The sequence below is a fragment of the Streptomyces sp. NPDC103540 genome (genome assembly GCF_055584445.1).
In genome coordinates this window covers 1-52,851 of record NZ_JBVJMA010000029.1, presented here as the reverse complement: position 1 = coordinate 52,851, position 52,851 = coordinate 1, and the positions used below count along the sequence as shown (strand labels likewise).

The 52,851-nt window shown below is 70.4% G+C and carries 50 protein-coding genes; 27 read left to right on the top strand and 23 right to left on the bottom strand.

Going from position 1 to position 52,851, the window contains the following annotated elements; translation table 11 throughout:
* The first annotated feature begins 73 nt into the window (after nt 1–73).
* The 4 genes from ACZ6ZI_RS38940 to ACZ6ZI_RS38925 are packed head-to-tail and all read left to right on the top strand — an operon-like array spanning nt 74 to nt 1,459.
* A complete protein-coding gene (locus ACZ6ZI_RS38940) occupies nt 74–361 on the top strand; it encodes a hypothetical protein (RefSeq protein WP_469529552.1) in 288 nt (95 codons plus the stop codon).
* Between the two features lie 26 nt (nt 362–387).
* Nucleotides 388–849 carry a hypothetical protein gene (locus ACZ6ZI_RS38935; protein ID WP_469529549.1) on the top strand — a complete coding sequence of 154 codons (462 nt, stop codon included), beginning with the start codon at nt 388–390 and terminating at the stop codon, nt 847–849.
* Complete coding sequence (locus ACZ6ZI_RS38930) at nt 846–1,139, top strand: hypothetical protein (protein ID WP_469529546.1); 294 nt, start codon at nt 846–848, stop codon at nt 1,137–1,139. The genes ACZ6ZI_RS38935 and ACZ6ZI_RS38930 overlap by 4 nt, the downstream gene beginning before the upstream one ends.
* Nucleotides 1,136–1,459 (top strand): hypothetical protein, encoded by a 324-nt coding sequence (locus ACZ6ZI_RS38925; RefSeq protein WP_469529544.1) that lies wholly within the window; start codon nt 1,136–1,138, stop codon nt 1,457–1,459. The genes ACZ6ZI_RS38930 and ACZ6ZI_RS38925 overlap by 4 nt, the downstream gene beginning before the upstream one ends.
* 155 nt (nt 1,460–1,614) lie before the next feature.
* Here the strand turns inward: ACZ6ZI_RS38925 and ACZ6ZI_RS38920 are convergent, their stop codons facing one another.
* Nucleotides 1,615–3,492 carry a UvrD-helicase domain-containing protein gene (locus ACZ6ZI_RS38920; protein WP_469529542.1) on the bottom strand — a complete coding sequence of 626 codons (1,878 nt, stop codon included), beginning with the start codon at nt 3,490–3,492 and terminating at the stop codon, nt 1,615–1,617.
* A 422-nt stretch (nt 3,493–3,914) separates the two neighbouring features.
* Here ACZ6ZI_RS38920 and ACZ6ZI_RS38915 point away from each other — a divergent pair, with 422 nt between their 5' ends.
* The 5 genes from ACZ6ZI_RS38915 to ACZ6ZI_RS38895 all read left to right on the top strand — a co-directional run bounded on the left by ACZ6ZI_RS38915 (nt 3,915) and on the right by ACZ6ZI_RS38895 (nt 6,755).
* A complete protein-coding gene (locus ACZ6ZI_RS38915; protein WP_469529540.1) occupies nt 3,915–4,160 on the top strand; it encodes a hypothetical protein in 246 nt (81 codons plus the stop codon).
* Complete coding sequence (locus tag ACZ6ZI_RS38910) at nt 4,129–4,659, top strand: DUF6879 family protein (protein ID WP_469529536.1); 531 nt, start codon at nt 4,129–4,131, stop codon at nt 4,657–4,659. Before ACZ6ZI_RS38915 ends, ACZ6ZI_RS38910 begins: the two co-directional genes overlap by 32 nt.
* An 11-nt stretch (nt 4,660–4,670) precedes the next feature.
* Nucleotides 4,671–5,519, top strand: a complete 849-nt coding sequence (locus ACZ6ZI_RS38905) for a DUF5753 domain-containing protein (protein WP_469529533.1) — start codon at nt 4,671–4,673, stop codon at nt 5,517–5,519.
* Between the two features lie 141 nt (nt 5,520–5,660).
* On the top strand, nt 5,661–6,059 hold the full coding sequence (locus tag ACZ6ZI_RS38900; RefSeq protein WP_469529531.1) for a DUF6415 family natural product biosynthesis protein: 399 nt from the start codon (nt 5,661–5,663) through the stop codon (nt 6,057–6,059).
* A 111-nt stretch (nt 6,060–6,170) separates the two neighbouring features.
* Nucleotides 6,171–6,755 (top strand): hypothetical protein, encoded by a 585-nt coding sequence (locus ACZ6ZI_RS38895; protein WP_469529529.1) that lies wholly within the window; start codon nt 6,171–6,173, stop codon nt 6,753–6,755.
* Here ACZ6ZI_RS38895 and ACZ6ZI_RS38890 read toward each other — a convergent pair.
* Nucleotides 6,706–6,999: a hypothetical protein gene (locus ACZ6ZI_RS38890; protein ID WP_469529527.1), complete on the bottom strand. Its 294-nt coding sequence runs from the start codon at nt 6,997–6,999 to the stop codon at nt 6,706–6,708. The genes ACZ6ZI_RS38895 and ACZ6ZI_RS38890 overlap by 50 nt on opposite strands.
* A 495-nt stretch (nt 7,000–7,494) precedes the next feature.
* Between ACZ6ZI_RS38890 and mobF the strand changes: the two genes are divergently transcribed.
* The gene (gene mobF / locus ACZ6ZI_RS38885; protein WP_469529526.1) at nt 7,495–11,706 is read left to right on the top strand and encodes a MobF family relaxase; all 4,212 of its coding nucleotides are present in this window, start codon (nt 7,495–7,497) and stop codon (nt 11,704–11,706) included.
* Between the two features lie 313 nt (nt 11,707–12,019).
* Here mobF and ACZ6ZI_RS38880 read toward each other — a convergent pair whose 3' ends face one another.
* A complete protein-coding gene (locus ACZ6ZI_RS38880) occupies nt 12,020–13,057 on the bottom strand; it encodes a hypothetical protein (RefSeq protein ID WP_469529523.1) in 1,038 nt (345 codons plus the stop codon).
* A gap of 181 nt (nt 13,058–13,238) precedes the next feature.
* Between ACZ6ZI_RS38880 and ACZ6ZI_RS38875 the strand changes: the two genes are divergently transcribed.
* The 4 genes from ACZ6ZI_RS38875 to ACZ6ZI_RS38860 all read left to right on the top strand — a co-directional run bounded on the left by ACZ6ZI_RS38875 (nt 13,239) and on the right by ACZ6ZI_RS38860 (nt 16,345).
* Nucleotides 13,239–14,237: a hypothetical protein gene (locus tag ACZ6ZI_RS38875; RefSeq protein WP_469529520.1), complete on the top strand. Its 999-nt coding sequence runs from the start codon at nt 13,239–13,241 to the stop codon at nt 14,235–14,237.
* Nucleotides 14,234–15,367, top strand: coding sequence for a site-specific integrase (locus ACZ6ZI_RS38870; RefSeq protein ID WP_469529518.1), 1,134 nt, complete (start codon nt 14,234–14,236; stop codon nt 15,365–15,367). The genes ACZ6ZI_RS38875 and ACZ6ZI_RS38870 overlap by 4 nt, the downstream gene beginning before the upstream one ends.
* Before the next feature lie 40 nt (nt 15,368–15,407).
* Nucleotides 15,408–15,734, top strand: a complete 327-nt coding sequence (locus ACZ6ZI_RS38865; protein ID WP_469529516.1) for a hypothetical protein — start codon at nt 15,408–15,410, stop codon at nt 15,732–15,734.
* Between the two features lie 389 nt (nt 15,735–16,123).
* Entirely contained in the window at nt 16,124–16,345 is a 222-nt protein-coding gene (locus ACZ6ZI_RS38860) for a hypothetical protein (protein WP_469529513.1), read from the top strand.
* A 91-nt stretch (nt 16,346–16,436) separates the two neighbouring features.
* On the opposite strand, the gene ACZ6ZI_RS38855 is transcribed toward ACZ6ZI_RS38860, so the two are convergent.
* Nucleotides 16,437–16,652, bottom strand: coding sequence for a hypothetical protein (locus tag ACZ6ZI_RS38855; protein WP_469529511.1), 216 nt, complete (start codon nt 16,650–16,652; stop codon nt 16,437–16,439).
* A 108-nt stretch (nt 16,653–16,760) separates the two neighbouring features.
* Between ACZ6ZI_RS38855 and ACZ6ZI_RS38850 the strand changes: the two genes are divergently transcribed.
* Nucleotides 16,761–16,967, top strand: coding sequence for a hypothetical protein (locus tag ACZ6ZI_RS38850; protein ID WP_469529508.1), 207 nt, complete (start codon nt 16,761–16,763; stop codon nt 16,965–16,967).
* 237 nt (nt 16,968–17,204) lie between these two features.
* Here the strand turns inward: ACZ6ZI_RS38850 and ACZ6ZI_RS38845 are convergent, their stop codons facing one another.
* The gene (locus ACZ6ZI_RS38845; RefSeq protein WP_469529507.1) at nt 17,205–17,513 is read right to left on the bottom strand and encodes a hypothetical protein; all 309 of its coding nucleotides are present in this window, start codon (nt 17,511–17,513) and stop codon (nt 17,205–17,207) included.
* A gap of 285 nt (nt 17,514–17,798) precedes the next feature.
* Complete coding sequence (locus tag ACZ6ZI_RS38840; RefSeq protein ID WP_469529505.1) at nt 17,799–20,477, bottom strand: ATP/GTP-binding protein; 2,679 nt, start codon at nt 20,475–20,477, stop codon at nt 17,799–17,801.
* Between the two features lie 229 nt (nt 20,478–20,706).
* On the opposite strand from ACZ6ZI_RS38840, the gene ACZ6ZI_RS38835 reads away from it, so the two are divergent.
* Nucleotides 20,707–20,985: a hypothetical protein gene (locus tag ACZ6ZI_RS38835; RefSeq protein WP_469529502.1), complete on the top strand. Its 279-nt coding sequence runs from the start codon at nt 20,707–20,709 to the stop codon at nt 20,983–20,985.
* On the opposite strand, the gene ACZ6ZI_RS38830 is transcribed toward ACZ6ZI_RS38835, so the two are convergent.
* Together ACZ6ZI_RS38830 and ACZ6ZI_RS38825 are read right to left on the bottom strand one after the other, a co-directional pair.
* On the bottom strand, nt 20,949–21,518 hold the full coding sequence (locus tag ACZ6ZI_RS38830; RefSeq protein WP_469529500.1) for a zeta toxin family protein: 570 nt from the start codon (nt 21,516–21,518) through the stop codon (nt 20,949–20,951). The genes ACZ6ZI_RS38835 and ACZ6ZI_RS38830 overlap by 37 nt on opposite strands.
* Nucleotides 21,519–21,573: 55 nt before the next feature.
* Nucleotides 21,574–22,581: a recombinase family protein gene (locus tag ACZ6ZI_RS38825; RefSeq protein ID WP_469529497.1), complete on the bottom strand. Its 1,008-nt coding sequence runs from the start codon at nt 22,579–22,581 to the stop codon at nt 21,574–21,576.
* A 640-nt stretch (nt 22,582–23,221) separates the two neighbouring features.
* Here ACZ6ZI_RS38825 and ACZ6ZI_RS38820 point away from each other — a divergent pair.
* On the top strand, nt 23,222–23,695 hold the full coding sequence (locus ACZ6ZI_RS38820) for a hypothetical protein (RefSeq protein ID WP_469529493.1): 474 nt from the start codon (nt 23,222–23,224) through the stop codon (nt 23,693–23,695).
* A gap of 149 nt (nt 23,696–23,844) precedes the next feature.
* Here the strand turns inward: ACZ6ZI_RS38820 and ACZ6ZI_RS38815 are convergent, their stop codons facing one another.
* The gene (locus ACZ6ZI_RS38815) at nt 23,845–25,290 is read right to left on the bottom strand and encodes an MFS transporter (RefSeq protein WP_469529492.1); all 1,446 of its coding nucleotides are present in this window, start codon (nt 25,288–25,290) and stop codon (nt 23,845–23,847) included.
* A 711-nt stretch (nt 25,291–26,001) separates the two neighbouring features.
* On the opposite strand from ACZ6ZI_RS38815, the gene ACZ6ZI_RS38810 reads away from it, so the two are divergent.
* Nucleotides 26,002–27,642, top strand: a complete 1,641-nt coding sequence (locus tag ACZ6ZI_RS38810; protein ID WP_469529491.1) for an ABC-F family ATP-binding cassette domain-containing protein — start codon at nt 26,002–26,004, stop codon at nt 27,640–27,642.
* A 210-nt stretch (nt 27,643–27,852) separates the two neighbouring features.
* Here the strand turns inward: ACZ6ZI_RS38810 and ACZ6ZI_RS38805 are convergent, their stop codons facing one another.
* The 3 genes from ACZ6ZI_RS38805 to ACZ6ZI_RS38795 form a co-directional block, all read right to left on the bottom strand.
* Complete coding sequence (locus ACZ6ZI_RS38805) at nt 27,853–30,921, bottom strand: Tn3 family transposase (RefSeq protein ID WP_469529489.1); 3,069 nt, start codon at nt 30,919–30,921, stop codon at nt 27,853–27,855.
* Between the two features lie 101 nt (nt 30,922–31,022).
* Nucleotides 31,023–32,264: a zeta toxin family protein gene (locus ACZ6ZI_RS38800; protein ID WP_469529554.1), complete on the bottom strand. Its 1,242-nt coding sequence runs from the start codon at nt 32,262–32,264 to the stop codon at nt 31,023–31,025.
* Between the two features lie 171 nt (nt 32,265–32,435).
* Nucleotides 32,436–32,855 (bottom strand): restriction system modified-DNA reader domain-containing protein, encoded by a 420-nt coding sequence (locus ACZ6ZI_RS38795; protein WP_469529488.1) that lies wholly within the window; start codon nt 32,853–32,855, stop codon nt 32,436–32,438.
* Nucleotides 32,856–33,075: 220 nt separating this feature from the next.
* Here ACZ6ZI_RS38795 and ACZ6ZI_RS38790 point away from each other — a divergent pair, with 220 nt between their 5' ends.
* From ACZ6ZI_RS38790 to ACZ6ZI_RS38775, 4 genes are all read left to right on the top strand, one after another.
* Nucleotides 33,076–33,825, top strand: coding sequence for a hypothetical protein (locus ACZ6ZI_RS38790; RefSeq protein WP_469529487.1), 750 nt, complete (start codon nt 33,076–33,078; stop codon nt 33,823–33,825).
* 67 nt (nt 33,826–33,892) lie between these two features.
* Complete coding sequence (locus tag ACZ6ZI_RS38785) at nt 33,893–34,483, top strand: hypothetical protein (protein ID WP_469529486.1); 591 nt, start codon at nt 33,893–33,895, stop codon at nt 34,481–34,483.
* A 184-nt stretch (nt 34,484–34,667) separates the two neighbouring features.
* Complete coding sequence (locus tag ACZ6ZI_RS38780) at nt 34,668–35,438, top strand: ParA family protein (RefSeq protein WP_469529485.1); 771 nt, start codon at nt 34,668–34,670, stop codon at nt 35,436–35,438.
* Nucleotides 35,438–36,316 (top strand): hypothetical protein, encoded by an 879-nt coding sequence (locus tag ACZ6ZI_RS38775; RefSeq protein WP_469529483.1) that lies wholly within the window; start codon nt 35,438–35,440, stop codon nt 36,314–36,316. The genes ACZ6ZI_RS38780 and ACZ6ZI_RS38775 overlap by 1 nt, the downstream gene beginning before the upstream one ends.
* Before the next feature lie 84 nt (nt 36,317–36,400).
* Here the strand turns inward: ACZ6ZI_RS38775 and ACZ6ZI_RS38770 are convergent, their stop codons facing one another.
* From ACZ6ZI_RS38770 to ACZ6ZI_RS38720, 11 genes are all read right to left on the bottom strand, one after another.
* A complete protein-coding gene (locus ACZ6ZI_RS38770; protein ID WP_469529480.1) occupies nt 36,401–36,871 on the bottom strand; it encodes a hypothetical protein in 471 nt (156 codons plus the stop codon).
* A 157-nt stretch (nt 36,872–37,028) separates the two neighbouring features.
* Entirely contained in the window at nt 37,029–37,535 is a 507-nt protein-coding gene (locus ACZ6ZI_RS38765; protein ID WP_469529475.1) for a hypothetical protein, read from the bottom strand.
* A 77-nt stretch (nt 37,536–37,612) separates the two neighbouring features.
* On the bottom strand, nt 37,613–39,835 hold the full coding sequence (locus tag ACZ6ZI_RS38760; protein ID WP_469529474.1) for a chromosome segregation protein ParM: 2,223 nt from the start codon (nt 39,833–39,835) through the stop codon (nt 37,613–37,615).
* 81 nt (nt 39,836–39,916) lie between these two features.
* The gene (locus ACZ6ZI_RS38755; RefSeq protein ID WP_469529471.1) at nt 39,917–40,300 is read right to left on the bottom strand and encodes a conjugal transfer protein TraB; all 384 of its coding nucleotides are present in this window, start codon (nt 40,298–40,300) and stop codon (nt 39,917–39,919) included.
* 3 nt (nt 40,301–40,303) lie between these two features.
* Entirely contained in the window at nt 40,304–42,562 is a 2,259-nt protein-coding gene (locus ACZ6ZI_RS38750) for a hypothetical protein (RefSeq protein ID WP_469529468.1), read from the bottom strand.
* A 269-nt stretch (nt 42,563–42,831) separates the two neighbouring features.
* On the bottom strand, nt 42,832–43,047 hold the full coding sequence (locus tag ACZ6ZI_RS38745) for a hypothetical protein (protein ID WP_469529465.1): 216 nt from the start codon (nt 43,045–43,047) through the stop codon (nt 42,832–42,834).
* 8 nt (nt 43,048–43,055) lie between these two features.
* The gene (locus ACZ6ZI_RS38740) at nt 43,056–43,520 is read right to left on the bottom strand and encodes a hypothetical protein (protein ID WP_469529463.1); all 465 of its coding nucleotides are present in this window, start codon (nt 43,518–43,520) and stop codon (nt 43,056–43,058) included.
* An 89-nt stretch (nt 43,521–43,609) separates the two neighbouring features.
* Complete coding sequence (locus ACZ6ZI_RS38735) at nt 43,610–45,424, bottom strand: hypothetical protein (protein ID WP_469529461.1); 1,815 nt, start codon at nt 45,422–45,424, stop codon at nt 43,610–43,612.
* 63 nt (nt 45,425–45,487) lie between these two features.
* Nucleotides 45,488–45,907, bottom strand: coding sequence for a hypothetical protein (locus tag ACZ6ZI_RS38730; protein ID WP_469529459.1), 420 nt, complete (start codon nt 45,905–45,907; stop codon nt 45,488–45,490).
* Complete coding sequence (locus tag ACZ6ZI_RS38725; protein ID WP_469529457.1) at nt 45,904–46,383, bottom strand: hypothetical protein; 480 nt, start codon at nt 46,381–46,383, stop codon at nt 45,904–45,906. The genes ACZ6ZI_RS38730 and ACZ6ZI_RS38725 overlap by 4 nt, the downstream gene beginning before the upstream one ends.
* A 103-nt stretch (nt 46,384–46,486) precedes the next feature.
* The gene (locus ACZ6ZI_RS38720; RefSeq protein ID WP_469529455.1) at nt 46,487–46,912 is read right to left on the bottom strand and encodes a hypothetical protein; all 426 of its coding nucleotides are present in this window, start codon (nt 46,910–46,912) and stop codon (nt 46,487–46,489) included.
* Between the two features lie 550 nt (nt 46,913–47,462).
* On the opposite strand from ACZ6ZI_RS38720, the gene ACZ6ZI_RS38715 reads away from it, so the two are divergent.
* The 5 genes from ACZ6ZI_RS38715 to ACZ6ZI_RS38695 all read left to right on the top strand — a co-directional run bounded on the left by ACZ6ZI_RS38715 (nt 47,463) and on the right by ACZ6ZI_RS38695 (nt 52,760).
* Nucleotides 47,463–48,347, top strand: a complete 885-nt coding sequence (locus tag ACZ6ZI_RS38715; RefSeq protein ID WP_469529452.1) for a sigma-70 family RNA polymerase sigma factor — start codon at nt 47,463–47,465, stop codon at nt 48,345–48,347.
* Nucleotides 48,348–48,353: 6 nt separating this feature from the next.
* A complete protein-coding gene (locus tag ACZ6ZI_RS38710) occupies nt 48,354–49,241 on the top strand; it encodes an integrase (RefSeq protein ID WP_469529449.1) in 888 nt (295 codons plus the stop codon).
* Nucleotides 49,242–49,827: 586 nt separating this feature from the next.
* Nucleotides 49,828–50,022, top strand: a complete 195-nt coding sequence (locus ACZ6ZI_RS38705) for a hypothetical protein (protein WP_469529447.1) — start codon at nt 49,828–49,830, stop codon at nt 50,020–50,022.
* Nucleotides 50,019–51,146 carry a hypothetical protein gene (locus ACZ6ZI_RS38700; RefSeq protein WP_469529445.1) on the top strand — a complete coding sequence of 376 codons (1,128 nt, stop codon included), beginning with the start codon at nt 50,019–50,021 and terminating at the stop codon, nt 51,144–51,146. Before ACZ6ZI_RS38705 ends, ACZ6ZI_RS38700 begins: the two co-directional genes overlap by 4 nt.
* 192 nt (nt 51,147–51,338) lie before the next feature.
* Nucleotides 51,339–52,760: a replicative DNA helicase gene (locus ACZ6ZI_RS38695; RefSeq protein WP_469529442.1), complete on the top strand. Its 1,422-nt coding sequence runs from the start codon at nt 51,339–51,341 to the stop codon at nt 52,758–52,760.
* Nucleotides 52,761–52,851: the final 91 nt, after the last annotated feature.

Below are 52,851 nucleotides of genomic sequence, written 5' to 3'. Positions count from 1 at the left end.
CTGACCTGACCTGCACGTTTCCCGTTCCGTGGGTGCCTGGCGACACAGGCACCCACCTATCCCAGGAGAACGCGTGACCGACAGCAAGCCGCACATGATCACTCCTGTAGAGCCGGACACCGTGACCATCCCCACCGCTGTGCTGAGCGACCAACGCTTCTCGCTCGCCGACATCGGCCTCTACGTCAAGGTCTTCCACACCTGCAGCTTCATGGGCACGCCGATCGACGTGGACGTGCTCGTGGCCGAGGTCCGGTACGGCCGCAACGCCGAGCGTTCTGGCATGGACGAAGCCAGCGTCCGGGAGGCCATCAACCGGTTCGTGGATGCGGGACTCTTCGACCAGGTCCAGCCCCGCTGATCATTTCGCACCAGGGAGGGAACGCCATGCTCACCATCGAGACCGTCCGTACGAACCCGAACATCAGCGAGGACCAGGCGCGCCGCGTAGTCGAGCTGTGGACCAGCGGCTACCCGGCGATGCGCGCCATCCTGGACCGGGTCATCAAGGCGCAGCGCGAGTTCGAGAAGCCGACCAGGGACGTGCGGCAGCTGGAGCAGGTCCGCCTGGAGCTCGGCCAGCTCGACCGTGGTAGCTACCGAGGCTGCACCCGCGGCGGGCCCATGTTCAGCACGTACGCCGCCCGCGACGCCGTCCACGGAGTCCTCAACGCGATGCCCATCGGGGAACGTGCCGCCGGCGACATCTACCGCCTCGCCGGAGAACTCGCCGACCTCGACTACGCCCTCGAAGAGGGGCGCCGGGCCCGGGCCGCCCAGCCGCTCGACCGGATCGGTCCGCAGAAGGCAGACTTGGAGGAGCAGTCGACCCAGGGAGCCTCCGCATGAGCGCGCAGCCGATCCACCCGCACGAGCCCGAGCGGCTGCCCCGCACCCAGAACGCCGTCGCCGCAGCCCTGCCCCCCGCCGACCGGATGGAGTTCTACCGGGAGATGGGCGAGGCCGACGAGACCGCACTCCTGGGCGTCCTGCGCCGCTGGTGGATGCGGGCGAACCTGTACGCCAACCCTCTGCCGGAGGCGACCCGCGCCGCCGTGGAGAACGGCACCGCGCCCGGGCGGCCCGCCGCGGCCGTGCTCCGCGAGGCCACCGCGGCCCGGGAGACGAGCGGCCGGTGAGCGACGAGCACCCCGAGCCGGACGCCGAAGAGGACGGCGAGGACCGGATCCGGCTCTCGCCGGCCATCTACCCGCTGCTCGCCCCAGACGTCTCGGCGTCGGTCTTTTCCGCCGTCGTCAACCTGCTCGTCGAGCTCAGCGAGACCCCAGTCCCGCCGCTGGCCCAGCCTGTCCCCGGTCAGCCGGGCTGGTACTCGACCCCCCTGGCCCGGGACATCGGACTCGCCGAGTACCACGTCGGCGACACCGACCCCGGCGCGGACGGACCCAATATCTACGTCGCCCGCATCGTGATCTCCGACGACTGGCCCGACTTCTGACCCCGGCCCCGCGCCCAGGCCGCGACCGTAGCGGTACGGCTGTGTCACGGTGACCGTGGTGAAGAACAAGGAGGGGCTCCGGCAGACGCCGGGGCCCCTCCGTCGCGTTCGATCGATTCGAACGAACCGGCTCCAATTGGAGCCAAAATCTGGGGTCAGTCCTCGTACGGGTCGTACGGCTGCGGGCCCCGGTGCCTGCGGGCTCGGGCGAGAACCGAGCGCATGGAGTCGTATCCCGGGTCACCGGTGCCGTCGTACTCGTCGATCCAGGCCAGCCCCGCCCGGTCCAGACGGTCCATGGCCCGGGTGACCGCCACGTACGCCAGCATCGCCTCGTCCCGCCGGATCTCCACCGGGACTCCGTCCCGCTCGGCGGGCTTGGAGAAGTCGTTCGCGATCTGCACGCTGTCCCACTCGCGGCCCTTGGCCTTGTGCGCGGTCGACAGGATCACGTCGGCGGTGTCCTCGGACACCAGCCGGTCCATCGCGGCCAGGACCTCCTTCGCGCCCTGGTCGTCGATGAGCCGGACGAACACCCGCAGGTCGCTCCCGCTGCCCTCGTTGTGGACGTAGTCCTGTAGCTGTGCCCAGGTCTCGAACGCGATGAGCTCGGGGTGAGAGGTCGGGCGCCCAGCCTGGAGGTCGAGCGCGGCCTCGGCGAGGGCCTTGATCTGCCCGCCTCCGCCGACCAGGGCCGGCCGCTGTCCCTCTTCCAGCGCGGCCATCGCCTGGGCCACCGCCTTCGCGTTGGTCCGGCACAGCACCGCCCGCGGCGCCGCCACGTGACCGATCACGGACCGCTTGCGCGGGTTGCCCACCAGCCGGATCCGGGCGCCGCCGACCTGGGCCAGCCACCGGTTCGCCTCCTCCGCGACTGCTGGCCCGAACCGCCACGACTGCTGCAGCAGGAGCCGGTGCTTCGCCGGCCACGTGGCCAGCGCGTCCACCGCGCCGCGCCAGCCGTAGATCGCCTGCGCGGAATCTCCGACGGCGATCCGCTGCGCCTTCTGTGCCTGGACCAGCTGGGAGATGACCGGGTTGGAGTCCTGAGCCTCATCGAGGAGCACGAAGTCCGCAGGCAGCTGCGGTTCCCTCAGCGCCCACATCTTGAGGTAGAAGTCGTGCGTGAATCGGTGCTGAGAGGTGACCACCTGCGTCTCCTCCCACAGCCGACGGGCGTGGGGGAGGAGCTCCCGGCGCAGCGCACCCATCGCCGCCGGCGGAACTCCCTCGAGGTCGGGCACGTGATCGGCCTGGACCTCGTAGGCCGCCGAGTGCGCGAACTTGTCGACGGCCTCCGTCGCCAGCCGCGCCAGCTGGACCGGTGAGAGCACCAAGTTCTTCGTCACGCGCAGCGGCTCGGTGATCCGCAGCAGCTCCGCCGTGCGCTTCGCCGGCACCCGGGCCTTCGTGCGTGCCTGGTAGTCCCGGCCGACCGCGTGCCAGGCCAGCGAGTGCGCCGTTCGGCAGTCGACACTGCGCGGGAACTTCCGCTTCGCGTCCTGCGCGATGGCGCGGTTGTATGCCAGGTAGATTCCGCGGCCGCGCATCACCGAAGCGGCCATCTGCAGCGTTGTCGTCTTACCCGACCCCGCCCCGGCCTCCACGACCAGGTCGTCGCCGGTCACGCACGCGTCGATGATGGCCTGTTGCTCGCCCGTCGGCAACAGCCCGGCGAAGGTCACCACAGCCTTCCGTGACGATGCCGCCGCCGGGGAAGGCGCTTCCGTCACCGGCCCGGGTGTGACGATCCGTTCTGCGCTTTCCGGGGCGACCGCCGTCGCCCGCGCGGAGACCAGGTCCAGGCGCCGTTCCACCGAGGCGACGCCCATGGCGCCGTACATCGCGTTCAGAGCCGTCCGGGCGGTCCGGGCATGCCGGGTCACTTCCCGCAGCTCCTCGTCGCCCAGAGCCAGCAGACGCAGCAGCTCACCGGCGGCCAGCGGATCCAGCGCCTCGACGGCTTCCCGAGCCTGCTGCCGCAGTCCCTCCGTGCCGACCTTGTCGCGCTCCTTCTGGCGCAGGGCTCGCATCCGGCACGTGCTGTTGCAGAACCGCCGGGGCCGGCCACCACGCCGGTTCGCCAGCACCTTGCCGCACCCAGACGCCTCGCAGACCGCCGCCTCCGGCATCACCCACACACCCTTCCCCTGCCCGAAGAACTTCCGTCACACATCGGGAGTGTGACGATCCATCGGCACCGCCACAAGGGAAACGCGGGAACGTTCAGCATAACGGCTGAATCCCGCTCCGCATGGCCTCTGACCTGCGCATACGCTCTTGCCGGTCAACCTGGCCAGATAACCCGTAAGCCTCTTGAGGCGGGTGGGAAAAGGCCCAGGGGTCGCGGTGGGGAGAACTACGTCCGGTAGGCGTCTGGACCCCCGGCGCTCTGCGCTGCTTCGCTTGCTCGAGCGTGCAATTTCCCGCAAACGGCGTGCTGCAGGAGGCGGTCATGGCACTACGGTTCATGGGCAAGGACCCCAACTCCGATACCGGGCAGTGCCCGTCGGCGTGGGTCGACGAAGACACGGGCGACGTGCTCGTGCAGGGCTGGAAGGCCAGCGCGGCGGAGATCGCCGAGTGCCTGAAGGCCGGGGACATCCCCGACACCGAGGCCGTGGTCCGGCTCCCCGCCCGGATGGCCCAGATCCTCAGGGAGGCGTGCGATGCCGCAGACGGACGTCGTGCCGGGCTTTGACGAGCTCCTCGACGGCGCCCAGACCTCCGCGCTCCACCTGGAGATGCGCGACGGCTACGGGGTGCCCGCCGAGTCCCCCGCGTTCGCGCAATGGCTCGCGACCGGCGAGCGCGAGCTGGACCCCGCCTCGGACTACTGGAAGTTCTGGGTGGACCTGGTACGCCGCACCGTCGCCCGCGGCGTGGTGGTCCGCCGCGCCCGCATCGTTTCCGAGCCGCTGTCGGACTACGCCCGGTACGGCCTGATCGGCGCCCAGGTCAACGCCGCCGCCGGCGAAGAGGTCCGCTACCTGCCGCGCCGCCGCGCCTCCGACATCGCGCTGCCCGGCAACGACTTCTGGCTCATCGACGGCAAGCTCATCCGCTGGAACCACTTCTCCGGCAACGGCGCCCCCGCCGACGGAGAGATGTCCGACGACCCTGCCGCGGCCGCGCTGTGCGCCTCCGCGTTCACCGCCGTGTGGGAACGCGCCGTCCCCCTGGCCGACTACAAGCCCTGACCCGGCCGCCGATGTCCTCGCCCCTGTCCAGCGCCCAGGAGGCCCGCGCCGCACTCGCTCTGCGGCTGCGCCACCTGCGCCTGGACGCGGGCCTGAACGGCGGCGAGCTCTCGGCACGGTGCGGGTGGCATCCGGCGAAGACCTCCCGAATCGAGCGCGGCCAGGCCGCCCCCGCCGACGCCGACATCCGTGCCTGGTGCACCGCCTGCGACGCCGCCGACCAGGAGCAGGACCTGATCGCGGCCTCCCGCAACGCGAACTCCATGTACATGGAGTGGAAGCGGCTGAACCGGGCCGGCCTGACCCGACTGCAGAACGAGATCGCCCCGCTCCTGGACCGCACCCGCACCTTCCGCGTGTACTGCTCCCACGTCGTGCCCGGCCTGCTCCAGATCCACGACTACGCCGCCGCCGTCATCGCCGCGTACGGGACCTTCCACAACGCCGCCGACACCGACGCCGAAGCCGCCGCCCGCGCCCGCACCGCCCGCTCGAGGATCCTCACCAAGCGCGGCCGCACCTTCGCCTTCCTCCTCGAGGACTCCGTCCTGCGCCCCGGCGTGGCCGACACGGCCACTACCGCCGCCCAGCTCGCCCACCTCCTGGACGTCATGACGCTGCCCCAGGTCTCCCTCGGTATCATCCCGGCCGGCGCCGCCCGCCCCCTGTGGTCCATGGAGTCCTTCACCGTCTACGACACCGCCCAGGTCGGCATCGAGCTGCTGTCCGCCCGCGTGACCATCACCGCGCCCGGCGAGGTCGCCGTCTACGAGCGCGCCTTCGCCCAGCTCTCGGCCGTCGCCGCCTACGGCCCGGCCGCCCGGGCCCGCATCGAACGAGCCCGCGCGGCGTGCGGGTGACCGCCCGCAATTTCCCGCAAGAACGTTGAGGGGCCGCTCCCGGGCTCCCTAGCGTCGATGGGACCGGGAAAAACCCAACGCCGCTCCTGGGAGGCCCTGATGAGCGCACCCGCGTCCCCGCCCATGCCAGCGAGACCCCATGTGAGCAGCACGCACCTGGCCCTGCACGATCCCGAAGGACACCTCGAAGGCGAACTGCCCCTCGACCGCGAGCCCCACGAGTGTCTGGTCAAGGCGGTCCTCGGCTGGACCGGCAACCCCGGCCTGCGCCCGGCGGACATCCAGCAGATCGCACTTCAGCTGACCGGAGCCGCCCGGGCCGTAGCCGGCGACGTCCGCCGCACCGCCGACCAGCTCCCCGCAGACCACCCGGCCCGCGCTCTCGCCGAGGTCGTCCTCGCCGAAGCCGAGCGCCGCCTCTCGGCCGCCCTGCAGGGCACCGTCCGCTGCGCCCAGGGCCGCGCCCGGCTCGTCCGCGCCCTCTACGAGCGCCTGGACCGCCTTGCCGAGTCCGCCCCACGGCCCGTCAGGGCCCTCTGAACCGACGCGTACCCGGGCGAGGCCACGGCCCCCGGGTACGCGGCGTCGAACAGCACCACGGCCGGCCCGCCGGGCCCGGCGAACACCACCGACACCGAAAGGGGCACCACCATGACTACCGTCATCCAGCCCGAGGCCGTCGCCGAACGGGCACGGGAGATCCTCGCCGTCTGGGAAGCCGACCCCGAGTTCGGCCGCCTGTGGCAAAGCTGCGCAAAGTACAGCAGCGACTGGACCGACTGCTACGGCTACACCGTCATCGACCGCTACGACGCCCTCGCGGACGCCCCGGCCCTGTTCATCGAGACGATGCGCGCCATGGCGCTGAAGTCCGCGATGTACGAGCTGACCGGCCTCGACGAGAAGGCCGCCGAGCTCGCGCTGCCGGTGCCCGTGGACGTCATGTCGCACGCCCTGACCGCGCAGTTCACCGTCATGTCCCGGATCCAGCGGCGCACCGGCATCCTCTTCGTCCACGCCACGGACATGGAGGACGGGATGTCCGGCGGCACCTGGGTCCCCGGCGACTTCACCCACCAGTGCTACCGCGCCGCCTTCGGCCCGGTGAACGAACGGTTCTGGATCGACGCGCCCGAGACCGAGCGCCGCCGCCAGGTCCTCGACGTCCTCTACGCCGAGATCGGCATCACCGAGCGAGGAAAGAAGGCAGCCATCGCCGGCCTCGTCGCGGCGTAGTCTCCGGCTCGGCCGACGGCAGCGGCTTCGGCGGCGGCGCGATCCGGTCCGGCTCCACCCCGATCTTGTGCGGGTGGACACAGGCCGGGGTGCCGTCGGCCGTGTAGCGGAAGCCGTCGGCCGGGTCGAACGGGCACTCCCAGGACGGCCGGTCGTAGACCACGAACGCCTCGCGCGGCAGCCTCTTCGACGGACAGATGCCACACGCCGGATGGTCCTCGCCCTGGGCGAAAGGCTCGCTCATGACGGCACGGTAGCGCGCCACCACGGCGCATCGGACCACAACGAAGAAGCCGTCAGCCCACCAGCGAAAAGCCGCCCCGACGGGATGCGTCGGGGCGGCTTCGTGTTGACGTCACCCTCCTGCCGGTCAACCTCGCCAGATAACCCGCACTCGGTCGTGCTGATGTCTGAGCAAGGCCACCGCCGCGTGTTTGGTCAGTCTTGCCAGATAACCCGCGTGCTGGCCGTCCGCGCCGACTCCGCGCCCTGCCGACGAGAGTCCTGCGCACCCAATGGCACCTGCCAGGCGCCGAAGGAGAAGCAGCTGATGCTGACGCCATCACCGCAGATGAGAGCCCGTATCCCGTCTGACGGGAGGCTGTTTGGTCAACCGGTGATCCAGAGGTACGGTTCTGATTCTCGCCGGAAAGGATCACTGAATAGCACTCCAGGTATCTCCGATACATGATCATGGTCCGCGCGGCGGACGAACTACCGCAAAGGGGGCGGGGCTGGGGTGGGGTTTGCGACGCCGATCCGTGCGCCTGAGCAGGTCGAATACCGCCTCGCCGAGAACTGCGGCTGCGACCAGAGCGCGGACGCCCAGGTCGAGTACCGGCTCGCCGACGCGAGCGATCTGCGGTGGATCGGCAGCGGCCTGAGCGAGTTCGGCCTGACCGCCGGCGCGCCGGTGGACGCGGACACTGCACGTGCGCTGATGGACGGCCGCGACCCCCGCAACGGCGCGCAGCTGGTGAAGCGCAAGAAGGTCCTCGACCCGCGCGGCAAGGTCGTCGCCCGCGTCCTGGTCGATGCTGTCCGCGAGCTCGCCGCGGCCGACGGAATGATCGTCACCGACTACCTCGGTGACGATCGACTGGCCGCCCGCTTCGCCCGTGCCGAGCGCGGCATCCGCCGCGACGGCGAACAGCACCTTCTCCCCGTCGCCGACGCCGAGCGCCTCGCTGCAGCCGCCGGCCTTTCCGCCGACACCCTGTACGGCGCCGACGTCATCGCCGAGGCCACGAAATGGAAGGGCCACCATGTCGACGTCGGCCTGCGCGGCGTGGACGTCACCGCCGAACTGGTGAAGTCCATCAGCGTCGCCTTCGGCCTCGCCGACCCCGCCACCGCGGCCGCCATGGAGGCCGACTTCCTCGACGCGGTGAACGAAGCCGTCATCGGCGTCCTCGAGCCCGCCGCCGCGTACGGGATGGCCGGCCACCACGGCGACGGCGAGCGCGCCCAGCGCGTGGAGTCCTCCGGCCTGATCGGCTGGGTCACCCTGCACCGCTCCGCCCGCCCGGTCGACGCCTCACCCGGCGACCCGCACCTGCACGCCCACATCAACATCGCGCACCTGGTCCACTGCGAGGACGGAAAGTGGCGCGTACCCGGCGCCGGGGGAGAGGACTTCCACCGCTATGCCCGTCTGGTCAACGAGGTCGCCGAAGCCCGCTTCCGCGCCAAGCTGATCGAGAAGTACGGCGCCCGCTTCGAGCTGTCCCCCAAGGGGGCCTGGGAGCTCGTTGGCATCGACGAAGACGTGCGCGACGCCTTCTCCCGCCGCCACCAGCAGATCGTCACGCTCGTCGGCAGTGACGCCACCCGCGACGAGCAGAAGACCGCCGCCCGGCGCACCGCCGAAGCGAAGGAAGACACCTCCGCCGAGGCCCCGCGCGAGAACTGGCGCACCCGCGTCGTCGCCCAGCTCGGCGGCCAGGACGAGGTCGACGCGATGCTCGCGGCCGCGCTGCCCGGCCCGGACGGATCGGCGCCGCTGTCCGCCGGCGGAGGCCCGCGGATGCCCTCGCCCGAGGAGATTGCGGCCCGGATCTGGGACGCGGAGCACGGGCTGACCGCGTCGAAGAAGGTCGTCGGCCACACTCACGTGCTGGCCGCCGTCGCGGCCGCCGTCCCCTACCTGAACTCCGCCGAGCAACTGGCGGCGCTGACCGACGCCGTGCTCGCCGTCGACGGCCACGCCGTACGGATGCCGGACTCCAACCGGCACCACCACACCCACCGCCAGCGGTACACGCACAGCGCCGTGGTGGAGGCCGAGCGCATCATCATCGAGTCCGCGGCCACCGGCCTGGACGCCGGGCTCGCGCAGCTCACCGCCGACGCCGCCGCGATGACGATCTCCGCCACGGAGATGGCCAACTCCACCGGCGACCGTGTCTTCGAGTTCTCCGCCGAGCAGCGCCAGGTCATCGTCCGGCTGCTGACCGCTGGCCACGCCGTCGACACCGTCGAGGGCGTCGCCGGCGCGGGCAAGACCACGATCATGGCGGCCGCGCGCGCCGGCTGGAAGGCCGCCGGGCTCCGCGTCGCCGGCACGTCCACCGCCGCCGTCGCCGCCGCGAACCTCGCCGCCGAGGCGGGCATCGACAGCCAGACCATCGCCGCGTGGACGCGGGAGATCAGTGGCGGCCGCGGCCTGGCCGGAGTCGGCGTCCTGGTCATCGACGAGGCCGCGATGGTCGACGACCGCGCCCTGGCCGTGCTCCTCAAGCACACGTACGTCACCGGCACCAAGGTGGTCGCGGTCGGCGACCCGCTGCAGCTGCGTGCCGTCGGCGTGGGCGGAGGCTTCGCCAGGATCCACAAGCTCGTCGACGGCCTGGCGCTCACCGAGAACCGGCGCCAGCGCGACGTCGTCGAGCGCGCGGCCCTGCAGGACTGGCGCGACGGCGGCCGCACGACCGCCCTCGCCGCGTTCGCCGCCCACAGGCGCGTGCACGCCGACGACACCTCCACCGAGGCCCTGACCTCCATGCTGGCCCGCTGGAACGCCGCCCGAACCCGCTGGGCCGGTGACCCGTACGGCCAGGTCGCCGACCTTCTGCTGCTCGCCGCCCGCCGCACGGACGTGGCCACCCTCAACGCCGGGGCCCGCGCCCTGCTGGTCGCCACGGGAGAGCTGGAGGTGGGCCGGACCTTCGCGACCCAGGGCGACGGGCGGATCGCCTTCGCCGCCGGCGACCTGGTCCACATCCGCCGCAACGACTACCGCTCCCGCCGCGACGCCTCCCAGCCGGACGTCCTCAACGGCTTCCGCGGCGTCGTCCTGGAGGTGAAGACCGACCCGAAGGAGGCCGTGCTCGTCGAGTGGCGCCGGCCCCGCCCGGGCGGCGGCCACCACACTCAGCAGGCATGGATGTCCGCCGCCGACATCGCCGAGGGCCGCCTGACGCACGGCTACGCCATGACGATCGGCTCCGCCCAGGGCCTGACCAGCGACGTGACGATCGCCTACGGCCTGCACGCCGACTCCCACAGCCTCTACCCGGCCATGTCCCGGGCCCGGCTGGAGAGCCACCTGCACCTGCCGCTGAACGACCTCGAGGACGTCGTCACCCGCATCCGGCTCGGCGACGTCCGCAGCGACACCGAGCGCCTGGACCGCGCCGTGGCCGCCTACGGCCGGCTGCTGGAGAACGACGCCGACGACGTCATGGTCACCGACGAACTCGCCGCCACGGACAACGTTCTGGAGACCCCGGAGGAGACCGCCGAACGGATCGCCGTCTGGAGCGAGCGGGCCCGTGCCGCCCGCCTCATCCCGCCCCAGCTCCAGCCGCACCAAGAGGCCCGCGAGCACGCACAAGGCCGGCAGGACGCCGACGCCGCGCCGACCCCGGCCGTGGCCCGTGACAGTGCGGACGGCCACGACGCTTGCCTCGACCGCCTGCGCGCCCGGTATACCGGACCGGACGCACCCACGATGCCCCAGGCCCCCCGCGACCGGATCCAGGAACTCCTCGACGCCGGGTACGCCTCGCGTCCCGAACCGGCCCCCCAACCCGAGCCGGAGCCGGTCGTCCCATGGACCAAGCGCCCCCACGGGCACATCGCGACCTCGAACCTGGAGCGGTACGCCGAAGAAGCCGACCAAGACGCCGAGACCGCAGCAAGGAAGGCGGCCGCCTTCGAGCACCAGGCCGCGTCCCTCGCCGCCGTCCTCGGCACCGAGCTCTCCCCCAGCCACGTCTCGTACGACAGGCGAGCCGAGAAGCTCTACCTCGCTGAGGGCCTCCTGCGCCGGGCACAAGAGGCCGAAGAGAAGGCCGACGCCATCGGCAAGCTGGTCGACGAGCTGTACGAAACCAACCGGGAACAGGACCGGCTGCAGAAGAAGGTGCGAGCCCGGGCGGCTCTCAAGCGCAGTGCTCTCACCTTCCAGCGCGCCGGCCTGCTGGAGTCCGCCGACGAACTGCGCAAGCTCATCGGCGCCCGTACCGACGAAATCACGGCCCTCACCGAGAACAAGACCAACCTGCACAGCGACGCCCGCGAGATGCGCCAGCAGGCCCGGGAGATCGCCGCCGAGGTGAGCGGCCACGCCGTCTACCCGGCCACCGTCGTCAAGACCCTTGCCGACCGCCGCGCCGAACTGCCCGCCTTCCGGGAGCGCCTGGAGAAGGCCGACATCGACCGGTACGCGTACCTGAGCAAGCAGGCCGAAGCGCACCGCGGCAAGCAGGCCGAAGCCACACGGAAGGCCGACGGACTGCGCGGGGAAGCCGTCCTTCGGTCCGGACTTACTGACGGGCAGAGGGCCACCGAGGTCAAGGAGCGCATCGAGGCGGCCCAGCGCGCCCGCGCCAACCAGGCCCGGCGTAACGCCGAGGCAGCGCGCCAGGCCCAGCGGAACGAGCACACGAACCGCGCCTACCGCCCGCCTACACCGGACCACGGGCGCGGCAGCGGGCTCGGACGCTGACCAGGCCAGGCCGGTGGTACCCGGGGGCTTCGCCGCCCCCGGGACCCCGCTACCCCCGGCACTCCCCGGCGCGAAACGGCATTCGCGTGGCTGACGCCCGTACGCGCCGGGGAGCACCGGGGCCTGACCCCTCGCTCCTGACCGCACCGGCCTGCTCCCTAAGTGGGTGGGCTTGGCAGCGTCTTTTGCCTGTGGGTGGTGAGAGCGGCGCGGCTACGCCTGAGGCCCCATGCTCCGGTGAGCAGAGCCAGGGAGGAGCCTAGGCTCCCGAGGAACTCGGGGAGAGTCGCCTGCACGATGGAGACGAGGGTGCTCACTGAACTACCACCCCGGTCGCGCCCGTATAGACAAGGCTGGCACGACGCACGTACTGCTGGCCGAGCCTACGGAGCTTGCGCATAACGCGCTGCCCGACTTGCTCGGACTCCCCCGCCATGCTGGCAGCTTCCCTCCACGACCCCCCGTACAGAGCGAAGGCGCGCGCGACCCGCTGCTCGTTCTCGTGTAGCCGACTGAACACCGCGCCGGCGTCACATCGGTCGGGGAACCAGGGAAGGACCTTGTCTTCCACCTGGTATGAGGCGCCGACGACGTCGTGGAAACGGTCTCCGGACGGAAGGAGGTGGTCCAGTGCCCAAACCCGCCCAGGGCCGGTCTTCCGTTCCCACAATGGCCTCAACTGCCGGTGCACGACTTGAACCTCCCGACGCAAGTGATCGAGCGGACTGGACTCTTCCGGCTCCGGAATAGCGGCTTGGTCGACCCAGTCGCCAAGCAGGGCAGTCGAGACGGCTTCCAACCACATGGCGTCTGGTCGGGCGATCCCAAGAACCGTGCTTGCGAAGGCCGCGACGACGGGTTGCCATTCGTCCACCGTGTGGCTCTCGAGGACGGCGTTCCGGGCGTCGAGCGCAGCAGCCAGATGGAGCTTGGCCTGCTCGCGCATTTTGGGGTCGGGGCACCGACGAGCGAGGTGTTTGACATACACAAGGAACTGGCCGATCGCCCAACCCAGAGTTGAGCTGTTGGCGTACCTTCCAGCTGCCTGTCGATCCCTGACACTACGTTGCATCGCCCCGCCGTCCAGATTGCTGGCGATCGCCGCGACCCTTGCCAGCTCCGGAAGATCCTGAGCCACGAGCGTCAGCCACTCGCGTCGCTTTTCCATGTGGAACGGGGCGAAGAAGTACTGCCATGCACGCCGGACCCGTGGCACTGGTCGCGCGTACTTCACCGGTGTGCTGGAGACGCAGAGCACCAGGAACCTGCGGTCGAACTCTGGGTGGATGGTGACGCGGTACCACGAGCGCGGCGAGAACGTTCGGGTCCAGGAGTAGTCGTCGGGGTACATGGGGCTCCTTCGAGGACAGGAAGCATGCGCTTCATCCTTCGGGCCTGGCCCGGCCCCGATCTGTCAAAGAATCTCAGAAGCCTCCCTGTGACTGCTATCACTCCGGATAACATGCCATATCCGCAGCGATAAACCGGACATGACGATCCATCGTCCAGGCATCAGATGAGTGGGGGAGTACATGGGAGCCACCGAGCCGGACCGCACAGCAGAGACGCCGGAGACTGAGGTCCACTTCCCGCCGGTCGAGAACGGACTCGACTACCTGCTCAGCGTGGTGGATCTACTCAGCAGGGGCGAAGCCGGCGTGAGCGCGCGCAATCTCAAGTTCGCTGTCCTTCATCTCCAGGCGGCCACCGAGGTCCTGCTCAAGTACCGGCTCTACCTGGAGCACTGGACGCTCGTCATTCAGGACCTAGACGTCGCGCGGCAGAGCAAGGCGAAGAAGCTAACCCGCAAAGTCTTCGACCGGGGCGACTTCATCAGCTGTACCCCTCTGGAAACCGTGGAACGGGTCCGCTCCATCGTCGGCGTGGACATCAGCAAGGAGGAGCAGGAGCAGATCGAAGCCCTCGCCAAGGCGCGTAACGCGCTGCAGCACTACGGGCTGACGGAATCGGCCGCCGTCATCGAGGCGCGCGCCGCCAAGGTGCTCGACTTTTTGATCCGTTTCCTCGATGACGAGCTACTGCCCCGGCTGGGAGAAGACACGAAGGTCCGCCTGCAGGCCGACCTGGACCTGATCCGTCTCGGCCTCACCGGCATCCAGGGCTTCGTTACACATCGGCTGGAGCGAATCGCCCCCGGCTTGGAACCGCACAAGGCCAGAACCCTTCACTGTCCGGACTGCCGGCAGTGGACTCTCGTCGCGGCCGCGAAAACGGACTGCCGGTTCTGCGGCCGCCGCCGGTCGAGCGAGGACGCAGCGGAGGAGTACATGTTGGAGATCCAGCCGTTGAGCCAGCCCTGGGAGCTGTTGGCGCCCTCACTGTGTGCAAACTGCGAGGTCAACGCTTTGGTGCCACTCGCGCTTATCGCCGACGCTCCGGAACATCCCGTCGGTTTCTGCTTCAACTGCACGGAGAAGTTCACAAACGACTGCACCCGATGCGGCCGTCCGTTCCAGGGCAGCGACGAGGACTTGACCTGCGGTGAGTGCTTCGCGGAGCTCGTGGGATGAACATGCCGGAGCCGATGCTGCACTCAGGAGTGGACCTCGAACTCGTCGACGCCGAGCTCGTCGAGGGCCAGGGGCAGACCGCCGCCAAGGGGCTGGTCGAGCATGACCCGGCTGCTGCGGTGCTCGCCGCGCTGGAGCAGGGGGCCGAGGAACACATGGCGGCCAACCGACCGAAGAAGACCACCGCCTCGTACGCCGGCGACTGGAAGCTCTGGCAGGAGTTCCACGGCTGGCTCGCCGAGCGCACCGGCACGCTGCTGGCGCTGACTGCCGTCACCAAGGGCACGATGGTGGGCTTCACGGTGTGGCTGGACGAGGTGAAGGAGGCCGCGCCCAACTCGATCGACCGCCGCATCACCGGCGTCACGGTCACCGCGCGGGGCCTGGGCGCCACCGTGCCGAAGGAGGCCACCCTCGCGGCCCGCCAGTTGGTCAAGAAGTTCAGGAACGACCCGAAGCGGATGGCGCGCGGCCGGGGCAAGGCCGTTGCGATCACCCCGGTCGACCTCCGCAAGATGAACACCGCCGACCGCACGCGGGCCCCGAAGCCGGACGCCCGGCGCCAGCGCACGCGCGTTGTTCCCGAGCTGGCCCGGCTCCGGGACCGGGCGATCAACACCCTGCGGTTCGCCATCGCCGGCCGCAACGAGGAGATGAGCGCCCTCGACGACCCGTACATCAAGCTCGTCTCCGAGGGCCTGGAGGTGCACGTCCCCAGCGTCAAGGGTCGACCGCCCCGCGACGTCGCCGTTGCGTACGGCGAGCACCCCGACACCTGCCCGGTCCGCTGCTGGCTTGCCTGGCAGCAGGCCAAGCTCGGCGCCGGCGCCGCTCCCGGCGGGCCCTCCTTCCTGCCCGTGGACCAGTGGGGGCACCTGGGCACCGCCCGGCTCGCCCCGGACTCCTGCGGTCGCGCGATGACCCGGGCCGCCGAGCAGGCCGGCCTGGAGGCCCGCATCACCGGCCACTCCGGCCGCCGCGGCGTGGTCACCACCGGCCGGAAGAAGGGCAAGCGTGCCGAGAAGCTCCGTGCCCAGGGCGGCTGGTCAGCCAAGAGCGCGGTGTTCTGGGTGTACGTCGACGACGGCGAGAAGTGGGAAGACGCCGCCACTGAAGGCATCGGTCTGTGACCGTGGACAACTCAGACACCGATCTCTGGGAGGGACCCACATGGCCGACGTCTGGGTGCTCCGGCGCATCCCCGCAACCGACGACCGCGTAGCGCGCTCCGCGCTCATCCGGACCGACGCCCTGCGTCACCTGGAGGCGAACGATTACCAGGTGACGCTCAATGAGCCGGGCATGGAGCCTGTCGTGCTTGCGGACTGTGAGAAGGGCAGCCACCTGCTTCCGTTCGACTTCCACGTGGAGCTGCTCGCCGAGATCGCCCGAGCCCGCAAGCGCGCCGAGGACGGCGAAGACCAAGTGGTCATCGCCGAACGCGACACCAGCGATGAGTGGGCGTGGAAGACCTACGGGCTGCCCGAACTGGTCTGATAGACCGTCTAGCCGAGGGCGAGAGCGGCGTTGCGCCCGTTGGCGATCAGCGACCATGGCCATGCTTCAGTACGTCTTCGACATCACCCAAGACGTACTGGGAGAGAGCCCCGAATTTCCTGGAGGTACCCGTGACCCTGTTGCCCGCTGACCGTCGTCCACAGCTCGCTGAGGAGATGGCCCTCCTGCTCTGGGACTCGGCCCGACACCGGAGCTGTGGGTCAGCCCGAGACCAGTGTGAAGAAGCTGCGATCTTCCTCCTGATCGAGCACAACGTGTGGCCGGCCAAGTTTCTCGACGCTGACGTCCTGCGGTTGGAGGACGTGGACGGGCGGCCCCTGGGACCTGAGTACCTGGGGAACGGACCTGAGGGGGGTGTGCGGACGTCCGTGGACTGGGCCCGTGTCACGGAGCTGCTGGCGATGGACGAACCCCCGGTGCAAGCCTCGAACTCGGAGTGGGCTGTCCTCGGGTTCGCGGCCACTCTGGCGGCGAGCCCCTGGTCCGTGATGTTGGGATCGGTCGACGCCACGAACACGCAGCTCTTGCACGCGGCGCTGGCCTGGGCCCGTGGAGGGGAGACCGCAGCCGACAAGGTCCCGCGGCGCTGACCCGAGGCGGGTGGTCTTCCGGGCGTGAGCAATTGGCCCCGGTGTCCTAGCCCGAGGCCGGTTCCGCGTGGCGGGCGAGTGCCGTCTTCAGCTAGGGGGACGGCTCCCAAGCTTCCGGGCCGCCGCCCCTCCACTCCACGAAGTCGGGATCGGTGAGGTCCACGTCCTCGGCATCCTCCATGCCGGCGGCGGCAAGGAAGACCCGGATATCGGCGGGACGGTGTGCGGCTCCGATGGCGACGCCGTCGTAACGGACCCGGCGCCATCCGCGCTCGTCGGGCGGGTAGACGATCAGCTTGGCGGACATAACTCCACCTTGCGTTCCTCGCAGCAGCCAGGCAGATCCCGTACGGCCATTCGTGCGTGGTGCTCGTACGCTGTGCGCGAGCTCGATCGGCAATTCGATGGAGGCAAGATGGCGAACAGCCAGAGCGAACCCGTCCGCTTCACCGTTCCGATGAAGCCGTCCTTCCGAGAGAAGGCGACACGCGAGCAGGCGCTCGGAGCGCCCATGCGTTGGAGTCTCAGCGAAGACGTGATGATGCAGGGGGTTGTCGTGGACTGGACGGACGAACCGGACGGCAGCGTGACGCTCACGGTGGAAGCCGTCGCGGCGGACTAACTGTTCGCGCGGACCAAGCTGTCGGGTCCGGCCCCGAGAGCACGCCGGACCACCGGTACAGCCTCCGTACGTAGGGCGGGCTGCTGGAGACCGTCTTCGGCAGCCCGCTCGGCGACGGTGCGGCCGCGGACGGTGGGCACCGCCTGGTCGTCGGTGAGGGGGGTCGGTCCGTGCCCGAGGGGGCGGCGCATGGTACTCACCACCGAAGTCTCGCAGTCCGGCTGGACGGCTCCTTCGTCAGTGCCGTTCATTGGACAGGTCGACTGTGAGGTCCAGGCGGTGGCGCGGCGGACCGGGCGGGTCGATGTCGTGAGGGGAGAGGTAGTCGCCGATCCAGTTCATGCCGATGAGTACGGCGTCGAGATGCTCAGCCATCCATGTGCCAGCCGCATGGATGATGTCGGCTTCCTCGGACCCGGTGAACGTCACGACCTGGACGTTGTTCTCCCGAGGGTGGACCTCCACGGGGCCGTGGTACGTCTTGTGACCGTGCGGGGTCCGGGGGCGGCCGATCCTGGTGACGTTGCTGCGGTCGTCCTCGCTCATCGTTTGCCTTTCCATCGAGTTACCTTGCCTGCCTACATCAACTGGCCCCGGGAAGGCGGTGTGTTCGTTGGTGAGGGAGATTCGGGGGTTGAGGAACATCGGACCGAAAACCGGCGCTAGGGTCTGTCCGGCCCGGACACTGACCCCGATGCCACCCGGTTGAGGCGGGCAGGCTGAGACCGTTCGGAGACGGTCTCAGCCGCCTTGAATTTCGCTCGAACAGATCGAACGAAGCGGCTCCAATTGGAGCCAGGTGACCGGAGAGGACGGGGCCAGCCGGGAGCGTCAGCTTGCCTCACGCAGGTGTGTCTGTCGGCTGGTGACCAGCGCGCGCCAGCGGGCCCGGACGATGTCGTCATCCTCCAGCCACTGGACGGGTGTACCGGGTTGCGGGAGGTCGCCGAAGGCGGCGGCGATGTGGGCGTAGTACGCGTAGGCACCGTTCGCGGTTGAGGCGCTGACGTGGTCGGTGGCGCCTGTCAGATCCTGGTGGGCGCCGAGGACCGCGTGGTGGAAGGCCAACGCGAGGTCGAGGGTGGGCTCCAGCCAGGTGAGGCCGGCGACGGTGAGCTCGGTGCGCAGGGTCTGGGCGCGGTCGGTGACATCGGGGGCGCCAGCGTCGCGGATGAGGGCTGCGATGTGGGTGATCAGGGTGGTGGCGCGTTGTGCGAGGCCGTCCAGGAGCTGGTGGGCGAGGGCGATCTCGTCGTCGGCGCGTGCGGGGTCGGTGAAGGCGACGGCGAGGGTAAGGCGGGCCTGGGAGATGGCCTGTTCGCCGGCGTTGCCGTGTTGCTCGGCCTGGGTGCGGACAGTCTCGTACGCCGCGGTCGCGCGGTCGAGGTCGCCGTGGGCCCACCAGATGTCGCCCAGGACCCGCTGCTCGCGCCCTTCGTAGCCGAGGCCCTGCGCGGCGGTGAGGGCGGTGGGGAAATCCCCGTCGATGCGGGCGGCGCCGGCCATGCCCCGGCGGGCGAGCATCGCGAGCCGGCCCCGGCCTTCGGCGACCCTCTGCATGCCCTGGCGGGCGGTCTCGTTGTGGCCGAGGTCCCGGTTGGCCTTCGCGCGGTAGTACTCGGCCATTTCAGCCAGGACGTCGGGCAGCAGGCCGGTGTCGAGGACAGTGGTGAGCCGATTCACGGTGTGCTCGCGGTGTTCGCTCTGGCGGCGGGCCAGGGCGAACAGCAGCTCGGCCAGTGCGTCGGCCGGACCGTCCGGGGGTGAGGGCTCGATGCTGCCGGGGGCTACGGGTTCGCGCGCGGGCGGGGCCAGCGGCTCCCAGACGGCGTCGCTCTCGTACGCGACGGCGGCCTGGGTGAGCCAGCCGAGGTCGTCCAGGCGGTGGTCGCGGGCCAGGCGCAGGCCCTGGCGCAGGCAGGCGACGAGCAGGGCCCTGCCGGCGGAGGTGTTGTTCCACTGGTCGCCGAGTGCGGCGAGGGCTCGTTCGGCGGCGCGCTGCCAGTCGGTTGGGGTCCACCCGTCGTCGGTGTGGTCGTCGGCGGTGCGTAGAGCGGTGCGGATAGCCCCGTGCAGGTGGTAGGGCCAGATCGCGTACGGGTTCTCGGTGACCATGGGCCGGTCGGCCAAGCGGCGGGCCGGTGCCTGGTGCGCCAGGCCGGCGGCGCGGGTGGCCAGGTCGAGGTCGAAGGCGTCCAGCAGGGACACCGAGCGCAGGACGTGGCGCTCGTCGGCGGTGAGGTCGGAGAGGGTGCGGGCGATCAGGGCTGGGAAGGTGTGGTCGAAGTCGGCGGTGGTGGCGGGCCGGCCGCTGCGGCGGATCTCCAGGAAGCGGGCGACGGCCAGGTCCAGGTGGAGGGGGAGTCCGTGGGACCGCTCGGTGATGACCGCACGTACGTCCGGGCTGATTAGTGGCTGCCCGTCGTGGCTAAGGCGGCGGGCGAGGTAGGTGTCGCAGTCCTCGGGGGAGAAGTCGCCGATGAGAACCTGCCGCCGCTGCCGGTGGCCGGGCTCAGCGGCGCGTGCGGCGGGGATGCCCGCGGGCGGCATCGCAAGTCCGGGCCAGGCGGCGGGGCCAGTGTAGTCGAGCTGGCCCTGCAGCCCTTCGTCGGCCCACTGCAGCCGGGAGCGGCCGGTGATGACGAACAACGCGTTCGGCATCAGCCACACCACCCGCTGAATGAGCCGCTCTAGATCCCGGTGGGTCCGGTCGCCGACGTCCTCGAAGGTGTCCAGCAGGACCACCGGCAGCACCCTGTCTTCCGGCGGCAGCCGGGCGAGCTCCCAGGCCAGCAGGTGCGGGTAGAACGACAGCGCCTCCAGGCTGGGTTCGGCCTCCAGCAGGCTCGCCAGCCGGGCGCAGCCCGCCAGCGCCCGTACCGTCTGCCGGCGCTCGCGCAGCGCCCTGGTCAGGGAGCCGGTGAGCTGGCCGATGGCGGAGCCGACGGTGCCGGGCAGCAGCAGGGCCTGGGCGACATCGGCCAGGGCGGACTGCATCTGCTGGGGCATGTGCTTGCCGAACCGGGCGGCCAAGCCGCCGCGGCGCAGGTGGTCCTCCAGGCTCTCGCCGGGGTGCTGCGCCTCCCAGTACCGTCGCATCGCAATGTCGAAGGCGGGCAAGGGCCGGCCCAGCTCGGCCAGAGCGGCGCGCAGCGTCAGGACCAGGTCTTCGAAGCCGATGCCCACGGAGCGGGAGAGGTCGATCCGTACGGGCAGGATCCGTTGCCCAGCCCAGTCTGGCTCGCCCCACTGCGCGGGTCGGCCGGTGCCCTTGAGGGCGGCCTCCACCTTCCTGGACAGCGTGGTCTTGCCGACGCCGCCGACCCCGTGGAAGACGACGATGTTGCGCCGAGGGGCCTCGAGATCTTCGACGTCGAAGGCCTCGCTGGCGACGAGCCGCAGGTGCTCCTGCACCGCCCCGGAGACCAGCGCCCACTGGCCCTGCCGGTTGGTGAACGCTTCGCTGGTATCGATGGGATCGTTGGAGCTGAACAGCGCACGCAGATCCATGGGAACCCCCCGGTCGGTGATCACGTGAGCGCCAACCTATGCCCAAGCACCCGAGGAGGAAGGGCGATTGGCGGCCCGACGGTCCATACCGGCCGTCGACCCGCCGGAAACCGGCCGCCCTGGTCCGCGGCGCGCCCGGCACGGCAGCCTGGGACCTGCCGTGCCACGTTCCTCCGGGCAGCACCAATAATGATCTTCTTTTCCCTGTCCACAGTCCAAGGCGGTTGCAGTGAACGACCAGACCTCCCGCGACGACGCCTCCGGCGGCCGGCCGGGCAGCGCCCACAGGGCTGCGTTGGAAGCGGTTGGCCAGGTCGTCGCCTGGTACAGCGCACGCATCATGGCGGAGCGCCGATCCGGCGCGGCCGCCGGACGCCTTGAGGAGCTGACGGCCCGCCGCCGGGCCGCCCTCGCAGAACAGGACCGGGTCGAGGACGCCAGCCCCGAGGAAGCCGCCCGAATCGACGCGGCCTACCGGTCCTTGCTGGAAGAACTCACGTCGTCGTAACCGTCGACCGAAGCAGGCAGCGGCGGGCCGCCCCGGGGGAGAGGCGGGGGCAGGGCACGAGGCCGCCGATGCACCCGCATCAGCGGCTGGGCCAGCCCTGTGGTGGCGATCAGCTCGTTCCGGTGCTGCGGCAGCACAGACCGCAGGTAACGCGCCTCGGCCCAGAACCGCTCGGCTTCCCGTTCTGTGTAGGGGCGTAACCATTCACGGGCGAGCGCCTCGGCGGCACCGCACTGCCCAGGCGGGTGGAGGACGCTGCCGTCCTCGCGCATCACCGCCACCGCGTCCACCGTGCTGCTGTCCTCGGCAGCCTGCACCAGGTCGGCAAGAACGCCGAAACAGGCGTCGTGCCGGTCCGCCCCGACGAGCCGGGCGGGCCTGGAACCGCCCCGGCTCATCCTGGCGTAGTCGGACAGGCGGTCCAGCCGGGAGTCCGCCGCGCGCGCGGCGACCACCACCAGCTCAACCCGGTAACCCGCCCGCGCGTACAGGATCGCGCTGTTGAGGAACTCCGCCGCGCTCTCCGGAACCATCTCGACGGCCCTGTCCTCCCGAAGCTGCCGTGAAGTGACAAGTAGCTCTCTGTGATCAGAGTGGTACTCGGTCAGAGAGTGCGGTGCGGGGCCCGGGGACATCGTCGGCCCGGAGAGCGTCAAAATCGGCCTGCGCCTGATCGACGGCCTCGGGGTACGCCTCGCGTTTGGCGTGTTCGGCGAGTGCCCGGTAGATCCTTGCGACGGAGGGGCTCTGTCCCTTGCGTTTGCCGGTGGGGATGATCAGGTCGGGTTGGATCTGCTCGACGGACTCGCCGCCTGTGCGGCGTCGCAGCACGGTGTGGAGCATGTCGTCGGTGATGACCGGGGGCCGGCCGCCGTGCTTGCCCTTGCGGGCCGCGGTTTCGAGCCCTTCGAGGGTGGACTCCCGGATGTTCTCCCGCTCGGTCTCCGCCATCGCGGCGAAGAACGCGAACAGCAGCTTCCCCGGGCCGGTCGGGTCGTAGATGCCGGGCAGCGGTCCGGCGAGCATCTCCAGGATGAGGCCGTGGGCGGTGAGGTGGTCGGCGAGCGCGGTGAGTTCGGCGGCGTCGCGGCCGAGCCGCTTCATCTCGTACACGGTGAAGATGACCCGGCAGTGCGGAGCGTGCGCCTTGACCTCCCGCGCGGTCCGCAGCGCCTCCTCGAACTTCGGCCGAACGCGGATGCGGGTGCTGATCTTCTCGGCGAAGACTTTGTCCCTGGGGATGCCGTGCCCGGCGAGTGCGTCGAGCTGGGAGTCGAGTTCCTGCCCGAGGGTCGAGCAGCGGGCGTAGCCGATGCGGATGTCCGCTCTCGGCAGGGCCGGGTCGACAGGTGCCGGCGGCGGGGTGCCCGGCCGCCAGGGGCGGCCCGGTGCGCGGTCGGCCGGGTTCGGCACGCGCAGTGCCTTCTTCAGCCGGGGCACTCGGGTGAAGCGGCGGGTGTGGTAGGCGGAGGCGACCGCGCCGCCGCGCGAGCGGCACGGTGATCCGGGCTGGGCTTCGCACTTCGGACAGGCGTGCGCCTCGACGTCGTCGGCGTCCGACCGGTCCGCCGGGGAGGGGTGCTGAGGGTCCGTCATGGGCCCGGATTTTCGCACAATGCAGTTCTCAGAAGGGGGTCCGTACCGGATTCGAATGAGAACGGGTTGTGAGAACGAATCCGGGTTCGGAAGGGGGTCGGCGGTCCGTGATTGATCTTGCTCGCGGAAAGGATCGTTTATGAGACCGCACCTCTGGAGCGGATGGCGTCGAGACGGAGTGGCACAGGGCGTGGCAGGTATGCCACTTCCTTCGAGGCTTCACTGCCCAGTGGCGGAGCAACTGGGCTCCACAGGCCTACGCGTTGCCCCAAATCAGTGACACCGAACGGGCGCGGTCACTATGGCGCGGTGTGACCGGCATGAGCCGGTGTGAACAGGAGGGGCGCCCGCTACGCAAACAGGGCAGCCGCGGCCTGACCCCGTGACAGTCCGCCAACATCACCACTCCGTCGGCGGCATAGCTGGCGCCATGGGCGACCCGCCACAGCGCAGAGTCCTGCCGGCCGACATGCTGCTGGTGCCGACCTTGTGTGTTTGGGCTCCTGATGGCTCATCGGATTCAGGTGCAATCCGTTCGGCGCTTGCGGCTTGCGAGGCTACCCGCCTGAGCTCAGTCTCATTGTTGTGGCGGCCTGAGCGGCTCGCCCATTTCGCTGGCCCACAGTGATCGGGAGAATCCATGATTTCCACGACCCGCGCCAAGCTGACGGCGCTGATCAGTGCCCCGGTCTTCGGGGCTGCCGCCTTCGCGGGACTCACGCTCGCACCCGCCGCCCACGCCGCTGGCCAGTGTGGCCAAGCACTTTCCGACTGGCAGGGAACCTTCAGCGGCAGCTTCGTCAACACCACTACCACCCCGAGCGTCCCGATCAGCATCGGCCGACGCGGACCCGGAACCGTCACCATCTCCGGAACCACCATCACTGCAAATGGCTTCGCCTCGGCCACGATGCCGGTTTCCACCGTGAGCGACGGCGAGTTCTTCCCGACTACCGGCTTCCAGGGTACGAACGAGGCCGGCATCGCCACCTTGATCCAGATGCCCCAGTGCGGCGACCCCAGCGCGCCGACCGTGGTCACCTCCTTCCGCTACCGCTCTACGAGCGGCTTTCTCGGCACCAGCCAAGTCGCTACGGGAAACCCGACACGCTGAGACCCTTGGCCGGTGTCCAGGGACAGATCTGGACACCGGCCCCGCACCCCGCTGTTGCAGCACACAGTCCATGCGAGCCGGTCGGAACCTGGGCGGCGTCGCCCAGACATGCCCAGGTGAAGGACTCACCTGGGCATTGGCCCGATCGGTCAGGGTGTTTTGGCCGGTTTGGGGAGCGTGAACATCAATGCCCACATCGTGGTCAGGGCTGCGATGACGTACCAGATGGTTTGGGCGAAGGCGGTGGTGACGGTGGTGCCGTGGCTGCCGGCTGGGGCGTGGTTGAAGTAGACGAGTGATGCGGTGGCCAGGCCGAGGGCGGTGCCGAGCTGCATGGCGGTGTTGAACAGTCCGGATGCGGAGCCGGCGTCCTGGTTGCCGGTCTGGCTGAGGGTGAGGCCGGACAGGCCGGCGCCGATCGCGCCCAGGCCGATGCCGATCAGCAGCATGGGGGCGGCCGCGGCCGCGAACGTCAGGTGGGTGCCCTGCGAGGTGATGAGGAGCTGGTAGCCGATCAGGGTGAGGGCGATCAGGAGGGTGCCGGCCTGCGGGATCCGGCGCTGGTGGCGAGTGGCCCATCGGGAGGCGGCCATGGCACCGGCCATGCCGCCGACGGAGATGGCGATGTTGGCCGGGGCGAACTGCCATGGGGTCAGGCCGAGGCCGTCCTGCATGAACAGGACCCAGGTCAGCAGGAACACGCCGAGCACCAGGCCGAAGAGCAGCTGGGCTGCGAGTCCGCCGGTGAAGGCCCGGTTCTTGAAGAGGGACAGGGCGACCAGCGCCGAGTCTCCCCGGTCGGTTTTGGCCTGTTGCTGGCGGATGAAGACGGCCAGCGTGGAGGCGCCGGTGGCCAGCATGACCAGGCTCCAGGTGGGCCAGTGTTGTTCGCCGCCCACGGTGAGCGGGTAGGCGATCAGGAGCATCGCCGTGGCGGAGAGGATCACGCCCATCAGGTCTAGGCGCTGGGCGTGGGGTGCGCGGGACTCGGGCAGGTAGCGGCTTCCGAGGACGAGGGTGGCCAGGCCGATGGGCAGGTTGATCAGGAAGATCAGCTGCCAGCCGAGGCCGGCGATGTCCCAGGCGGTGAGGACGGCGCCCAGGGCCGGGCCGAGGATTCCGCCCAGCGACATGACCATGCCGTACAGGCCGAACGCCCGCGCCCGGGAGGGCCCTTCGAAGGTGACTGCGAGCGTGGCCAGCACCTGCGGCACCATCACCGCAGCGCCGACGCCCTGCAGGGCCCGGGCCGCGACGAGCAACTGCGGACTGGCGGTGATGCCGCAGAGCAGAGAGGCCGCGGTGAAGAGGGCGGTGCCGGCGAGGAAGACGCGTTTGCGTCCGTAGAGGTCGCCGAGGCGTCCGCCGGTGATCAGGCCGAGGGCGAAGGTGAGGGCGAAGGCGGCCGGGATCCACTGCATCTGGGCGCTGGAGGCGCCGGTGTCGGCCTGGATCTGCGGCAGCGCGGTGTAGACGATGGAGGCGTCGAGCGCGTTCATCAGCTCGGCGATCAGCACCACGGCGAGGATGATCGTGGCGCCGCGGCCGTCCTTCGCGGGGCCTTGACGGGTGCGGGTGTGGGTACGGGTGAGCACGGAGAGTCTTCCTGTTCGCATGGGGAGGGTGCCGGGGACAGGGGCGGGCCTGGGCAGGCCCCTGTACGCCGGCAGCGCGACAGGGTGCGATGAAGAGGGTGCAACGGGGCCCAGGCCATGGGAGGGCGCCGTCGTCGAGGCATGCGTCAGCGGTCCGCGATGGCGGACGGCTGGGGGGAGCCTCAAGACGAGCGGCTACTGGGCCTGGCGGATCGGAATTCACCTCGAAGACGTGGCAAGCCGGGCCAGGAACGGGCACCGGCGGAACCCCGGAAGCGTAGAGGGAAGATCACCATCCACGCAAAAGGGAAATCCCAGTCCACCACTCCCGTGCCTGTCTGCGCCATCGGCCGAAAAGACGATGGCCAGGCCGTTCGGGCGGTGTGTACCGTGGTGAGCGGTCCTGTTGTCGATGTCTGAGGTGGATCTTGCGCATCTGAGGTACGTGCCCCTGTCGCAGCCACGGCTTTCGCCCGTGCTGCCTGCCGCGGTCGGCTTCGCCGGCGGTGGCGGTCGTGCACGCCTCTGCGCTTTCTCCCCGCCCCATTGGGCGCGGGTCGAGGTCACGTCGATCCCCCTGTGGGTCCTCGCGTGGATTCCCCCTCTCGAATGCGTCGTGTTTGCGCTTCCGCCTGTCGTCGCCCTGTCGAGCGCGTGCCTCCTCGCACACTCGTCACCACAGGTGACCGAACTCTTCCGGTAGGCGACCTCATGACCGCAATCCTGACCACCAAGAACCTCGCCGCGGGCCACGGCGACCTCCCCCTGTTCACCGGCCTCGACCTGCTCGTGGCGCCCGGAGAGGTGATCGGCCTCGTCGGAGCCAACGGGGCCGGGAAGTCCACCCTGCTCCGGCTCCTCGCCGGACTCGACCACCCCGAGGAAGGACAGATCCACCTCGCCCCGGCCGGCGCGAGCGTCGGATACCTGCCCCAGGAACCCGACCGGCGCCCAGGCGAGAGCGTCCACGCCTTCCTCGCCCGCCGCACCGGTGTGGCGGCGGCCCAGCACGCCCTGGATTCCGCCTCCCAGGCCCTGGCCGACGGCGCCGCCGGGGCCGATGAGGCCTACGACACCAGCCTGGAACGCTGGCTGGCCCTGGGCGGCGCGGACCTGGAGGAACGCGCCGAGCAGGTCACCGCCACTTTCGGCCTGGGCATCGGGCTGGAGCAAGCCATGACCTCGCTGTCGGGCGGGCAGGCCGCCCGCGCGCAGCTGGCCTCGCTGCTGCTGTCGCGCTTCGACGTCTTCCTCCTCGACGAGCCCACCAACGACCTCGACCTGGCCGGCCTGGAACAGCTGGAGCAGTTCGTCCTCGGGCTGCGCGCGGGCGCGGTCGTGGTCAGCCACGACCGCGAGTTCCTCGCCCGCACGGTCACCCAGGTCCTCGAACTGGACCGTGCCCAGCAGCAGGTCCGCCACTACGGCGGCGGCTACGCCGCCTACCTCCAGGAGGCCGAACGGGCCCGCCACCAGGCCCGCGCCCAGTACGAGGAGTACGCCGACCGCAAGGCCGCCCTGCAGGAAAGGGCCAACATCCAGCGCTCCTGGGCGGAGAAGGGCGTACGCACCGCCCAGCGCCGCAGCAAGGACAACAACAAGTTCGCCCGCACCGGCCGGATGGAGAACAGCGAGAACCTCGCCGCCAAGGCCAAACAAGCCGAACGCCTCATCGAACGCCTCGACGAAGTGGAGGAACCCCGCAAGGAATGGCAACTGCGCCTGCAGATCGCCACCGCGCCCCGCTCCGGCACCGTCGTCGCCACCCTGAACGAGGCCGTCGTCCGGCGCGGCGACTTCGTGCTCGGCCCCGTCACTCTCCAGATCGACTGGGCCGACCGCGTCGCGATCACCGGCGCGAACGGCACCGGCAAGTCGACCCTGCTGGCCGCCCTCCTCGGCCGCATCCCGCTCGACACCGGACGCCACGCACTCGGCTCGGGTGTGGAGATCGGCGAGATCGACCAGGCCCGAGCCCTGTTCCACGGAACCGCATCACTCCTGGACGCCTTCCGGGCCGCCGTTCCGGACACCGAGCCGGCAGAGATCCGTACCCTGCTCGCCAAGTTCGGCCTCGGCCCCGATCACGTCCTGCGTCCAGCCGGCACCCTGTCCCCCGGCGAGAGGACCCGGGCCGCGCTCGCCCTGCTCCAGGGCAGAGGGGTGAACCTCCTCGTCCTGGACGAACCCACCAACCACCTCGACCTGCCCGCCATCGAACAACTCGAATCCGCGCTGGACTCCTACACCGGCACCCTCCTGCTCGTCTCCCACGACCGCCGCCTGCTGGAGACCGTACGGATCACCCGACGACTCGAACTCCACGACGGCACCCTCACCGAGAGCAGCTGAACCAGGGCCCTGACGCCAGTCCCGGCGGCTTATGCATCACCGCGGTCGTCAGCGCTCTGCGTGGCCTGGTCGGACGGTGTCGAGACAGGTGGTCTGGTAGGACGAACGGGCACCGGGCGAGCCCGGACGGGCCGAGGTCCCGTGGGCTCGCCTGTTCCAGCCGCGGGCCGAGGCGAGGCGATGATGGGCGTCGCCCTCGCGGCGCCCTGCTCATGGGGCGTCACGGCCGCCCACGGACTGATCGCTTCGGCGCGGTCCGGCTGCTCGTGAGGCCGGGGCTGAGGACGGCTCGCCGGTGCGCGGGCCGGGCACTGAAGCCGCCACGGCGGTAACGAGGTCGAGGTGCGAGTTCATGTCCAGCTCGAACCGGCCGTAGGGGTTCACGTGCGTCCAGAACAACGGTGACAGGGCCCGCCGGTCGGCGTCGGTGAGCCGCTTCTGCCACTTCTCCTCGCTCAGGATGTCCTGGAGGAGCAGGGTATTGACGTGCACCAGCGCGGACTGGAGCAGGTGCAGGGCAAGCATCGAGACCTCCTGGGACTCCTTGTCGGAGCCGGTCAGGTCGCCGTCCTTGCCGTAGAACAGGTCGTGGTTGGCGGAGTTCCAGTTCTCCACGACCTGGAGCCCGTCGTTGATCTCGCGCCGCAGCTCGGCGTCGGCGAGATAGTCGCAGATGAACGCGGTGCGCACCGCCCGGCCCAGTTCCTCGATCGCCCGGTAGGTGGGGTGCTTGGGGCCGCCTCGGGTGAAGCGCCGCAGGACCTGCTCGGCCTCGGCGGTGCCCAGGCGCAGGGCGGTGGTGTACTTCACGATCTGGTCGTACTGCTGGGCGATCAGATCCCAGTCGATCGTCTTGGTCGACAGCACCGGCGCCAGGTGCGGCCAGGTGTCGTCCTCACCGGCCGCCGGCCGGTACAGCCGTGCGGAGCCGACGTTCTTCAGCCTCGGCAGCAGGTTGAAGCCGAGCATGTGAGCGAAGGCGAACCCGACGATGGACGCGCCGTGGGTGTCGGTGTACTGGCGGTCGATTTCCACGTCCGTGCAGTGCCGCAGCACGCCCTCGATCATCGCGGCGACCTCGGAAGCGGAGCAGGATTTGAGCTGGGAGTAGACGCACAGCGACTTCTTCTCGACGTGCCAGTAGATCATCACGCCGGGGCCGCGATAACGCTGGTGCCACTCCGTCATGAAGTTGCTGGACCAGGACCCGAACTTCTTCGAGTCCGACGCGCACGCGGTGCCCTCGCCCCACCAAGCCTGATCGCGGGCCGCGAAGGTGGCGTTGACGAGGCGGACCAAGGCAGCCCGTAAGTTGGTGCGGTTGACGAACAGGTGCCGCACCCGGCGCAGGACAGCCTCGCTCTCGCCGTGCTTGCCGGTGACCGCGACCCGCTTGATGCCCATGTTCGTGCCCAGCGCGAACAGAACCAGCAGCAGCCGGCGCCGCAGCACCGCCTTCGGGACCGCCTCCCTCGTGGCGACCGAGGCGAACTCCGAGGTGAACCCGGTCGCGAACTCGGCCTCCTTCAGGATGTCGATCAGGTCGATCGTGCCCCACCGCCGTTCGATCTCCGCCTTCAGCGCCACCAGGTTCTCCGGCTCCATCTGCTTGCCCAGCGGAGAGACCTTGATCCACGGCTCGCCGTGCCTGCGGACGATGTCCACCCCGCCCGTGGTACCCAGATCCAGCGCGGTGTCGAACCGGGTCAACGACTCCCGCAGACGCTTCTTCAGGGCCCCGATGAACGCCCCCGGGTCCTGCGGCTGGCGGATCGCGTCGTAGTGCACATCGCGGTTGTCCTCGAAGTCCGGCGGCAGGTCGTCCTCCGGGTTCTGCCATCGGCCCGCGCCCGGCACCCAGATCTCCCGGCGCCGCAGCGCGTCCCGCAGAGACACCAGCACACACAGCTCGTACGGGATCCGCTCGACTCGGCCGCGCTCGTCCACCACCGCCTTGCGCCACTCCTCGCGCACCACCCCAGCCAACGGGATCCGCTCCGACTCCTCGAAAAACGCACCCTCCTTGGCGATCGGCTGGTCCAGGTACCGCTTCAACAGGTCGATGGCGTCCATCACCGGCCGGTAGGCGGTGTTGTTGCACTTCAGCTCCAGCGCACCGAGCAGCGGGGACAGCATCCGCCGCCAGTGCCCCGAGTACGAGGACCGCAGCACCGTACGCACCCGGGCCCGGTAGCGGGCCTCGTTCGCCGCGGCCTCCGCCGCCAGTGCCTTCAGCGTGGACTCCCCGGCCACCGGGAAGATCACCTTGCGGACGGTGCCGCCCGGCTCCGCTACCGCTGCCTCCGCCAACCTGAGCAGGATGCCCTCCTTACCGCGGACCCGCTTGAGGTCCTTGGTGAACTCGCCCTCGACCTTCTTCTCCGCCCGCGTGTTGATCCGCTGCACCAACTGGATGAACAGCTCCACCAGCGAGTCGGTGATCTCCGTCTGCCGCACGTGGCACAGCGCGGCCAGCAGGGTGTACCGCACCGGCCCGGCCGCCGCCCGCAGGTCCGAGGGGTACTCCTTCGACGCCCGCGCCCGCCACGCTGCCACCAGCTTCTCGGACACGTCCCCGAACAGCTCCGGCGCCAGCTCCAGCGCGCGCACCCGCTGGAGCTTGTTCACCTCCGCCAGCAGACTGTCCAGGCCCAGCGCGCCCGGGTCCGCCTTCAGCTCGGAGAAGAACGAAACGCCGCCGCCCGCCGCGTCCTCCCCGCCAGCGTCCTCGGCAACCAGATCGTCCAGCCGGGAACGGGTCACCGCCGACAGCCGGTCCACGGTGGCCGCGCAAAACCGCTCCTCAAAGGCGGCAACCGCCGACCCGACCAGGCGAGCGATGCGGCCCGGCGTCGGCGGCTCCATCCGATCCCCCCGGCAGCGCACCACCACAGCCTCCGCCAGCCGGTCCCGGTTCAGCTCCACCCCGCACAACTCCGCCGCCAGCCACTCAGCGAGCTGGGCCTGGTCCTCCGCACTGCACTCCCGGAACCCGAACGCGCCCCGGATCTCCACCCGATGCCGCTTGATCGCCCGCCCCTGCCAGTCGTACCCGCCCCACTCCTCGGCCGGCACCTTCACCTGCTGGGCCACGTACGACACCGCAGGCGCCGGAATCTCCCCGGGGCTCTCTGGGAACCGGGCCTCCACCTCGAAGAACTTCAGCAACAACGCGAACCCCAGCCGGTTCGCCCCCGACTTGTTCCGCAGCCGCTCCTGATCCTCCTCCAGCAGCGTCCAGACCTCGATCAGGTCCTCCGGCTCCCACTCCTGCCTCACCCCGCGCTCCCTCCGGTCGTCGTGACCGGACCAACCTCGCGGAACCTCCCCTTCAACAACCCCATAAGATCGAAAACCCGGACAAGCGCACCCCCATTTTGCTACAGAGAGCTACTTGTCACTTCGCGGCAGCTTCGGGAGGACAGGGCCTCGACCACCGCGTTGCCCCGGCGCGCACGCACGTCCGCCTCGGCTCGGGCCTGCCAGGCCCTGCAGTCCCCCGACAGCCGCACGTCGACGGTCCGCGGTTCGGTCCGCAGCAGTTCTAGGTAGTCGGGGTGCGCCTCCATGAACGACTCCGGGCGGACCCGCGCCGGCCGCGCCAGCTGTGCCCGGCGGACCAGGCCAGCAACGTGGGTATTGCCCGCTCCCGGCTGGCCGATCACGTAGACGACGGCTGGCTGTTCCTGCGGCACGGCCCGGTCCAGGAGAGCGGGCGCGATCAGTTCCTCGTAAATCCAGTGGTGTTCTTCGGCCGACAGCCGGTGGTAGTCCACTCCCGGTGCCTCTCGCCGTGGCTGGGCTATGCGCTGCACCGGCTGGGCCAGGGCGTGGGCACGCTCCGAGTCACGCTGGACCGCCAGCCCCCAGTCCTCGGGGAAGGCGCCGTCCGGCGCCGTGCGGAACGCGCGACGGTCGGCATCGGCCAGCGCACGGCGGAACCGGCCGGTCTCCTGCGCGCCCCACGGACGTGCCCGCTCGGCGAGAACCACCTGCCCGGCAGCCGCCGGGTGTCGCCACCGCCCGCCGGCCATCAGCTCGTTGCAGTACAGGGCCGGGCCTGCCGCTGCGGCGCGACCTACGACGGTGACCCGGTCCGCGAGTGCCTCGGCCTCGCACACCTCCAGGGTGACCACCAGGCCGGCGGCGCAACGGTCGTGGTTTTCATATGACACGTACCGGGCCCGACCTGCCTTCGCCAACCGCAGGTAGCGGTCCAGCACACCGAGCTGGCTCACTGCCTCCGGCACCGCCAGGGCGACGACCTCGACGCGGTAGCCCGCCTCCCTGTACGCCGCCGCCGAAGCACGGAACGCCTCGGGGTCGGCCAGCGGCGTCTCCACCACCACATCGCACCGCAGCTCCCGCGCCGCCACCTCCACCTCGGCCTGCCACCAGTACGTCTGCGGCCGCACCCTGACACCTGCGGTGCGTACGTCCTCTTCCAGGAACCCCTGGTAGAAGGGGTGGACAGCCTTGTACTCGTCGTGGTCCACCCGCACCGCGCCACCGCGCTGGCCCAACGCCGCGTGGACCACGTCAGTGACGCCCGTCTTGCCGCTGCCCGGCTGCCCCGCGACGAACACGACCACTGGCCTCCCCTGCGGTACCGCACCGTGCACCGCGCCCGGGAGCACCTTCGCTGAAAGGACCGCCTGGGCCCAGCCGTCAGCCAGGTCCACGGTTGCCCTCGAAGGGGGTATCGGCGGCGGGGGATGGGCCGGCGAACTCACGTACTCCTCCACGAACAGACTCGGTGCGGGAACAGAGCGGGCCAGGCGTCGTGGTTCGGTTCAGTCCTGCTTCAGCTGCTGGCGGAGCGCGTCGAGGGTGTCGCCGTCTCCGGTGCGCCACAGCGTCCAGCCGTTGGTCGGCGTCTGCGTGATCGCGAAGGCTGCCTTCGACGGCGAGGTGTACGGGGTCGCGTGGCCGTCGACGATCAGCCGCCCATCAGCCGTCACCGTGGCCACGGCCTCCCGCCCAGCCCGCCGCTGCCGGAACGACAGCACGTCGCCCTCGTGCAGCAGACCCGCCAACAGCAAGTTGGCCAGAGGGCCCTGTGGGGCCACCTTCCGGCTACCGCCTGACGCGCTGGCGGCCGTTGCGCTCTGCGGAATGTCGAGGGACAGGGTGATGTGGATGGTCTCGTCCGGCCCCGCGGTGGCCAGCTTGGCCAGCATGGACGGGTCGAAGTGGAAGCTCACGGTAGCCATTGAACGCCTCTCCCCCAGCAAACAGGTTCTTCCCCTAAACACTCTAGCGCATAGTGGTCAGGAGAATTTGGGGTCTCGGCGCCACCGAAACGGGCAGAAGAGGAAACGGTCAGCCCTTCCCTGCCGGCTCCCCCGTGTCGACGAGAAGCGTCACCACCGGCATGAGTGACGGGCCTGCCAACTTGAGAGGCGCGCGGGTTTTCTGGCAAGACTGACCACCATGGGACAGACGGCGTGGGTGAACTTCTCGGTGGCTCTGGACACCGATCCGCTGATTCGGCTGCTGAGAGTGGCGGAGGCCGAGCGGGAGCGCGAGGCGCAGTGGCTGGAGAAGCAGCGGGAAGAACGGCTGTCGGGACTGTCCCGGCGTGAGGCCACCCGCGTCCGCCGGGAGATCCGGGTCGAGCTAGCAGGCAAGCGGGCCCGCGGGGAGCTCGGCGGTAGTCGGGACCTTCTCCTCGCCCAGGCGCTGCGCGAGGAGTTGCGGATGCGCGGGCTGGACCGAACGTGGGAGGAGCCACCGGAGGGCGAACTGAGCGCGCCGGGTCGCCGCTGGGGGACCGTCGCCAGCAAGCCAATGGGGGAGGGCGGGTTCGAGGAGAGCCTGTCCGTGCGGCTGCCGTCCGCGCTCGCGGAGACGGTGCGCCGGGCCGCGTACTGGACGTCGAGGGAGGCGACGGAGGCCCTCCAGGAGTGGGACGAGCGGTGGGGACGAGCGGGCGAGGTCGTGTTGCGGGACGCCGCCTTGGACGGTGTGCCCGGTGAACTTGCCGTGATGGCGGCCGCGATGCGTCCCTCTGCCCCGCAGGCGGCGCTGGCGGCCCGAAACAAGCTGCGCAGCCAGATCCTGACGGTCGGGGACCTGCTGCGGGCCGCGGTGGACCGTGCCGGCCGGGAGGGCCAGCAGACCGAGGTACCAGTTCAAGCATCACCACGGCCGCCTGTCACGGTCGACCCCGTACAGGGCTGATCCGTCACGGGCACCACTCGTGACGACCCGGGGACGGTAGAACGATGCTCGCTTACGGTGCGGCACCATGCGTACCCTCCTGCCGCGCCGAGGCGGCCGTCCCACCAAGCTCTCCCCCGAGGTCGTCGAACGGCTCGTCGCCGCGTCCAAGGCCGGCGGTCCCACACGGATCGCCGCCGCGTACGCGGGTATCTCCGAGCGGTCCTTCATGAACTGGATGGCCCGCGGACGCCGGGCGGTGGAGGCCCACGACGAGGACGACCGTCAGCCCGACAAGGCCGACCTCCCGTACGTGGCTCTGTTCGAGCAGGTCTCCTGGGCCCGCTCCGAAGCCGCGCTCCAGGCCCTTGCGCAGATCCGCTCGGCGGCCCGGGACAAGCTCGTCCTGGACCGGGAGACCATCCGGCACGACCCGAAGACCGGGAAGGTGGTCTTCTACCGAAAGGAGCGCCACATCCAGGCCGGCGACTGGAGGGCAGCCGCCTGGTTCCTGGAGCGCGCCTATCCCCAGCACTACGGCCGGAACCGGCAGCGCAGCGACTGGGAGGACGTCCTGGACCCGCCCGCGCAGGCGGCGGCCGAGCCGGTGCCGGATCTCTCCGCCCTCGCCGAGCGGCTGCAGCGCACCCTCGACGAGAGCACGCCCCAGGACGGTTGACCGTGGTTGATGCGGTATTTGCAGTGCCCCACGCGCGCGCAAGGCCCGCCGGTCTCACGAGGTCCGCGGGTTCGTGTGACCGGCTCCGGGCTGGCGGCGGCGCGGTGGGCTCGGGGCCGTGTGTTGCTCTGGCAGGATTTGACCTGTCCGAGTACCCACCCGGGGAAGCCCACGGAGGAGTCACATGTCCCCCGCTCAGCGCGCTGCGGTCGATACCGCCCTACGCCGCGCCAAAGTCATTTCGTTCTTCCAGCAGAAGGGCGGTGCCGGCAAGTCCACCGACGCCGTCAACGTCGCTGCTGTGATGGGCGAGAACAATCCGCCCTCGTCACCGGATGCTCCCTGCCCGGTCGTCGCCGCCGGGATCGACCTCCAGGGCTCCTTGGAGAAGTGGGCCCGCCGGGTGCCCGAGGACCGCCTGCCGTTCGACTACATGGTCACCCGAGGCAAGGTCGGCGAACTACGCAAGCTCGTCGAAGACCCTGATGTGCTGCGGGTGATCGTCGACACGCCTGGCTTCGCGGACATCGATCCCGACGCCGAGATCGACGCCCTCGATCCGCTGGGCAAGGGTCCGGCCGCGGAGGCGATGCGTGAGGTCCTGGACTTGACCGACCTTGCCCTGGTGCCGATCGTGCCCGTGGAGACGCTCACGCATGATCCGGCCGAGTACACGATCGAGCGGCTGTTGAAGCCCCGCAACATCCCCTTCCGCATCGTCATCAACAACTGGGACTCCGGCACGGACCGCACGAGGGCGGACCTGCGGGAGATGCAGGAGTGGTGCACGACGCGGGGGTACAAGTACATGTCGCAACCCATCCGCCGCTACAAGATGCACGCCCAGGCGCCGGACAAGGGACTCACGGTCATCCAGTACCCGGAGAGCGGCACCGCGCTCCGGGCCCGCGAGGACTTTTACAAGCTCGCCCTCGGCGTGGAAGGACTGATCTGATGGGCCGGGGACGAGGCGGTTCCGCGGCGGAGAAGTGGGAGTACAAGAGCGCCGTCGACATGGCCAAGGCGCTCAAGCCGCTGAGCCGTCCGCTGTCCACGCAACCGATAACGCTCACGTCGGATGAGAAGGGCATCCTCGCCCAGTGCCACGCCGCGGTGGACACGCTCCAGTGGGCGTTCTGGCTGGCAGGCAAGGCGCTGGAGACTCTCCGCGAGGGCAGGCTCTACCGGGCCGAGTGCGCCAGCTTCGACGACTACGTCTGGAAGCACTGGCGGATGAAGAAGGCGTACGCCAACAAGCTCATCCGGACGTGGCGGATCGCGGAAGCCGTGTTCGAGCTCCTGTCGAACGAAGTGGCTCCAATTGGAGCCACCAAGAAGCCGAGCCCGCTGGGCGCCAACGCCGAGAAGGCCCTCAAGGCGCTGAACCAGGCCCAGGTGTGGGAGTTGGTTCCGGTGGCGGACACCTGGGACGTCGACGCGGCAGTTTTGGTCTACAAGACCACGCTCGAGGTCGACGGCGTGAACGTCACCGCCAAGCTCCTCAGCGGTGCCGTCCAGGCCCTGCCGAGGGGTGACTTCGACGAGGAGCAGGTCGCCGACCACGTGCGGGCCTTCGTCGAGTCGTTTGGCGAGGACGATGACGACGACCCGGCCGATTTCACCGCGAGGGTGGAACGGGCGGTGCCGTCGCTCTGGGTGCGCCGGCTGGCGAAGAAGGACACTGCGGCCGCGCACCGCTACCTCGACGAGCTGCAGGCCCAGATCGACAAGGTGCGGGAGGAGCTGACGGCGCCGGCCGAGGTTGCCCTGCCGGAAGCACGGCGCGGCGGAGCGGACCCGGTCGGGGAGGGTAAGGAGCACGCCGCGACCTAACGGCCTGGCCCCTGAAATCAGAAAAAGCGGCCCCGTCCGAGGACGGGGCCGCTTCGTGTTGTTCAGGGGTTCTTTCCGTTCCCCTCAGGGGTTGTTGGGGCTCAGCAGCGTGGCGGCTGCGGCGATGAAGACGACGGACGCTTCCTTGGCGGCATGCCGTCGGGCGTTCAGCTCGGTCCGGTCGGTGGCCTTGCGCAGCGCGTACGTGGCGTCTGCGGCCTGCTGGGCGGGCCCGGCCAGCTCGGGTACCAGAACCTGGAGGCGGATGTGGGGCGCGGTGATTGCCGCCCGGGTGTCGTGGGACTTCGTCTGGGCATCCAGCTGGTGCTCGGTGCCCGCCTCTGTCAGAGCCAGCCGCTCCCGGTGGAACATCGCCGAGCGGTGCGCGTCCAGGGCGGCCGCGAAGTCGGTGACGGCGCCGAGCTGGTCCTGGCGGTGGCTGTCGGCGCGCTCCTCGGCCCGTGCGGTGCGTGCCGAACGGTGCTGGAGGAGGCCGGCGGTCAGGGCACCCGCAAGGGTGCCGAGCACGGCAACGATCGAGGGCCATATGGACATCTGGTGTTGGGTCCTCTCGGATGGCTGGTCCAGCGGCAAAACCACGGGCCTGTCGTGGAACGTGACGAGACCCCAGGCACTATCACTGCCAGGGGTCTCGTGGCTGGTACAGATGGAAGGCGCTCAGTCCTGACATGCGATCGGATCGAGGCCGGGGTCAGCGGCGGAAGTCGTTGTTCGTGCGGGCGATGACGCCGCGGGTGGTGGTGCTGACGTTGGTGTGGTCCTGGCTGACCGGGCCGGCGTAGTGGTGGTGGTGCTCGGCTGGCGCGGCGGCGACGGTCTCCTTGGCGCTCCTGAAGACCTTGGCCAGGGCGGCGAGGACGGCGACCGGGGCGCCGCACACGAGGGCGACGACGAGCGGGTCGACCTGGCCGATGGTCCACATGACCAGGGAGATGGAGCCGCCGATGGGGACGGAGGCGAGGCCCGCGGTGAGCATGAGCGCGCTGGCGTCGGTGGCCTTGGCGCTCATCGGGGGCCGGCCGGGTTGGGTGACGGGCGGGGCGGTGCCGACGAGGGGCACGGGGCTGGTATCGCGGTAGAAGGTGGCCGGGGCTTGGGGGGCGGGGCGGTAGGCGTCGTGGATGAGGCGGTACGCCTCGGCGGCCGCCTGGTCGTCGCTGAGCGGCGTACCGGCGGCGGGCTGGCGGTCATGGTGCACGGGGCTCTCCTCGGTCGTCACAGGGGTGTGGAAGTGGCCCCGGAGGCCTCTCCGGGGCCCTGGTACGGTGCTGGGGTTCAGTTGCCGACGTGGGCGTCGTAGGCGGCGGCCGCGTCATCGGCGGTGACGCCGTCGCCGGTGATGGCGTCGATGACCATCTGCCGGTCGGCGTCCGGGAGCATGGACAGGAAGGAGGCGACCCGGTCGGCGGCCGTGGGGCTCTTGCGCCGGCTGCCGGTCTTGGCGCCGGCACCGCCCGTGGTCTTGCGCGTCCTGCGGCGGGGCGCCGAGTCGCCGTCCTCGCCGTCGTGCTGGTCCTGGTCCTCCTCGTCCTCGAGGTCGGGGGCGTTCCAGTCGCCGAGGAGGCCGAGTTCGTCCAGCTTCCGGGTCTCGTACGGGGTCAGGTGCTGGTCGGCTTCGGGGAGCAGCTCGGCGAGGTTCTGCTCGGCGTCGGGGCCGGACAGGTCGACATAGAGGGTGCGCATCAGGACCGGGCGGCCCTTGATGACGATCCAGCCGACGCCGCCGATGCCGGTGGCGTCCTCGGGGGACTCCTCGCCGGCGATGCGCTGTTCGATGGTGAGCCGAGTGCCGCCGTACTCGCCGGGCAGCGGGTCGGGGATGTACTCGGCGGGGACCAGGCCGTCGAAGGCGCGGCGGGTGGCGGCGGCGTCGCCCATGTTCAGGACGACCGGGCGGGAGTTGGCCTTGAGCTGGTTGCGCATGGTGCTCGTGAAGCCGTCGTCGACCTTCATGTCCTGGCCGGCGGGCTTGAAGCCGATGCCGTACTTGCGGCCCTTCACGCCGAGGAGTTCGCCGAGGAGGGTGATCCGCTCGCCGTACTTCTCGTCCTTGGACGCGGCCAGGTACTCGTCGACGTCGACGGTGAGCCCGCTGTAGGGGCAACCGGGGTCGTTCGGCTTCCAGTCCCGGACGGTGCCGTCCGCGCGGGGCATCGCGCCGCGGATGTCCATCAGGGCGACGGCCGCGCGGAGCATCCGCCAGATGTAGAGCGGGCCGACGCCGTGGCGGTCGACGTGTGGGGCGAGCAGGGCGATCTTGCCGTCGGGGGCCTCGGTGGCGACCCAGTTCACCATGCCGGCGTTGGCGGCGGCGGCGATGCCCAGGACGATGAGCTGGGACTTGCCGGAGCCGGAGGCGCCGGCGGTCAGGCCCAGGGCGATTCCCTCGGGCCGGTGGACGCGGCCGCGGACGTAGGAGCCGTCGTAGGCGACGCCGAGGCGCCAGAAGCCGGCGGCGTCGGGGGTGACGTCGGCTCGGGTGGCGTGGCGGACCACGACCAGCGGGGGCTCGTCGCACACCATCACGTGGACGCGGTGGCCGTCGACGTGCGCGAAGACGCGGAGTTCGTCCTTGTCGGCGCCGAGGGCGGTGCACAGCTTGGCGGGGTCGCAGCGAGGGGCCTCGGTCTCGTCTTCCATCTGGGCCACCCAGTGGGTGACCCCCCGCTCGTCGTCACGCGTCTTGTAGTCGAACACCGCGCCGGGGATCGCCTTGCCGGGGCGGGCGATGTTCTTCGCCCACCAGTCGGCGTCACTGGGGCCGGCCTTGGCCGCCCGCCGGTGCGCGTCGGGCGTGACGATGATTTCCGCCCAGCTGGGGCCGTAGGCGGTGCCGTCGGGGCCGTGGACGGTTTCGCGGACCTTGACCGCCTCGGGCGGGACGCCGAAGGCAGCGCCGACGGTCCGCTCGTCCAGGTTCGGCACCGCGCGGCCGTCGGGGGCCTTGAGGAGCGCGGAGAAGTCGATGCTGGTGCCGGGGTGGCGCTCGATCCGGCGCAGCTCGGTGGAGCCCGGGCTGCCTGCCCGCTCCCACATGCCGCGCAGCTGGCGGGCGAACTCGCCCTCGGCTTCCGGCTCCTGGTCCTCCTGCTCGGCAGTCTCCAGCTCGTGCAGGGCGGCTTGGGCCAGGCGGAGGTTGCCGGTGCGGGACAGGGGAGCGAGCAGGCCCATGGTCACGGCCCAGCCTCCGGCGAGGGCAGCGTCGATTCCCCACCCGGTGGTGAAGACGGCGGTGATATCGACCGCTGCGGCGGAGACGAAGGGAATGGCCCGCATGACGGTCGTCAGCAGGCCCGCATCCGGGTTCTCCGCCTTCTTCCATGCCCGCACGCCCATGATTCCGGCGGGAATTGCGGCGGTGGCGAGCATGGCGAGGTTGGCCGGCCCGGAGGGGTCGACGTTCGGGGCGATGGTCAGGCCGAGAACGGCCGCCCCGTAAACGGCGCGCTCCAGGTGGACGCGCCGGGCGATGGCGTGCCCGAGGGCCACGGTCGACATGAAGTGTTCCTCCTTACTCGGTTCGGGAATGGAGAGGGGAGGGCCGCCGAATTGCGGCCCTCCCCTTGGGGTATTGCGGTGCTACTCGAAGAAGCCGGGCTTCGGCGTCTTCGTGGTCCGGTTGCTGCGGATGTCGTCGAGCTCCCCGTACTTCGCCCGGTGGACGGCTGCGGCGTGCCGGGACAGGCGTGCGCCTTCCTCGGCCGCTGCCTTCATCCGGTCGGCCGCGAGGGCGGCACCGCCCAGGAGGACGGACACGCTGGCGGTGAGCTCCACGTACTTCGGGTCGCCGTCGGCGTGCTCCAGCTGCTGGGCCGTGAGCAGGGCCTCCGCGGAGTGCGCCTTCATCTTCAGCTTGACCTGGGTCAGGCCCTCTGCGGCGGCGTCGAGCGCCAGGGCGAAGCCCTTGAGCTTGCGCTGGAGGCCGGCGTAGCTGTTGTCGGTCTGTCGTGCGAGGTCGCTCATCTCTCACCCCTCGTGGTGGGCGGCGGACGACGCGTGTGCGAGGTCCGCGTTCTCCCTGGCGGTCTGGTCGCGGCGGTAGTCCGAGTTCACGGCCCGGGCGGCCATCACGGCGCCCTCGTCGGCGGCCTTGCACTCGGCCGCCATCCGCTCCGCCTCCTTGCCCATGCGGTCTGCCTGCTCGGCGAGGTTGTCGAGGAGGGCCATCACGGACGGGTCGGTGACGTTGTGGCCGTCCTGCAGCTCCTGCTGCATCTCCTCGATCGCCTTCACCGTCGCGGCCATCGTCTTGGCGACGGCATCGGCCTCCCGGGCCGTCTCGCCGACGCGAACCGCGATCTTCGCCATCGTCAGCAGGTAGCCGTTGAGGTTCAGCTCCGTGCGGTGCCGGGCCGCAAGTCCGGTGAATCTGGGGTTCGCTACTGCGCTCACGGGCGCCTCCTTGGTGTGCGTAGGGCCGGCCGCCGGTGCCCCGGCGGGACGCTGGGTTCCCGGCCGCTGCGTGTGCGGCTCCGGCGCCCGGGGAAGCCCGAGCGGGCCGATGCCGATCCCCGCGGGAGCCTTTGGCTTCGGCTGGGCTTCGTCATCGCGGACCCACAGCCACGGGTCCCAGATCGGGCCGGTGGTCTTCTGCGCCGACGTCCAGGCGTCCTCCCGCTCGTACGAGAAGCCGCCCGGGCCCTGACCAGCACCGGGGCCGGGGCCGGGGCCGGTCGTCGGGCCGGGGCCCGCGCCGTAGGTACCGGTCGTGCCGGGTCCGGCCTTGCGGTTCTTCTTGCGTGCCTTGGGCTTCTTCACCCGGGGCTTCTTCTTGCCCGGCCCCTTCCGCCCGGTGGGCGACTTGGGCCGCGTGGACTTCTTCTTGGTCTTCGCCGGACCGGAGGGAGCACCGGGCCCGGGGGCCGGCTTCTTCTTCGGCCGGGGCTTCCTGACCCGGACCTTCTTCGGCCGGACGGTCTTCTTCTTCGACGGCCCACTGCCGGTGCCCGGCCCGGCAGGAGAGCCGGAGCCCTTGCCGGGCCCGGCCTTCTTCGGGCTGCGCTTGCGGATCCGGACCTTCTTGGGACGGGCCGTCTTCTTCGACGGGCCGCTGCCGGGACCGGACGAAGACGTCGGCTTCGGCTTGCCGGAGGTGCCAGCCGACGAGGAGCCGGTCGGGCCGGGCTTGGGCTTCTTGCTCTTGCCGCGCTTGGCCTTGGACACCACCGGCGGGGCCATCCCGTGCTTGCGCCGCCTCTTCAAGCGCCGTGCCGCGGACTCCGCCAGGGCCTGGCCGAGCGTGGTGCGGTCCTCGCCCTCCTTGTCGCCTTCCTTCTGGGCGCGGCGTGCTCCCTTCGCCTCCAGGCGGGCCTGCCGCGCCTTCTGCTTGTTGTCGCGCGCCAGGTCCCGGTCCTTGGTGCGGTCGGCCAGGCCCGCGGCCTGCCGGGCCGCCCGCCGTTCCATCCGCGCGCTCTGGCCGGCGGCCTTGCGCTCCTGGCGGCCGCGGGCTCGTTCCATGGCCGGGCTGGACGCGGACGAGCTCGGCGACTTGCCGCCGGTCGGCGCCTGGACCCCGGAGCCCTTGGCCCCGCCGCCCGCGCCCTTGCCCGCCCCGGAGGAGCCGGAGCCCTTGCCGGAGCCGGACGGGGAACCGGAACCGGAATTTCTGGTTCCCTTGTCTTTCCCGGAGGAGGATCCACCGGCACCGCCCGGGGACTTGGTGCCCGCACCCTTGCCGCCTGCTCCCGCCGACTGCGAGCCGGTGGATGCTCCGGGCTTGCCCTTGCCGCCGCCCGGCCCGCCGCTGCTGCCGGAGCCGGCGCCGCGGCCCGAGCCGCCGGCGCCCGTCGAGCCGCCGGAGCCACGTCCGCCGCCCCCGCCGGCGGCCTTGCGGCCGTACTCCTGGCTGGAGGGGACCGCACTCTTCGCCCTGGCCTCGCGACCTTGGTCGCCGAGCTTGCGCATGGCCAGGGCGTGCTCGGTCTGCTGCTCCAGGCCGGCGACCTTGGCCTTCATCTTCGCCTCACGCAGCGGGGCGGCCTCGGCGTGCTCGGCCATGCGCCGCGAACGCCAGTCGGAGACCACCATCGCCATCCCGCGCATCGCGGCCAGGGCCACGGCGAGCGGGGCCGCGATCATCAGGGCCCCGCCGCCACCGGAAGCGGCCGGGGCAGGGCCGGGTGCGCCCGGTAAGCCGGGCATCGGCGAGGCGGCCGGCGCCGCGGCCGGGATCGCGGCCGCGGTCTCGGCGGCCGTCTCCCTCGCCGGGATGACCGGCAGCTCCATCGTCGTCTCCTCCGGCGTCTCCGGAGGAGCGGTCCGCCGGGGCGGGGGCAGGCCCGGCATCCCGGCCAAGCCCCCCTCCCGGCTGGGGAGTCGAATCAGCTCCCCGCCATCCGAGTCGTCTGTCATGACCCCTCTCTCCTGTTGACAGAAAGTGACCGTCTCGTGTACGCGCGCGCGTGTCCGCGCGTCCGTGTGTCCGCGCCTCCGGTTGGGGCAGCATCAGGGCCGCCCTCCCGGGGGAGAGCGGCCCTTGACGCATCACGCGGTGACTACTGGCGGTGACGGGCGCAGAAGTTCTCCAGCGTCCTTGCGAGCTCGACGAGTGGCGCCTGATTGCCGTTCTGCTGCTCCCGTTTGGCGACCGCCTTGGCCGACTCGAACCAGGCGAGCAGCACGCCCCACTCGCCGAGCCGGGCGGCGTAGTCGGCGATCCGCTGCTCGTGGTGGGCGTCCTGGCGAAGGCGCCGCGCCTCCGCCTTCGTCATCGGAGCACTCACGCGGCGCCCCGCTTCGACCGGCCCAGGTCGTACAGCGAGCCCGCGACCTGCTCGTCCTCGCCGTCCTTGCTGGTCAGGGCCTGCGTGGTCTTGTGCAGGGACTTGGAGGCCAGTTCGCCGAACGCGGCGCTGCGCTGCGCCCGGGCCAGCCGCTTGGCCTTGCGCTGCTCGGGCAGCTGCTGGACCAGGGCGGTGTGGTCGGCGTGCGCGACGAGCAGGGCCTCCAGCGCCTCGTACTGCAGCTTGGCTCCCTTGACCAGCTTCTTCGCGTGCTTCTCCAGCTGGCGGGACCGGCGGGAGGCTGCCTTGAAGCGGTCGCCCTCGATGTGCTGCTTGCGGTAGGTCGCGCGGACCGCGGCGAGCAGGTCGTCGTAGACCTCGTGGTCGGTGCGGTGGGACTTGCGCCGTTCCTGGACGAACGCGGCGAGGGCCTCGGGGGTCAGCAGGTGGGACAGGTCCATCGGTTGATCTCCTTCTGGGGGAAGTGGGCCCGCCGTCTTTCGGGGGCAGAGAGCGGGCCCGGCCCGCGGCGTGCTTTACCGCCGTCGCGTCAGGTGCGGACGGCGCGGATCTGGTTGCGGACCCACTCGGGGTCCAGGCCGCCGAACTCGGCGGCGAGAGCGGTGGGCGAGGGGGTGCCGCCCGCGTTGAGGATTTCGGCGGCGCGTGCCCTTACCGCTGCCCGCTGTTCGGCGGTACCGCCGCCGGGGCGGCCGCCCTTACCGGTGCCGGGCCGAGCGGTCTTACCGCCCGGCTTACCGCCGCCGGGCGGGCGCGGTTTACCGGTACCGGTAGAACCCGGATTACCGGTACCGCTACCGCCCGGATTACCGGTCGGGTTACCGCTACCGGTACCGGCCGGGCTACCGGTGCTTTCACCGCCCGGGTTACCGGTGCTCTCCTCGTCCTCGCCGCCGGTAGGGCTACCGGTGGCGGGCGCCGGTTCGGCGCCGGTGTGGTCGTTCTCCAGGAGGCGGTGAACCCGCCAGACGATGACGACCACGACGAGCACCGCGACGACGATCAGGCCGACGCTCGGGTGCTTCTCCCCGCCGTCGACGGTGATGCCGGCGCCGGTCATGTCGGCCACGTGGTAGGTGATGTTCGTGGCGGCCATGAGGCCGAGCGCGTACGGCACGTCCTTCTTCATGCGGAACGCGGTGACCGCGTAGACGTCCAGGCCCAGCGGCAGGGCCCAGCCGGCGTCCCCTATCGGGGTGTCGCCGAGTCCGACGAGCCGGGCGAAGGCCCACTCGCCGGACGCGGTCAGGATGATGACGGCCACCAGGGCCGTCCACACGCTGGCCGCCTTGACGTACTCGCTGGTGGCCTGGGTGCGTTTGAGGCCCGCCGCCCGCCTCTCGGCGACCTTGCGGGCCTCGCGGGCCGCGGCCAGCTGGCGGTTGGCCTCCTTGAGCTTGGCGTCGGCCTCCAGGCTGACCCCTTCGGCCGCAGCCCGGGCTTCGGCCTCCACCTGCTCGCGCAGGCCGGCGAACTCGGCGTCGAGCTCATCGAGGCGGGCCAGGCGCTGACGCTCGTGCTTCTCGCCGAGCGCGTGGAACTCCGCCTCGATCTCGGCCCGGGACTCCTCGGCCTCGGCGCAGGAGCGTGCCAGTTCGCCCTCGATCTCCGTGCGTCGGGTGGCGAGGTCCTCGTCGAGGTCGAGCCGCGCCTGCCGGCGGGCCAGGTCGAGCTCGGTGTCGAGCGCGGCCCGGGCCGCGTGGATCTGCCCGGCCTTCTCCTGCGCCTCATCGACGATCTGCGCGGCGTCGGCGAGGGCCTTGCTGTAGGCGGCCTCCGCCGCGGTGCGGCGCATCTCCACCAGCGCGGTGGCCCGCTCCTCGGCCTCGGCCAGGACAGCGGCCACCTGCTTCTCCGCGTCGGCCAAGAGCTGGCTGGCCTGGGCCTCGGCGGCCGCGATGGCCTCCTCGGTCTCCCGGACCGCCTCCGCCCGGGCGGAGGCGCGGATCGTCTCCGCTTCCTCCCGGGCCGCAGTGCGGGCGATGGAGCGGACGTCGTCCGCGTCCGCCTCGGCCCGGGCCAGGCGGCGCCGCGCCTCTTCGGCGACTTCGGCCAGAACTCGCCTGGCGTCGGCGGCCGCCGCCTGCCGAATCGTGTGCGCCCGGGCCTCGGCGCCCTGGATCAGCTCCGCGGCTTCCTGCGCCCCTGTCCAGCGGGCCGTGTCGAGGATGTCGGCGGCCCGGTCGCGCAGGTCCGCCTCGCGGAGCTGCTGCTCCTCGCGTACCTCCGGGCTGGGCGGCACGGTCTCCGCCGCGGCCGGGCCGCGCGGCGGTGGGGTCGTCTTGGCCGGCGGCTTGCGGGCCGCCGTCTTCCGGGCGTTGCGGGTGCCGGTACGGGCCGCCACGCTCCACTCCTCTCATACGGGTGGCCGCCCGCCTGGGCGGCCACCATGTGCGTGTGCGGCCTGTCAGACCCTGGCGAGGCGGTCGGCCATGCGGTCGACCACCCCGGTCATCCGCAGGCCCGCCCGCTCGATGCGCAGCCGGAACAGGCGGTCGCCACTGCGGCGCAGGCCCTCGTCGGCGCGGGCGAGCGGCCCGCGGATCACCAGGTGCAGGTGCCACTCCAGCCGGAGCGCCTCGACGCCCCGGACCGCGCGCAGCACCTTGGCCACCGCGTACAGCGCGAACACGTAGCCGAACAGGCCCACCGCCACCGTGCGGCGGCCGGCCGTGGCGACGAGCCCGCCGCCGGTCCGTGCGGCCACGGCGATGTCCGTCAAGTTCTGGTAGGCGTCGAAGTCGGCGGCCGACCAGGTCTCCACCGGGCCGTGGCTGCGCCGGAACTCCTCCATGGCCGTCTTGCCGGACTTGAGCAGGGCGCTCATGCCGTCACCGCCTTCGCGTTGGCGTCGGCGACCGGGGTGTCGGCGGCCAGCGGAATGGTGGAGATGACCGTGCCGCTGGCCAGCGGGTGGCCCTCCCCCGGGCTCCAGTCGTCCTCGGAGATTCCGTAGCGGAGCCGGGCGGCGGCCTTCGCCCCGCCCTTGGTCCGGTGGGCGCTGATGGCCTCACCGTCGTGGAGCAGGATGTAGATGGGGCCCGCGCCGTGCTCGGCCTGGCGCAGCTTGCCCAGGAGCTGCTGCACCTCCCGGGCCTTCTCCTCCAGCTCCTTGTGGAACCGCTCGGCGAAGGCCCGGGCCTCGTCGCGCTCGGCGAGGGCCGTGTCCCGCTCTTCGCGGGCGGTGTCGCAGTCCTTCTCCATGGCGACGGTCTCGTCGAGGGCCGTGGTCAGGGCGCCCTCGGTGGCCACCAGCTCCTCGTACGTGCTGGTGCGGATCGTCTTGAACGGCCAGAGCTTCACAGCTGGCCACCCCCCATCGAGAACCCGTTCCTGCCGGACTGGTGCGTGGACTGGCGGTTCGTCTCCGCGAGGCGGCGGGAGAGCTCCTCGCGCTCGGCCTCGGTCATGCGACCCGCTCCATGTACTCGTCGTCGGCCTCGCCGTACGCGGCGAACGCCGGGTCGAGGTCGATGGCGTCGACCAGGTCCTCCAGGTCGCCGGCCGTCAGGTGCTCGCGGCCCACCGTGATGCGGACCGCGATGTTGCCCTGGCCCATCGAGCCGACGATGCCGACCTCGGCCGGGGTGTAGGCGATCGAGGCGTTCTCCAGCTCCCCGGCCAGCCGGGGCAGCAGGCTGGCGGCCTCCGGCTGCAGCGTCACGTCGGCGGTGATCCGGCCCGGGAGGACCGTCAGCGCCAGCCGGACGCCGAGCTTGGCCAGCCCCTGGACCTCGTCGAACAGGCTGAACGCGTCGGCGACAACGTCGTCGAGCGCGTCGACCGCAGCCTGCGGGCGGATCGGGGCGGCGGAAGTTGCGATGATGGTCATGCGGATTCAGCTCCCTAGCTGGGTGGATCCGTGGACCCCCGGCACACATGGCGCTGCAACGCCGTGCCGGGGGTCGCGCCGTCTGTGCGGCGCGGTGAGCAGATGGGGAATCGCACCCTCGACCCCACCCCTGGGGTCCTCTACAGATCCGCTCTCGGGTGCCGTGCGGCCAACCCCCCGCTCAAGACCACACCAGCCGGGAAATCCGCTGGTGAGAGGGTCGTCTCGTCGTAATGACGGCAGGGGCGCCGCGCCCGAAATTCAGTCCACTGTTGAGTTCAGAAGCAACGAGCGACCATCCATCACCCCGCTCGGGAGAGCGAGTTCACCGGGGCCGCCAGGGCATAGCTGTGCTGTGCAATTCGCCGTGGGATCGGCGTTGTGGTGCGCAATGACGCTCTGACGTGCAGATATAGCGTTCGCAAGGTCCGTCTTTAGCGAGCTAAAGCGGCTGCTGAACGAAACAGTAGGGCGGCTCCGCCCGAGCGTCAACCACCTTGAAGAGGCGTCTTTAGTGCGCTAAACATGACCCCAGAAGGGAGGCACACACATGGACGACAAGCTCGACGCGGCACTCGACACCGCGCTTTCCGATGTACGGGCCCTGACCGATCCACTCCAGCGGGCGAAGAAGGCCCACCAGATCGTGGGCCGGCTGCAGGACTACGAGGGCCAGGTGCAATCGGTCCGCAACGAAGCAATGAACGAGGCCCTACGCACGGGCCTGACCAGCAACAAGGACCTGGCGACGGCGCTCGGTATCAGCGCCGGCCGCGTCAGCCAGCTGGCCAAGGGCGCTCCCCCCGAGAGGCTCTTCCTCGGCAGCGGCCGCGTCATCGTGGCGCTCGCCGAGAAGCTGGAGGAGGGGAAGCTCGAGGACGGCAGCGACAAGGCCATCCAGGGCCCGGTCATCGCCACGGAGGACTTCCAGACGTACGAGCACCTCCGGGGACTCGCCGAAGAAGTTGGCCTGGAGATCTCGTTCGAGCGCATCCCCTTGGGCGGCAACGTCAAGTTGAACCGTCCGAACCTGGTCGTGATCTGCGGTCCCCGCCTGAGCCCCCTGATCGAGCAGATCCTCGAAAGTGACCCTCACCTGCGCTTCGACAAGGACAGCAAGGGCTGGTTCCTGACCGATCTGAACAGCGGTGAGGTCTACCGCTCCCCGATGGACAGCGGGCAGAACCAGGACATCGCCTACTTCGGCAGGCTGCCGCGCCCCGACGGCAAGGGCACCTTCCTGTACATCGCCGGCATCCACGCCCGCGGCAGCGGTGGCGTCGTCCACTGGCTGAACTCGGAGCTGGAGAACGTCCACCGCGAACTCAAGGCCAAGAGGTTCTCCGTTCTGATCAGGAGCACCTACGACCCGGAGACGCTGGACATCGTCGCCAGCGAGCGGATCACCCCCTTCTACCAGCCTGAGAGGGCGTAACCCACCGTGCAGGTCACCGTGTCGTCGGCCAAGGGCGTCGGAGCCGAAAACGAGGATGGGGTCTTCGTCGGCCCGGGCGTCGTCGTAGTCCTGGACGGCCTGTCCGCGCCGAGAGACCTGCCGATGGCGTGCAGCCACGGCACGCCTTGGTACGTCCGGCAACTCGGTGCACGTCTAGTCGCGCTGATGGGCGACGAGGACCAGGCGCTTGTCGAGGTACTTCGTGGCGCGATCGGCGACGTCAACTCGATGCACGCGAGCACGTGCGCCTTGGACCAGGAAGCGGTGCCGGCCGCCACGGTGGTCATGCTCCGCGAGGGCCGTGGCGCGGTTGACTATCTCGTGCTGTCGGACTCGGTACTGGTCCTAGATGCGGCCGGAACGGTCAAGGCCGTGGCGGACACCAGCGTCGAGGATGTCGCAGGCCCCGAGATGGCTGCGGCCCTCTCCGGGCCTGCGGGTACTCCCGAACGGGCAGCTAGGGTCTCCGAACTCGTAGCCGTGCAACGGGGCCTGCGAAACAAGCCTGGCGGGTACTGGGTTGCGGCCACCGACCCGGCCGCCGCCGATCACGCCATCACAGGTAGTGTCCCGGCCTCCAAAGTGCGGCGGGCGGCACTCCTGTCAGACGGCGCCAGCCGCCTCGTCGATCTCTTCCACCAGCTCTCGTGGGAAGAACTGCTGGATCTCCTGGATGCCGAGGGGCCGGCGGAGCTCATCGCCCGGACCCGAGCCACCGAGGAATCCGACCCGGATGGCACTCGCTGGGCCAGGTTCAAGGTTGGTGACGACGCGACAGCGGCCTACGTTCGGTGGGATGTGCGGCACTCCGGCGCCACCCGACACACCCAGAAGTCGCCTGGTGGCCCCTGGCACGCAGGCGAGGGTGGATGATGGCCCCGCATCCGAGTAACCGCGCTGCTGCGCGGCGAAGCCGACGGACCCGAGAGGCCGACATGACCGAGCAGCTGCTCCGCAGCCAATTCTCGCTGCCGTCGGCCCCGTCTCTTTCGCTACAGCAGACTGTTGCCCGGCCCGCCGCGCGGGCCGTCGGCACCGATGCGTTCCCGCTGGGCGGATCTTCCGATTGTTCGGAACCTGCCAGGCGGGATACGCGTTCTGACCTGCGCCGACACTGTTGCATCATCCTCGGGTGGTGCCCGTACCACGTGATCCCCGGTTACCTCAACCGGGAGAAGGACCGGACGATGAACGTGCACGGACGAGGCCCGTAAAGGGCGATGGCCGTCACCTGCGCCAACAGGGACGGCCATCTAAGTCACGACTCACCCCAGGCCCTAGGAAGCCACTGATCTGAGTCGTACGTCGGCGGTAACGCCGGGCACCTGACCTCGTCGAGGCCCGGCTACCGATAGCAGGATAGCCAGCTTCCTACGGGAAGTGCAGCATCTCCCTCGCTGACCTGGTCACCTGCCCCTCCGCCGACGTATGACTCCCTACCCAGGGAGACCCGCTCCACATGCACCGCCAGATGCTCGCGATGGCCGCGCCGGGAGGTGTCCGCTTCGGCGGATACGACGGCGCCATGAAGCCCGCGACGCTAACCATGCCGGTCACGTACGACACGGCCATGCTCTTCACCAACACCGCCGGCCGCACGATCGCGGCCGCCATGAACGCCCCCGTCCGGTCCGCCTCGGGGGTGGCCCGATGACGAAGTTGCAGCAGCCCCGCGAGACGTGGGCCCGGGCTATCGAGCCGGAGCCCTCGGTCACCATCACTGAGGAGACCTTCTTCGGGCACGGCTGGCAGCCCCTCACGATCTCCGTGCTCCAGGCCCTGTGGTTCATGCCGCCGGGGGAGGAGTTCGACGTCCCTGAGCTTGTCGGCTGGTTCCGCGCCCTGGGGTGGAAGTCCGCGAACGGCAAGCCGCTGGGCGAAGACGCCGTGCGGCGGGAGCTCGCGCTGATCCGGAAGGCCGGCTACATCCGCACGTTCCGCGTCCGCCTCGAGGGCGGGCAGCTCGGGGGGGCCCGCTACGAGATCTCGAAGCGCCCGAAGCCGCCCCAGGAGCAGATCGAGTACATCCTCGGCGACACCGTAAAACCGCAGGTCACACCTAATGCCTCTATTGAGGGGGTCAGGTCCGCACCTGATGCCTCCAACGGAGAAAACCGCAGGTCAGACCTGATGCCTCCAATGACCAGGTCAGGTGGATCGCCTGCCCAGGCGGATGCGGCAAAACCGCAGGTCGCACCTGATGCCTCCAATGGCGGTTTCCCCCCCACACCCCCCCTGGAGGTGGTGGATACCACCTCCCCCAACCCCCTCACGCCCCTCGGTGCTCCCTTGGGCCCCGACAACCCCGCTGCGCGGGAGGAGGAGGCGGACTCTGAGTTCGACGCCGAGGCCGTCGCCGCCGCTGCGGAGTTCCTCCAGGAGATGCCCGCACCGTGGGCGTGCGGTCGGCAGACGGCACACCGGCTGGCGCCGCTGCTGGCGCGAGTTGCAAAGGACCAGGGCTGGGAACTCGACGACGCCCTGGTCCAGGAAATTACGAAGGGCCAGCTGCCGAATGCCCCGGTGGCCACGCTGAAGAAGCGGATCGAGGACCTAGTCCGTCGTCACCGTGCCGCAGCGACCGCTCGTACCGTGCCGAGCCAGAGCAGGTCCTCGGAACAGCTGGTTTCCAACCTGCCCGCCTACTGCGGTGACCTGGACTGCGACGAGGTCACCCGGATGCGGACCGTCGAGGACGAGCAGGGCTGGCGCACCACCGGCCTGTGCGACGAGTGCCACCCGGCCCGCGTCCGGCAGCCGGCTGCCGCGGGCGCCTGACGTGAAGATCGCGTACGGCCCCCTGACGGCCTAAACGATCAATGGATGCCCGGAAGGGCCCGAGGACCCCTCATCGACGCGCTGAGGGGCGCTCAGGCCCCTTCTCGGGCCCGCCTGAACACGCCAACGGCGGCCGGATTCCTTGCCCAGGCCCGGCCGCCGCTCGAAAACTCCCAGAACGGAGCTCCACACGTGAGCATCGCAGACGTTGCCGACAACGCCGAGCCCGACTCCTTCCCGACCGACGAGCCGGCCTTCGAGGACGGCGGCTTCGACCGCACCCCGCCCAACGACATCAGCTCCGAGCAGTCCGTCCTCGGCGCGATGATGCTGGCAACTCGGGACGACGTCGCCCGGGTCATCGACGAGATCGCCGCGGAACTGCAGGGGCCCGAGGACTTCTACAAGCCCGCCCACGAGACGATCTACCGCGCGATCATGGACATGTACGCCACCAGCACCGCCGAGACGGCCAAGATCGACCCGATCACCGTCGGCGCCGAACTCACCAAGCGCGGAGAGATCGCCAAGATCGGCGGTGCCTCTTACCTGCACACCCTCGTCCAGACCGTCCCGACGGCGGCGAACGGCCCGCACTACGCGGCCATCGTCCGCGAGCGGGCCGCGCTGCGTCAGGTCATCCAGGCCGGCACCCGCATGGTGGCGATGGCGTACGCCCAGACCCAGGACGCCGAGAAGATCGTCCAGGATGCGATGGGGCAGGTCCAGGCCGCCGCGACGAACACTGTCGAGGCCGCGCCACTGCTGTCGGTCGCCGACCGCTGGGAAGGCTTCCTCGACGAGCTCCAGGCCGGAGCCGACCCGAATGCCCTCGACACCCCGTGGATCGACCTCAACGAGGTGATCCAGCTCAAGCCCGGACAGCTGATCACCGTGGGTGCCGCGACCGCCGGCGGCAAGTCCCTCTTCGGAATGAACCTCGCCTCGCACGTCGCCCTCAAGCACAACAAGCCCGCCATGGTGGCCAGCATGGAGATGGGCGGCAGCGAGCTGATGGCCCGGCTCACCGCCGCCGAGGCCGGCATCAACCTCGACAGCCTGGTCCGCCGCAAGCTCACCGAACGCGACTGGGACCGCATCGCCAAGGTCTCCGACCGGCTCTCCAACGCCCACAACTTCGTCCTCGACGACTCGGCGAACCTGACCCTGTCGAAGATCCGCGCACGCATGCGGTGGATGACCGCCCGCGGCCACGCCCCCGCGATCGTCGTCGCCGACTACCTCCAGCTCATGACCCCCGAGGGCAGCGGCAAGAACACCAACCGAGCCCAGGAGGTCGCCGAGATCAGCCGCGGCCTCAAGCTCATCGCCATGGAGTTCAAGGTCCCCGTGGTCGCCCTGGCGCAGTTCAACCGAGGCGCCGTCGGCCGCCGCCCTCTGGTCAGCGACTTCAAGGAGTCCTCGGCCATCGAGCAGGACAGCAACATCATCATTCTGCTGCACCGCGAGCTCGCCGAGGACGGCACCGACACCGGCCCCAAGGCGGGCCAGGTCGAGGCCATCGTTGCCAAGAACCGCAACGGAGCCTCCGGCCGCATCGTGGACCTCGTCTTCCAAGGGCACATGGCTCGGCTCGCCTCTATGGGCCGCTGACCTGACCTGCACGTTTCCCGTTCCGTGGGTGCCTGGCGACACAGGCACCCACCTATCCCAGGAGAACGCGTGACCGACAGCAAGCCGCACA

Bases quoted from the DNA above. Each gene is read 5' to 3' on its own strand.
- ACZ6ZI_RS38935 (WP_469529549.1), top strand. From the start codon at position 388: ATGCTCACCATCGAGACCGTCCGTACGAACCCGAACATCAGCGAGGAC.
- ACZ6ZI_RS38930 (WP_469529546.1), top strand. From the start codon at position 846: ATGAGCGCGCAGCCGATCCACCCGCACGAGCCCGAGCGGCTGCCCCGC.
- ACZ6ZI_RS38920 (WP_469529542.1), bottom strand. From the start codon at position 3,492: ATGCGAGCCCTGCGCCAGAAGGAGCGCGACAAGGTCGGCACGGAGGGA.
- ACZ6ZI_RS38915 (WP_469529540.1), top strand. From the start codon at position 3,915: ATGGCACTACGGTTCATGGGCAAGGACCCCAACTCCGATACCGGGCAG.
- ACZ6ZI_RS38910 (WP_469529536.1), top strand. From the start codon at position 4,129: ATGCCGCAGACGGACGTCGTGCCGGGCTTTGACGAGCTCCTCGACGGC.
- ACZ6ZI_RS38905 (WP_469529533.1), top strand. From the start codon at position 4,671: ATGTCCTCGCCCCTGTCCAGCGCCCAGGAGGCCCGCGCCGCACTCGCT.
- ACZ6ZI_RS38895 (WP_469529529.1), top strand. From the start codon at position 6,171: ATGACTACCGTCATCCAGCCCGAGGCCGTCGCCGAACGGGCACGGGAG.
- ACZ6ZI_RS38890 (WP_469529527.1), bottom strand. From the start codon at position 6,999: ATGAGCGAGCCTTTCGCCCAGGGCGAGGACCATCCGGCGTGTGGCATC.
- ACZ6ZI_RS38880 (WP_469529523.1), bottom strand. From the start codon at position 13,057: ATGTACCCCGACGACTACTCCTGGACCCGAACGTTCTCGCCGCGCTCG.
- ACZ6ZI_RS38875 (WP_469529520.1), top strand. From the start codon at position 13,239: ATGGGAGCCACCGAGCCGGACCGCACAGCAGAGACGCCGGAGACTGAG.
- ACZ6ZI_RS38870 (WP_469529518.1), top strand. From the start codon at position 14,234: ATGAACATGCCGGAGCCGATGCTGCACTCAGGAGTGGACCTCGAACTC.
- ACZ6ZI_RS38865 (WP_469529516.1), top strand. From the start codon at position 15,408: ATGGCCGACGTCTGGGTGCTCCGGCGCATCCCCGCAACCGACGACCGC.
- ACZ6ZI_RS38855 (WP_469529511.1), bottom strand. From the start codon at position 16,652: ATGTCCGCCAAGCTGATCGTCTACCCGCCCGACGAGCGCGGATGGCGC.
- ACZ6ZI_RS38850 (WP_469529508.1), top strand. From the start codon at position 16,761: ATGGCGAACAGCCAGAGCGAACCCGTCCGCTTCACCGTTCCGATGAAG.
- ACZ6ZI_RS38845 (WP_469529507.1), bottom strand. From the start codon at position 17,513: ATGAGCGAGGACGACCGCAGCAACGTCACCAGGATCGGCCGCCCCCGG.
- ACZ6ZI_RS38840 (WP_469529505.1), bottom strand. From the start codon at position 20,477: ATGGATCTGCGTGCGCTGTTCAGCTCCAACGATCCCATCGATACCAGC.
- ACZ6ZI_RS38830 (WP_469529500.1), bottom strand. From the start codon at position 21,518: ATGGTTCCGGAGAGCGCGGCGGAGTTCCTCAACAGCGCGATCCTGTAC.
- ACZ6ZI_RS38825 (WP_469529497.1), bottom strand. From the start codon at position 22,581: ATGACGGACCCTCAGCACCCCTCCCCGGCGGACCGGTCGGACGCCGAC.
- ACZ6ZI_RS38820 (WP_469529493.1), top strand. From the start codon at position 23,222: ATGATTTCCACGACCCGCGCCAAGCTGACGGCGCTGATCAGTGCCCCG.
- ACZ6ZI_RS38810 (WP_469529491.1), top strand. From the start codon at position 26,002: ATGACCGCAATCCTGACCACCAAGAACCTCGCCGCGGGCCACGGCGAC.
- ACZ6ZI_RS38795 (WP_469529488.1), bottom strand. From the start codon at position 32,855: ATGGCTACCGTGAGCTTCCACTTCGACCCGTCCATGCTGGCCAAGCTG.
- ACZ6ZI_RS38790 (WP_469529487.1), top strand. From the start codon at position 33,076: ATGGGACAGACGGCGTGGGTGAACTTCTCGGTGGCTCTGGACACCGAT.
- ACZ6ZI_RS38785 (WP_469529486.1), top strand. From the start codon at position 33,893: ATGCGTACCCTCCTGCCGCGCCGAGGCGGCCGTCCCACCAAGCTCTCC.
- ACZ6ZI_RS38780 (WP_469529485.1), top strand. From the start codon at position 34,668: ATGTCCCCCGCTCAGCGCGCTGCGGTCGATACCGCCCTACGCCGCGCC.
- ACZ6ZI_RS38775 (WP_469529483.1), top strand. From the start codon at position 35,438: ATGGGCCGGGGACGAGGCGGTTCCGCGGCGGAGAAGTGGGAGTACAAG.
- ACZ6ZI_RS38770 (WP_469529480.1), bottom strand. From the start codon at position 36,871: ATGTCCATATGGCCCTCGATCGTTGCCGTGCTCGGCACCCTTGCGGGT.
- ACZ6ZI_RS38760 (WP_469529474.1), bottom strand. From the start codon at position 39,835: ATGTCGACCGTGGCCCTCGGGCACGCCATCGCCCGGCGCGTCCACCTG.
- ACZ6ZI_RS38755 (WP_469529471.1), bottom strand. From the start codon at position 40,300: ATGAGCGACCTCGCACGACAGACCGACAACAGCTACGCCGGCCTCCAG.
- ACZ6ZI_RS38750 (WP_469529468.1), bottom strand. From the start codon at position 42,562: ATGGAGCTGCCGGTCATCCCGGCGAGGGAGACGGCCGCCGAGACCGCG.
- ACZ6ZI_RS38745 (WP_469529465.1), bottom strand. From the start codon at position 43,047: ATGACGAAGGCGGAGGCGCGGCGCCTTCGCCAGGACGCCCACCACGAG.
- ACZ6ZI_RS38740 (WP_469529463.1), bottom strand. From the start codon at position 43,520: ATGGACCTGTCCCACCTGCTGACCCCCGAGGCCCTCGCCGCGTTCGTC.
- ACZ6ZI_RS38730 (WP_469529459.1), bottom strand. From the start codon at position 45,907: ATGAGCGCCCTGCTCAAGTCCGGCAAGACGGCCATGGAGGAGTTCCGG.
- ACZ6ZI_RS38720 (WP_469529455.1), bottom strand. From the start codon at position 46,912: ATGACCATCATCGCAACTTCCGCCGCCCCGATCCGCCCGCAGGCTGCG.
- ACZ6ZI_RS38715 (WP_469529452.1), top strand. From the start codon at position 47,463: ATGGACGACAAGCTCGACGCGGCACTCGACACCGCGCTTTCCGATGTA.
- ACZ6ZI_RS38705 (WP_469529447.1), top strand. From the start codon at position 49,828: ATGCACCGCCAGATGCTCGCGATGGCCGCGCCGGGAGGTGTCCGCTTC.
- ACZ6ZI_RS38700 (WP_469529445.1), top strand. From the start codon at position 50,019: ATGACGAAGTTGCAGCAGCCCCGCGAGACGTGGGCCCGGGCTATCGAG.